Annotated in this window: 50 protein-coding genes and 1 rRNA gene (1 of these 51 running past the window's edge); 50 read left to right on the top strand and 1 reads right to left on the bottom strand. The window is 46.5% G+C overall.

Annotation, left to right across the window (positions count from 1 at the left end):
• The 8 genes from F5971_RS17460 to F5971_RS17425 all read left to right on the top strand — a co-directional run.
• On the top strand, positions 1–390 hold the 3' portion of the coding sequence (locus tag F5971_RS17460) for a flagellar protein FlaG (protein ID WP_193496360.1). 18 nt of this gene lie to the left of the window's left edge; 390 of the gene's 408 nt are visible here — the last part of the coding sequence; the start codon falls outside the window, past its left edge; it ends in the stop codon at positions 388–390.
• Positions 391–444: 54 nt separating this feature from the next.
• A complete protein-coding gene (gene fliD / locus F5971_RS17455) occupies positions 445–2,493 on the top strand; it encodes a flagellar filament capping protein FliD (protein ID WP_193496358.1) in 2,049 nt (682 codons plus the stop codon).
• Between the two features lie 22 nt (positions 2,494–2,515).
• Positions 2,516–2,911, top strand: coding sequence for a flagellar export chaperone FliS (gene fliS, locus F5971_RS17450; RefSeq protein WP_193496355.1), 396 nt, complete (start codon positions 2,516–2,518; stop codon positions 2,909–2,911).
• Between the two features lie 472 nt (positions 2,912–3,383).
• Entirely contained in the window at positions 3,384–4,844 is a 1,461-nt protein-coding gene (locus tag F5971_RS17445) for a sigma-54 dependent transcriptional regulator (RefSeq protein ID WP_193496353.1), read from the top strand.
• Positions 4,841–5,893: a sensor histidine kinase gene (locus tag F5971_RS17440; protein ID WP_193496350.1), complete on the top strand. Its 1,053-nt coding sequence runs from the start codon at positions 4,841–4,843 to the stop codon at positions 5,891–5,893. Before F5971_RS17445 ends, F5971_RS17440 begins: the two co-directional genes overlap by 4 nt.
• A gap of 54 nt (positions 5,894–5,947) precedes the next feature.
• A complete protein-coding gene (locus F5971_RS17435) occupies positions 5,948–7,348 on the top strand; it encodes a sigma-54-dependent transcriptional regulator (RefSeq protein ID WP_193496348.1) in 1,401 nt (466 codons plus the stop codon).
• Positions 7,349–7,657: 309 nt separating this feature from the next.
• Positions 7,658–9,613 carry an acetate--CoA ligase gene (gene acs, locus F5971_RS17430; RefSeq protein ID WP_193496345.1) on the top strand — a complete coding sequence of 652 codons (1,956 nt, stop codon included), beginning with the start codon at positions 7,658–7,660 and terminating at the stop codon, positions 9,611–9,613.
• A 112-nt stretch (positions 9,614–9,725) separates the two neighbouring features.
• Complete coding sequence (locus tag F5971_RS17425; RefSeq protein WP_036514187.1) at positions 9,726–10,388, top strand: response regulator transcription factor; 663 nt, start codon at positions 9,726–9,728, stop codon at positions 10,386–10,388.
• 74 nt (positions 10,389–10,462) lie between these two features.
• Here F5971_RS17425 and F5971_RS17420 read toward each other — a convergent pair whose 3' ends face one another.
• Positions 10,463–14,395 carry a hybrid sensor histidine kinase/response regulator gene (locus F5971_RS17420; RefSeq protein ID WP_193496343.1) on the bottom strand — a complete coding sequence of 1,311 codons (3,933 nt, stop codon included), beginning with the start codon at positions 14,393–14,395 and terminating at the stop codon, positions 10,463–10,465.
• 288 nt (positions 14,396–14,683) lie between these two features.
• On the opposite strand from F5971_RS17420, the gene F5971_RS17415 reads away from it, so the two are divergent.
• From F5971_RS17415 to F5971_RS17210, 42 genes are all read left to right on the top strand, one after another.
• Positions 14,684–14,944 (top strand): DUF4212 domain-containing protein, encoded by a 261-nt coding sequence (locus F5971_RS17415; RefSeq protein WP_036514185.1) that lies wholly within the window; start codon positions 14,684–14,686, stop codon positions 14,942–14,944.
• Between the two features lie 5 nt (positions 14,945–14,949).
• Positions 14,950–16,719 carry a sodium:solute symporter family protein gene (locus tag F5971_RS17410; RefSeq protein ID WP_036514183.1) on the top strand — a complete coding sequence of 590 codons (1,770 nt, stop codon included), beginning with the start codon at positions 14,950–14,952 and terminating at the stop codon, positions 16,717–16,719.
• Positions 16,720–16,813: 94 nt separating this feature from the next.
• A complete protein-coding gene (locus F5971_RS17405) occupies positions 16,814–17,323 on the top strand; it encodes a hypothetical protein (RefSeq protein WP_193496341.1) in 510 nt (169 codons plus the stop codon).
• Between the two features lie 168 nt (positions 17,324–17,491).
• Positions 17,492–19,180 carry a VC_2705 family sodium/solute symporter gene (locus F5971_RS17400; RefSeq protein ID WP_193496338.1) on the top strand — a complete coding sequence of 563 codons (1,689 nt, stop codon included), beginning with the start codon at positions 17,492–17,494 and terminating at the stop codon, positions 19,178–19,180.
• A 55-nt stretch (positions 19,181–19,235) separates the two neighbouring features.
• Positions 19,236–21,077 (top strand): DUF294 nucleotidyltransferase-like domain-containing protein, encoded by a 1,842-nt coding sequence (locus tag F5971_RS17395; RefSeq protein WP_036514177.1) that lies wholly within the window; start codon positions 19,236–19,238, stop codon positions 21,075–21,077.
• A 4-nt stretch (positions 21,078–21,081) separates the two neighbouring features.
• Positions 21,082–21,708, top strand: a complete 627-nt coding sequence (locus tag F5971_RS17390) for a 3'-5' exonuclease (RefSeq protein WP_036514175.1) — start codon at positions 21,082–21,084, stop codon at positions 21,706–21,708.
• A gap of 189 nt (positions 21,709–21,897) precedes the next feature.
• Entirely contained in the window at positions 21,898–22,257 is a 360-nt protein-coding gene (gene fliE / locus F5971_RS17385) for a flagellar hook-basal body complex protein FliE (RefSeq protein WP_036514172.1), read from the top strand.
• A 14-nt stretch (positions 22,258–22,271) separates the two neighbouring features.
• The gene (gene fliF / locus F5971_RS17380; RefSeq protein WP_193496336.1) at positions 22,272–23,945 is read left to right on the top strand and encodes a flagellar basal-body MS-ring/collar protein FliF; all 1,674 of its coding nucleotides are present in this window, start codon (positions 22,272–22,274) and stop codon (positions 23,943–23,945) included.
• Positions 23,938–24,933, top strand: a complete 996-nt coding sequence (gene fliG, locus F5971_RS17375; protein ID WP_420329359.1) for a flagellar motor switch protein FliG — start codon at positions 23,938–23,940, stop codon at positions 24,931–24,933. Before fliF ends, fliG begins: the two co-directional genes overlap by 8 nt.
• 3 nt (positions 24,934–24,936) lie before the next feature.
• Positions 24,937–25,683: a flagellar assembly protein FliH gene (locus F5971_RS17370; RefSeq protein WP_036514166.1), complete on the top strand. Its 747-nt coding sequence runs from the start codon at positions 24,937–24,939 to the stop codon at positions 25,681–25,683.
• Positions 25,684–25,707: 24 nt separating this feature from the next.
• Positions 25,708–27,087 (top strand): flagellar protein export ATPase FliI, encoded by a 1,380-nt coding sequence (gene fliI, locus F5971_RS17365; RefSeq protein WP_237748697.1) that lies wholly within the window; start codon positions 25,708–25,710, stop codon positions 27,085–27,087.
• Positions 27,084–27,542, top strand: coding sequence for a flagellar export protein FliJ (gene fliJ / locus F5971_RS17360; protein WP_036514164.1), 459 nt, complete (start codon positions 27,084–27,086; stop codon positions 27,540–27,542). Before fliI ends, fliJ begins: the two co-directional genes overlap by 4 nt.
• A gap of 116 nt (positions 27,543–27,658) precedes the next feature.
• Complete coding sequence (locus F5971_RS17355; protein WP_193496334.1) at positions 27,659–31,045, top strand: flagellar hook-length control protein FliK; 3,387 nt, start codon at positions 27,659–27,661, stop codon at positions 31,043–31,045.
• Between the two features lie 70 nt (positions 31,046–31,115).
• A complete protein-coding gene (locus F5971_RS17350; RefSeq protein ID WP_193496331.1) occupies positions 31,116–31,619 on the top strand; it encodes a flagellar basal body-associated FliL family protein in 504 nt (167 codons plus the stop codon).
• Positions 31,620–31,633: 14 nt separating this feature from the next.
• Complete coding sequence (gene fliM, locus F5971_RS17345; RefSeq protein ID WP_193496329.1) at positions 31,634–32,614, top strand: flagellar motor switch protein FliM; 981 nt, start codon at positions 31,634–31,636, stop codon at positions 32,612–32,614.
• Positions 32,615–32,639: 25 nt separating this feature from the next.
• The gene (fliN, locus tag F5971_RS17340; RefSeq protein ID WP_036514156.1) at positions 32,640–33,050 is read left to right on the top strand and encodes a flagellar motor switch protein FliN; all 411 of its coding nucleotides are present in this window, start codon (positions 32,640–32,642) and stop codon (positions 33,048–33,050) included.
• Positions 33,050–33,487: a flagellar biosynthetic protein FliO gene (gene fliO, locus F5971_RS17335; protein WP_193496326.1), complete on the top strand. Its 438-nt coding sequence runs from the start codon at positions 33,050–33,052 to the stop codon at positions 33,485–33,487. Before fliN ends, fliO begins: the two co-directional genes overlap by 1 nt.
• The gene (gene fliP, locus F5971_RS17330; protein WP_193496324.1) at positions 33,484–34,221 is read left to right on the top strand and encodes a flagellar type III secretion system pore protein FliP; all 738 of its coding nucleotides are present in this window, start codon (positions 33,484–33,486) and stop codon (positions 34,219–34,221) included. The genes fliO and fliP overlap by 4 nt, the downstream gene beginning before the upstream one ends.
• 16 nt (positions 34,222–34,237) lie before the next feature.
• Positions 34,238–34,507, top strand: coding sequence for a flagellar biosynthetic protein FliQ (locus tag F5971_RS17325; protein ID WP_193496322.1), 270 nt, complete (start codon positions 34,238–34,240; stop codon positions 34,505–34,507).
• A 4-nt stretch (positions 34,508–34,511) separates the two neighbouring features.
• A complete protein-coding gene (gene fliR, locus F5971_RS17320) occupies positions 34,512–35,282 on the top strand; it encodes a flagellar biosynthetic protein FliR (protein WP_237748695.1) in 771 nt (256 codons plus the stop codon).
• A gap of 12 nt (positions 35,283–35,294) precedes the next feature.
• Complete coding sequence (flhB, locus tag F5971_RS17315) at positions 35,295–36,437, top strand: flagellar biosynthesis protein FlhB (protein ID WP_193496319.1); 1,143 nt, start codon at positions 35,295–35,297, stop codon at positions 36,435–36,437.
• Between the two features lie 161 nt (positions 36,438–36,598).
• On the top strand, positions 36,599–38,689 hold the full coding sequence (gene flhA / locus F5971_RS17310) for a flagellar biosynthesis protein FlhA (RefSeq protein ID WP_036514146.1): 2,091 nt from the start codon (positions 36,599–36,601) through the stop codon (positions 38,687–38,689).
• 37 nt (positions 38,690–38,726) lie between these two features.
• Positions 38,727–40,163 (top strand): flagellar biosynthesis GTPase FlhF, encoded by a 1,437-nt coding sequence (flhF, locus tag F5971_RS17305; protein ID WP_193496317.1) that lies wholly within the window; start codon positions 38,727–38,729, stop codon positions 40,161–40,163.
• A gap of 12 nt (positions 40,164–40,175) precedes the next feature.
• A complete protein-coding gene (locus F5971_RS17300) occupies positions 40,176–40,991 on the top strand; it encodes a MinD/ParA family protein (protein ID WP_036514142.1) in 816 nt (271 codons plus the stop codon).
• Between the two features lie 25 nt (positions 40,992–41,016).
• Entirely contained in the window at positions 41,017–41,727 is a 711-nt protein-coding gene (locus tag F5971_RS17295) for an RNA polymerase sigma factor FliA (protein ID WP_036514140.1), read from the top strand.
• Between the two features lie 104 nt (positions 41,728–41,831).
• Complete coding sequence (locus F5971_RS17290; RefSeq protein ID WP_337588686.1) at positions 41,832–42,203, top strand: chemotaxis response regulator CheY; 372 nt, start codon at positions 41,832–41,834, stop codon at positions 42,201–42,203.
• Positions 42,204–42,317: 114 nt separating this feature from the next.
• Positions 42,318–43,049 carry a protein phosphatase CheZ gene (locus F5971_RS17285; protein ID WP_237748694.1) on the top strand — a complete coding sequence of 244 codons (732 nt, stop codon included), beginning with the start codon at positions 42,318–42,320 and terminating at the stop codon, positions 43,047–43,049.
• 13 nt (positions 43,050–43,062) lie between these two features.
• Positions 43,063–45,156 (top strand): chemotaxis protein CheA, encoded by a 2,094-nt coding sequence (locus F5971_RS17280; RefSeq protein WP_193496313.1) that lies wholly within the window; start codon positions 43,063–43,065, stop codon positions 45,154–45,156.
• Between the two features lie 33 nt (positions 45,157–45,189).
• Entirely contained in the window at positions 45,190–46,425 is a 1,236-nt protein-coding gene (locus F5971_RS17275) for a protein-glutamate methylesterase/protein-glutamine glutaminase (RefSeq protein ID WP_193496311.1), read from the top strand.
• Between the two features lie 20 nt (positions 46,426–46,445).
• On the top strand, positions 46,446–47,222 hold the full coding sequence (locus tag F5971_RS17270) for a ParA family protein (RefSeq protein WP_193496309.1): 777 nt from the start codon (positions 46,446–46,448) through the stop codon (positions 47,220–47,222).
• Entirely contained in the window at positions 47,222–48,013 is a 792-nt protein-coding gene (locus F5971_RS17265) for a procyclic acidic repetitive family protein (protein WP_193496307.1), read from the top strand. Before F5971_RS17270 ends, F5971_RS17265 begins: the two co-directional genes overlap by 1 nt.
• The gene (locus F5971_RS17260) at positions 48,013–48,438 is read left to right on the top strand and encodes a DUF2802 domain-containing protein (RefSeq protein ID WP_036514829.1); all 426 of its coding nucleotides are present in this window, start codon (positions 48,013–48,015) and stop codon (positions 48,436–48,438) included. The genes F5971_RS17265 and F5971_RS17260 overlap by 1 nt, the downstream gene beginning before the upstream one ends.
• Before the next feature lie 111 nt (positions 48,439–48,549).
• Positions 48,550–48,957, top strand: a complete 408-nt coding sequence (ndk, locus tag F5971_RS17255; protein WP_036514827.1) for a nucleoside-diphosphate kinase — start codon at positions 48,550–48,552, stop codon at positions 48,955–48,957.
• A 69-nt stretch (positions 48,958–49,026) separates the two neighbouring features.
• Positions 49,027–50,136, top strand: coding sequence for a dual-specificity RNA methyltransferase RlmN (rlmN, locus tag F5971_RS17250; protein WP_036514824.1), 1,110 nt, complete (start codon positions 49,027–49,029; stop codon positions 50,134–50,136).
• 28 nt (positions 50,137–50,164) lie between these two features.
• Positions 50,165–50,935, top strand: coding sequence for a type IV pilus biogenesis/stability protein PilW (gene pilW / locus F5971_RS17245; RefSeq protein ID WP_036514822.1), 771 nt, complete (start codon positions 50,165–50,167; stop codon positions 50,933–50,935).
• A 62-nt stretch (positions 50,936–50,997) separates the two neighbouring features.
• A complete protein-coding gene (locus tag F5971_RS17240; protein WP_193496305.1) occupies positions 50,998–51,822 on the top strand; it encodes a RodZ domain-containing protein in 825 nt (274 codons plus the stop codon).
• A gap of 54 nt (positions 51,823–51,876) precedes the next feature.
• A complete protein-coding gene (gene hisS, locus F5971_RS17235) occupies positions 51,877–53,127 on the top strand; it encodes a histidine--tRNA ligase (protein ID WP_036514813.1) in 1,251 nt (416 codons plus the stop codon).
• Between the two features lie 19 nt (positions 53,128–53,146).
• A complete protein-coding gene (locus F5971_RS17230; RefSeq protein ID WP_036514811.1) occupies positions 53,147–53,803 on the top strand; it encodes a YfgM family protein in 657 nt (218 codons plus the stop codon).
• A complete protein-coding gene (bamB, locus tag F5971_RS17225; RefSeq protein WP_036514809.1) occupies positions 53,800–54,948 on the top strand; it encodes an outer membrane protein assembly factor BamB in 1,149 nt (382 codons plus the stop codon). The genes F5971_RS17230 and bamB overlap by 4 nt, the downstream gene beginning before the upstream one ends.
• Before the next feature lie 67 nt (positions 54,949–55,015).
• Complete coding sequence (gene der, locus F5971_RS17220) at positions 55,016–56,455, top strand: ribosome biogenesis GTPase Der (protein ID WP_036514807.1); 1,440 nt, start codon at positions 55,016–55,018, stop codon at positions 56,453–56,455.
• Positions 56,445–57,302 carry a glutamate racemase gene (gene murI / locus F5971_RS17215; RefSeq protein ID WP_036514805.1) on the top strand — a complete coding sequence of 286 codons (858 nt, stop codon included), beginning with the start codon at positions 56,445–56,447 and terminating at the stop codon, positions 57,300–57,302. Before der ends, murI begins: the two co-directional genes overlap by 11 nt.
• Before the next feature lie 263 nt (positions 57,303–57,565).
• Positions 57,566–57,671: ribosomal RNA gene (locus F5971_RS17210) — 16S ribosomal RNA — on the top strand; the annotation flags it as partial.

Genomic DNA, 57,671 nt, shown 5'->3' with positions numbered 1-57,671 from the left:
AATGCCGCTGCAATCGCGCCCTCCGCGTCCCAGTCGCGACCGGATTCGGTGTCTTCGCGTGTAGAGACGAACGAGGTTTCGTCGGCTATGTCGACTAAGAACTCTTCCGAGTCATCTAACGTCTCTTCAGTAAATGCACCAACAACGGAAGAACACAAGGTCCTTTCGATTGAGAAACTTGAAGAAGCAATTGATAAGCTAAACGATATGATGCGAGACGGTCAGCGTTCGTTGAGTTTCTCGGTGGACGATAGCGCAGAAAAAGTCGTGGTACGCGTAGTGGATGTGCAAACCAGTGAGGTGATCCGTCAAATTCCGACGGAGGAAACTCTAAAGTTTGCGGAGTATTTAGAGGGAATGGTGGGTTTACTGTTTAACGATAAGGCCTAGTACAGCTTCAATGTAAGTGATCGTACATGAGTTAAGCAGGCATCGAGGTGGAGCATGAGTACAAATCTGGTCACAGCGTTAGGGGCAGGGTCTGGTATCGATACCAAAACACTGGTCAGTGATTTGGTTGCGATTGAGCGTCAGCCTGCGGAATCGCGCTTGGATAAAAAGCAAAGCAATCTTGAAGCGCAGATTTCAGGCTATGGGGTGTTTAAAAGTGGCTTATCTGAGTTTCAAAGCTTATTGCGTCCTTTAAGCGATCCGAATACCTTTAGTGCGCGCAGTGTATCTTTCACCGAAAGCAATACCGTCACGCCTACCAAATTAGATGCCGATGCCGTAACGGGCAATTATCAAGTCGAAGTGCTAGCCTTAGCGCGGTCACAGTCATTAGCCACTGGCATTGTCTCGGATCGACGGGCCGAAATCGGGACAGGTACCTTAGAAATTAATTTTGGCACTTGGAACACAGGGGAAACTGAGTTTACCCGCAATACGTCTAAAGAGACCTTACAGATTACCATCGATGCCACGAACAATAGTTTGGAAGGTGTGCGAGATGCCATCAACCGTGCTAACGCAGGTGTGCAAGCGTCTATTATCCAGGATGGTGGGCAGTTTCGTCTGATGATTTCCTCTCCGACGGGTGAGGCGAATGCGTTGTCCGTTACCGCGACCGATACGGGCGGCAGTGGGCCTGCCTTGTCTTCGATGTTTAATTTTAACGAAACCAGCAAAACGTTGACGCAAGGGCAGGCTGCAACGGATGCTAGTTTGAAAATCAACGGATTGGAAATTAAGCGTGATTCGAACGAAATCAAAAACGTCATAGCAGGGCTTGAGTTCACGATCAATAAGCAAAGCCCAGGTGAAATTATCAACTTTTCCATTACCGAAGACAAAGGCACGGGCGAACAGGCCATTCGTGATTTTGTTGAGGGCTTTAATACCTTTTACAAGTTAGCCACAGACTTGACTGGGTATAGTCGTAATGAGACTAACCAGTTAGTCAAGGGTGATTTGGCATCCGATGGTATTGCGAAAAGCATGGTTTCGCGTTTACGTGAAATGTTGGTGTCCTCAGTGCCGGGTGTTAATTCAGATTTCTCGTCTTTAGCAACCTTGGGAATCAAAACCGAATTGGATGGCACGCTGTCGATTAATGAAAAAGAGTTTAGCGCAGCCATTAATAACAACTTCGACAAGCTCGCTGCGATATTTTCACCGCAGATTAAGTCTAATTCATCATCTGTGACAGGAACCTTAGGCACCGCGGCAAGCAATGCTCAGGCGGGGCGGTATGAGATAGAAATAACCACTGCACCTGAAAAAGGCAAGTACACAGGCAATGAGTTGGACAGTGGTTTTCAAGCCTTTTCAACGGGTACGGATGATTTCAGCTTTCGCTTAAGGATTAACGGTATAGAGTCTGGGTTGATTCAGTTACCTCAGAACAAAACCTATAATACGGCAGAAGAACTCGCGGCTGATATGCAGTCACTGATAAACGCCGACTCTAAGTTCAGTGGCCCGACAGCGGGTATTGATGTTGCGTATGATACGGCAAGTTCATCGTTTACCTTTACCTCTCGCGAGTACGGCAAATCGTCAAACGTTGTCTTTACGAATGTGAGTGGCGAGGCGCAGGATAATATTGGTTTGGCCGTTAGAGCCGGACAAGCGGGTAAAGATGTAGTGGGTACCATTAATGGGGTGGCTGGCTTTGGTGCAGGAAACGTCTTGCTACCTGCATTGAACTCTCCGGCCTATGGTCTTAATTTTACAATATCCGAGTCGGCTTCGGGTGTCCCTTATTCTGCTACCATTGATTACTCGCAAGGGTTAAGTGGTGAATTGAATCGACTGGTTGCCAACTTTTTGGCGAAGGATGGGGCGATTGATAGCCGAGAGTCGAGCTTAAATCGTGACCTTACCTTGATCGGAGATGAGCGAGAAAAGTTAGATACACGCATGGATCGGCGATTTATTCAGCTACAAGCACAATTTCTTGCAATGGAGCGTATAATCTCCAATTTTCAGGCGACAGGCGATCAGTTAGATGGACTGCTTGATCGTTTACCTTTCACAGCTAAGCGACGTTAATAACAGATTTTGGTAACTAACTATGAACGCACCTAAAGCTTTACAGCAATATAAGCAAGTCGACATTCATTCAACGGTGCAGACCGCTTCTCCGCACAAACTTATTTCAATGTTATTGACTGGAGCGTTGGAAGCCTTTGCCAAAGCCAAGGGGGCGATAGAGCGCAATGAAATTGATGCGCGTGCCGCACATTTGAATAAGGGTAATGATATCTTGATTGCCCTGCGTGATAACCTAAACCTTGAAGAAGGTGGAGAGGTTGCTAGTAATCTCGATAAGCTTTATGTGTATATGTTGGAAACATCGCTACAAGCAAATCGCTTAAACGATGCTGAAAAAGCACAGGAAATCATGAATCTCCTTCTTGAAATCAAACAAGGCTGGGACGAAATGCCTATCGAATACCGTAACGGCTAGTCACGTACTCATCTCCTCCCTTGCCCCTAGTGTGACTCCGTTGCCTAGGGGCTTTTCTTTGAATCTCTGCGATCTGTTCACTTAAATTCTCTGCTAGCATATCTCTGTTCTCTATTAAGCTGTTTAGCTTGTCTGGGTTGATCTCTGCACCTAGGTACTTCAAGTGACGCTTGATCCAACGTCACATATCAGGATTATCGGAGAGAGAACACAGGCCCGACACTTCTCTCGGTTAGCACCCTTTTCTAGAGGGGTGGTGGTACCGCTGCCGAGGGACCATCTGCCGCCAGGACGGCGGCAGTTGAGCGGTCATGGATGACGCAAAGCGTGTCCCACGGAAGCGGTACCACCACCCCGGATTGGCACTGAATTTGATCAGTTAGTGCGATTGCCCGGGATTAAACCGTCAAACGATTGACAAAACTCAGATACACGTTACCCTAGTGCGATTCAATTTGCTGAACACTGGGCTATGACGACGTATAATTTTGACGTTTTACTTCTCGATGACGATCCAGAGCGGCGTTTAGCAGTGCAAACCTGCTTAGCCTTTCTGGATATTCACTGTCATAATTTTGACTTTGTCACGTGGTTGCAACAGGGTGATACCTTCAATCTATCCAATATTGGATTGGTGTTGATGGGGTACAGTCGTTTGCCCTTGTCGCCCGCTAAACTCATGGCTGCATTAACCGACAAGCAGCATTTAATTCCCAAACTCTTGTTGTGTGAATGGACAGAGTTAGAAACCGATACCGCACGGGATTTAGGTGTGCTGGGTTTGTGGTCGCCCCCTTTTCGTTATAAATCCTTAATGGACACCTTGCATCAAGCATCAGTTTGGCGCGAGCGCTCGGTTGCGCAGGAGTTGTGGGCAAAAGACCTAGCGGGGTTTGTTGGACAGAGCCCTAAAATTCGTGAGGTGCGAAGCCTTGTGCACCGGGTGGCGTGTAAAGATGCCAGTGTGATGATTTCAGGTGAGTCGGGTACGGGTAAAGAAGTGATTGCACGCGCCTTGCATGAACATTCGGATCGGAAGGGTCAGCCCTTTGTCCCTGTGAACTGTGGTGCTATCCCAGCGGAGTTGCTAGAAAGCGAGTTGTTTGGTCATGAACGTGGCGCATTTACCGGGGCGATTAGCAGCCGAGCGGGGCGTTTTGAAATGGCCAATGGCGGCACCTTATTTTTAGATGAAATTGGTGATATGCCCTTGCCGATGCAGGTCAAGTTGCTGCGGGTGCTGCAGGAGCGCCAGTTTGAGCGGGTCGGGGGCAGCAAGACGATTGAGGTGGATGTACGCATTATCACCGCCACACACAAGCATCTCGAAACCATGATTCACGAGGGCGAGTTCCGTGAGGATTTGTATTATCGTTTAAACGTCTTTCCTATCGAAGTGCCGCCGCTGCGTGAGCGCATTGAAGACCTGCCGTTGCTGATCAATGAACTGGTGCAACGTTTGGCGGCACAGGGCTTAGATCCGATACAGTTTCATCCGGCTGCTCTGGAGTCCCTGCGCTGCCATACCTGGCCAGGTAACGTGCGCGAATTGGCGAACCTGATTGAACGCCTGTCGATTCTGCACCCTAATCGCGTGATTGGTGTCTCGGAGTTACCGCCAAAATTCCGACACTGCCCTGAGCCCAATCCAAATCATTATCTGACACCTGTGAAGGATGAGTGTGTGATGCCATCACCAGCCTTGCAGGCAGCCAACACCGACTCAAAAGGGGGGGGATCCTTGGTGACTGCTTTGCAGTTGCCAGATGAGGGCATCGATCTAAAGTCCTTTTTGGAGCAGCAAGAGCGACAATTGATTGAGCAAGCATTGGACGGCGCAGGCCAAGTGGTCGCGCGTGCGGCGCAACAGTTGCAGATTCGACGTACCACTCTGGTAGAGAAAATGCGTAAGTATGGAATTTCACGAGCATGAGTGAGGCAGAGCACGCGTTGCAGGCACGGATAGTGGCCTTGGAGCATGAGGTTGCGGCACTGCAAGAGGAAAAAAAAGCCTTGGCACGCCTGCGTGAGTTGATTGATTTAATGCCCGGCGGGGTGTTGGTGATCGACAACCGTGGCCGTATTGCGGAGTGTAATCCCGCTGCGGAGCAGTTGCTTGGAACGCAGTTGCAGGATGAGGCTTGGTTGTCGATTATTCAAACCTGCTTTGCACCACGGCCCGATGATGGTCATGAAGTGTCGTTAAAAAACGGCAAGCGCGTGAGTTTGGCGACAGAGGCCTTACCGGATGAGCCGGGGCAGCTGGTGTTTATTACCGATCAGACTCAAACTCGGGATTTGCAAGCACGTTTACATCATTATCAACGTTTATCTGAAATGGGTCGAATGATGGCGTCCTTGGCACATCAAGTGAGGACACCCTTATCCACGGCCTTGATTTATGCATCCCATTTGATGTCACCGAGTTTACAAGACGAGCAGCGTATCAAGTTTGCGGGCAAGGTAAAAACGAATCTAACGCATCTTGAACAACAAGTACGCGACATGTTGATTTTTGCGCGTGGTGAAACACGCCTTGATAATCAAGTGACGGCAGAGGCTCTGTTGGTCGCCATTGAAGACTTGCTGGATCAGCCGTTGAGTCAGTACGATGCGGATTGTGAGTTCATCAATCTGGCGGGCGATGCCTCCATTCAATGCAATCTAGAGGCTTTGTTGGGTGCGGTATTGAACCTTGTGAACAATGCGCTGCAGGCAACGGGTCCGGGAGCCGAGCTGAGTATTCGCTTGGCGCAAGAGGAGGGGAGTCTTCATCTGTCGGTACAAGATCAGGGGCCTGGTATTGCGCCGGAGTTGCTTGAGCAGGTACAAACACCGTTTTTTACCACTAAAACGCATGGGACGGGCTTGGGATTGGCCATCGCACAGGTGATGGCGAGGGCGCACCATGGCCGTTTTGAGTTGCAATCCGTGCTGGGAGAGGGTACTTGTGCCACCTTTATTTTACCAATTAAAGCTTAGCGCTCAGCGTGAAAGGCAGAAAATGTCAGTGATTAAATTAAAATGGGGTTGCGTATGTCCTTGAAGGTGTTAATCGTCGAGGATGATTTGGGATTGCGTGAGGCCTTGTGCGACACCTTAAGCTTAGCCAAAATTGGCTTTGTCGAGGCTGGGTCAGCAGAAGACGCCCTAGTATGTTTAGAGCATACCCGTGTTGATATGGTCGTTACCGATGTCAATATGCCGGGGATGGACGGCCATCAGTTGTTGGCGCAGATTAAACAACGTTTTCCGTTGCTGCCTGTGGCGTTAATCACCGCCTATGGGCAGGTTGATCGTGCGGTGGATGCCATACGCTCAGGGGCCGTGGATTATTTGATGAAGCCCTTCGAGCCGCAGCAGCTAGTAGAGCTGGTACTGACGCACACAAAAGGCTGGGTGGCTGGTCAGGTGGATACGCCTGTTGCAGAGTCTCCCGCCAGTCAGCATTTGTTGCAGATCGCACAGCGTGTGGCGCAAACTGATTCAACGGTGATGATTACGGGTGAGTCTGGAACGGGTAAAGAGGTGTTGGCACGTTACATACACCAGCATTCTGCTCGTGCGCAGGCCCCCTTTGTGGCGATTAACTGTGCGGCAATTCCCGAAAACATGTTGGAAGCGACACTGTTTGGTCATGAGAAGGGCGCATTTACGGGTGCCTTGAGCAGTGTGCCGGGTAAGTTTGAACAGGCCAATGGTGGCACCTTGTTGCTGGATGAAATCAGTGAAATGGAATTAGGCTTGCAGGCTAAGCTGTTGCGAGTGTTACAGGAGCAAGAGGTAGAGCGAATTGGCAGTCGCAAGCTGATCAAGCTGGATGTACGTGTCCTGGCCACCAGTAATCGACAGTTAGAGCAGTATGTCGCAGAAGGTCGATTCCGCGAAGACCTCTATTACCGCTTAAATGTGTTTCCGTTGCAATGGCTGCCACTGCGTGAGCGTGTGGAGGATATTGTACCGCTGGCGAAGCGTTTGCTCGTTCAACATTGTAAAAAAATGAAGCGTTCATTGGCGAGTTTGAGTGAGGCGGCCTGTGAGCGCTTACAAACCTATGCTTGGCCTGGCAATGTTCGTGAATTGGACAACACGGTTCAGCGCGCGTTGATTTTGCAAATGGGGTCGGTTATTCAACCAGATGATTTGCATATGGGGGTGGCCAGCATTCCAATGCGACACCTTGGCTCAACATCAACACCGTCGCAGGACGTAAAACCCACCCTTGTGGAGCCTACAATCCTTGAGTCATCTACAGGGGGGGCGCTGGATCAGGATTTACGTCAGCATGAAAATCAAATTATTATTGATGCCTTGGTGAGCTTTAAAGGCAGTCGTAAGCTTGCCGCTGAGCATCTAGGCATCAGTCCTCGTACCTTGCGCTATAAATTAGCTAAAATGCGTGAGCAGGGCATCAATTTAGAGGATCTATTGTCTTGATGCGGCGCTGTTAGATCATCAGAGCGCGGTTGTTAGCGCTTGCACATTAGTCGAACGGAGGGGATTTATCGAAAAATACGACTTAAGAGAAATTCAATGTAGGTCATTACGTTAGCGCCGTTTTACGCGCATATTCGCGGTCTTAGTTCTATAGTTAAAGATTGGTGAGACCAATGTCTAATTAAGGCCGAGGGTAAGCTTCTGTATAAACGTATTAAAGCCATGCGAATTTTGCGTTAGTCGCAATAAAAACAAAAAAGACAGCGTATCGGGCGGTATAAAAACAAATCTCAAGCTAAGGGCATATACATGAGTGATCAGAACGTTTTTCCGGTAGATCCAGCGTTTGCAGCAAACGCACATATCGATAACGCTAAATACGAAGCAATGTACGAGCAGTCAATTAACGATCCCGAAGCTTTCTGGGGAGAGCAAGGCAAGCGTATTGACTGGATTAAGCCATACACGCGCGTTAAAAACACCTCCTTCGATCCACATAATGTGTCTATCAAGTGGTACGAAGACGGCACATTAAACGTGTCTGCTAACTGCCTAGATCGTCACCTTGCCACACGTGGTGATCAAGTGGCTATTATTTGGGAAGGCGACAATCCCGAAGAAGATGAAAAAATCACCTATCGTGACCTGCATGAGCGCGTTTGTCGCTTTGCCAATGCGCTAAAAGCGCAAGGCATCCAAAAAGGAGATGTGGTTACCCTGTATTTACCGATGATTCCAGAAGCGGCTGTGGCGATGTTGGCCTGTACGCGTATCGGTGCAATACACTCCATCGTGTTTGGTGGTTTCTCACCAGAGGCATTAGCGAGCCGTATTATCGGTGCGAAGTCTAAGTTGGTAGTGACCTCAAATTATTCACTGCGTGGTGGCAAACAAGTGCCATTAAAAGCCAACGTAGATGCTGCGATTGACGAGCACGGTGCCGCTTCTTGCATTGAAACTGTGATCGTGGTTCAGCGCACAACCAAAGACGTTGCTTGGCACGAAAACCGTGACGTATGGTGTCACGAAGTCTGTGCGGCCGCTTCTACTGATTGTCCTCCTGAAGAAATGAACGCTGAAGATCCCTTGTTCATTCTGTATACCTCCGGTTCAACAGGCCAACCTAAAGGCTTACAGCACACCACTGGCGGCTACTTGGTCTATGCGTCCATGACGCATGAGTACATCTTTGACTATCACGAAGGAGATGTTTATTGGTGTACGGCTGACGTGGGTTGGGTAACAGGCCATTCCTATATTGTGTACGGTCCTTTGGCCAACGGTGCGACCACGCTGATGTTTGAAGGTGTGCCAAGCTATCCTGACAACAGTCGTTTTGGTCGTGTAATCGAAAAACACAAAGTTAACCAGTTCTACACCGCTCCAACGGCGATTCGTGCGCTGATGCAACAGGGTGAGGATGTGTTGGGCGATTCAGATCTATCCAGCTTGAAGCTGTTGGGGTCGGTAGGTGAGCCAATTAACCCAGAAGCTTGGACCTGGTACCACCGTATTTTTGGTAAGGGCAAGTGTCCAATCGTGGATACATGGTGGCAGACAGAAACCGGTGGCATCATGATTGTGCCATTACCGGGTGCGACGCCGACGAAGCCAGGCTCAGCGACACGTCCATTCTTTGGTGTTCAACCAGCCCTTGTTGATAATGAAGGCAAAGAAGTTGTTGGAGCAGGTGAAGGCAATCTGGTCATTACAGACTCTTGGCCTGGTCAAAGCCGCAGTATTTTTGGCGATCACGAGCGTTTTGTGCAGACCTACTTCTCAACCTTTAAAGGTAGTTACACCACAGGTGACGGCGCACGTCGCGATGAGGACGGTTACTACTGGATCACAGGCCGCGTGGACGACGTAATCAATGTGTCCGGTCACCGTATGGGTACGGCTGAGGTTGAGTCGGCGTTGGTTGCACACCCAGCCGTAGCTGAGGCTGCCGTGGTGGGGTATCCGCACGAACTCAAAGGTCAAGGCATATACGTGTATGTGACCTTGAAAGCGGGCTATGAGCAGTCTGATGAGCTTATGAAAGAGCTGCGTAATTGGGTTCGCAGTGAGATCGGTCCAATTGCATCACCTGACTTAATTCAATTCTCCCCTGGCATGCCAAAAACACGCTCAGGCAAGATTATGCGTCGTATTTTGCGTAAAATTGCTGAAGATGATTTCAGTGCATTGGGGGATACCTCGACGCTGGCTGACCCATCGGTGGTTGATGATTTGATTGAACATCGTTTAAACCGTAAGAGCTAATTAAGCGTTTTGACCTAAATTAACTCCCTCCTGGCTTGGCTAGGGGGGAGTTTTGCGTTTAAAGTGATGCTATTATGCAATCATAAGAAAGCGGGTCTGAGAGAGGAATACCATGCAATTAGCACAAAAGGTTATCATTGCTGACGATCATCCACTGTTTCGCGCAGCTCTGAAACAAGCGGTTATGCAAGCAGTCCCTGGCGTTGAGATCGTGGAGGCTGACTCACTTTCGGCGGTTCAAGGCGCTGCTGAGCAGCATGTTGATGCAGATTTGATTCTATTGGATATCCATATGCCTGGCGCACATGGCTTTTCTGGATTGGTGTTTTTACGTGGACAGCATCCAGGTGTGCCTGTGATAGTGGTGTCGGGTAGTGAAGAACCCCATGTGATGAAACGTGCGATGGATTACGGTGCCTCTGGGTTTATTCCTAAGTCTTCTCCATTAGAGGTGATTTCGGAAGCGATTACACAGGTGTTGGAGGGTGAAGAGTGGTTGCCACAGGAAATCAGCAGTGTCGCGGATTTACCGGAAGAGGACTATAAGTTTGCGTCAGCCTTGGCATCCTTAACGCCACAGCAGTTTAGAGTGCTGACTATGTTGACCGAAGGTTTGCTGAATAAGCAGATTGCCTATGAGTTGAGTGTGTCAGAAGCAACGATCAAAGCACATGTGACAGCCATTCTTCGCAAGCTCGGTGTTCACAGCCGCACCCAAGCGGTGATTGCAGCGCAGCGTTTAGGGGTTGAGCCTGTCAAAACCGATGGGATGTAAAATCCATTGATCTTTGAATAGACCCCTAAGGGGGTCTTTTACGTTATGGCATCAGCCACTTAAGCCAAGGTTAGCTATTCCTCTCGATTTTGAGCAATTAATTTGTTGATCATCGCACGCAGTGCGGCTGGCTTAATGGGCTTGGTTAATAACTGTGCGCCTATCTGCTCAATTTCATCTTTGACGGCTTCGGTTCGATCTGCCGTAATCACAATCGATGGCACAGGTTGGCGCCAAAGTTCACTGAGTTGCTCAAGCGCCATCACGCCCGTATGAACATCGCTTAAATGATAATCGGCCAGAATAATATCCGGTGTAAAATTACGCTCACGAATCGCCTGTTCGGCTGAGTCTGCATTCAGCGCTGTTAAAACGTGGCATGACCAACCTTCGAGCAGGGCGTTCATGCCTTCAAGAATTTTGGGCTCATTGTCAATCACGAGGACATGTATGCCATTAAGTCCTTTACTGCGAATCCAGCCTCGTTTTTCAGGTTTACTTTTCACTTCAAGCGCCGGATCGCCTAAGGGGACGCGCACACTAAATACAGAGCCTTTTCCGGGCCATGAGCGGACGTTAATGTCATGACCCAGCATGCGTGCAATACGCTCCGTGATAGCCAAGCCGAGTCCCAGTCCTTTGACTTCGCTGTGACGAGGGTTGTCGATGCGCTTGAATTCCTCAAAGACCTCTTTGATCTTGTTTTCAGCAATCCCTACGCCTGTGTCCCATACCTCAAGTCGCAAATAGTGTCCCTCGCGTCTTGCTCCTAACAGTACCTTGCCCGTTTTCGTATAGCGCATGGCGTTGGATAAAAAGTTTTGTAAAACTCGACGCAAAAGTTTTGGATCGGAGTAAATCACTTGCTTTGAACAGACGTACCGATACTCAAGGTTACGTTCAGATGCCAGTGCTTTAAATTCGGTGCTTAGGTTATTGATCAAGTTGGACAAGGAAAAATGGCTGGGTGAAGGCTCTAACGCGCCTGCATCCAGTTTAGAGATGTCGAGAATAGTCGTGATTAGCTCTTCTGCCGCACGTAACGAGCCATCTAGATTTTCGACCAGTTGATTGACATCGGGCTCATAGGTTTTTTGTGCAAGCGCCGAGATAAATAAGCGAGCTGCATTTAAGGGTTGCAGTAAATCATGACTGGCTGCCGCTAAAAAGCGGGTTTTGCCTAAGTTGGCCGCTTCTGCGTCGGATTTGGCTTGACGAAGTTCGTCTTCTATCAGAGCACGTATGGTGTTTTCTTTACGTAACTCTTTGTTGACGACCGAGAGCGCTTGCGTCCGTTCGCGTACGCGTTGCTCTAGATTTTCATTGGTTTCCTGTAGGGCCAATTCCGCAATACGGCGCTCGGTAATATCTTGATAGAGGGTAAAATAGCCCAATAGATCGCCATGCTCCCCCATATGCGGAATGTACGTCACTTCGGCAAAACGATCACTGCCATCTTTTGTGGGTAACTTTGTTTCAAAGCGCTGTCGTTCACCCGAAAGGGCTTTATCGATATAGTAGCGGCGGTATTCATATTCTTCACGTGTGAGGACGCTGTAGCAAGGGATGCCTGCAACACGGTGACGATCTAAGCCAAAGACGTCGGCATAGGCTTTGTTAATAAATAAGTAACGCATTTGCGGATCTAAGTAGGCAATTAAAACTGGCACGTTGTCGGTGTAAATGCGGATATTTTGTTCGCTCTCACGCAAGGCCTCCTCAATCGCTTTGTGATCGGTAATGTCCATATAGGTGTTGACATAGCCGCCATTGGGCATAGGATTGCCACGAATTTGCAACACGCTACCATCAGGACGCATCCGTTCGTATGAGTGGGGATTGTTGTCGAGCAGCAAAGCGATTCGTGCTTTGATGTGTTCGTTAATGTCGCCGGGGCCGTATTCGCCTTGTTTGGCATTGTGGCGGAAGACATCTTCGATGGGACGACCAATGCAAATCAACCCATCTGGGTAGTTGAACATTTCAATGTATTTACGGTTCCAAGCGACTAAGCGCATTTGTTGGTCAACTACGCTAATGCCCAGTCCAATGTTTTCAATGGTCGATTGCAGCAAGGATCGATTAAAACGCAAGGCTTTTGAGGCTTCGTCTACGATGGTCACGACATCACCAATCATCATGGTTTTACCGCGTAGGGTAGAGTCCATGACAATGCGTGCTGACGAGGCACCGATGGCGCCAGCAAGCATGCGCTCCGTGTATTGAATGAGTTCCGGGCTGGCTTTGTCGCCCGGTAAAGGGTAGTGATCCCCTCGTTGTAGCGCAAACCCTGTAAAGGCATGGCGTGTACGGCTAGCCCCCAAGAAGCGCTCGCTCAGCATTTCTAAGTCTTCAACCGTGACATGCCCAAAGAGTCGAGATTGATCGCTGATGTCTTTATTGTGAACGTTAATAAAGGCGGTCGCTTGAATGCGATCAACCAAGCGGCTACGGGATATGCGCGAGATGAAGATAAAAAAGAACAGGTTGAAGAACAGGCTCCAGAAGACACCATGTGTGAGAGGGTCGAGACCAGTAATGCCAAAAAGTGCGGTGGGCTCTAACCATGAAGGCGTATCAGATGGAATGAGGTCGGTAAGTGCGTACGGGATGTCTAAGGCGGCACGAGTGGTCGGTAGAACCAGTGTGTAGGCCCATAGAATCATACCTGCGATCATGCCTGCCAGTACACCTTGTCGGGTGCCTTCTTTCCAATAAATACCGCCAATAATAGCGGGCAAAAATTGGATCGCGGCCACAAATGCCAATAAACCAAATGATGCGAGCGAGCCGTGATCGCCAAATATTCGGTAGTAAAAATAGGCAAGAATCATTAATCCCAATATCGTGATGCGACGCACACGAAGTAAGAGCGCACCCAGATCGCCCGATTTCGATAAACGTAACCAGCGAATACGTAGTAATAAAGGCATGACAATGTCGTTACAGACCATCGTCGAGAGCGTAATGCTGGCGACGATGACCATGCTGGTGGCCGCCGACAAACCGCCGATAAACGCGAAAACGGCAAGATGTTCCCATCCAGCAACGAGGGGGAGCATGAGTACGTAGGAGTCGGCATCAATTGTGCTGCCCGCAAAAATATCCATACCTGCAACGGCAATCGGTAAAACAAACAGCCCAAGTAAAATGAGGTATAACGGGAAAAGCCAGCGAGCCATTAATAAATGTTTAGGATGGGTGTTTTCAACGACTGTGACATGAAATTGGCGCGGTAAACAAATCACAGCGGCACAGGCAAGCACTGTTTCTGTCAAAAAACTGCCAGCAAAAGGGGATTGAAAGGTTGGGGTGTAACGAATTTGGTCAGAGATCAGGCTGAGCGTGTTCCCTAACCCATCATACAAATAAAAGGTGACAAAAAAACCGACAGATAAAAAAGCCGTTAGCTTGATAATGGATTCAAACGCAACCGCCAGCACCATACCGGGATGATGTTCAGTGGCATCGATATGACGTGTACCAAACAGCACGGCGAAAATCCCCATGAGTAACGCCACAAATAATGCGGTATCACTACCTTTGCTGAGCGCTTCTGTTGCCCCAGGTGCAATCGCGTTATAGCTAAGGGCAACCGCTTTAAGTTGCAGCGCGATGTAGGGCATGGTACCTAAGACAGCGATTAGTGTGACCAGAACAGCAAGGCTTTGGCTTTTTCCATAACGGGAGGAAATAAAGTCGGCGATGGTGGTAATGTTTTGTTGTTTGCTGACGAGAATGATCTTTTCGATCATGCGCCAGCCAAAAATAAACACAAGCACAGGTCCTAGATAGGTGGCTGCAAACTCCCAACCCGTGGTGGACGCTCGACCTACGGCACCATAAAAAGTCCACGATGAGCAATACACCGCTAGCGACAATGAGTAAATTAACGGATGGTTGGCCAGTCGCTGTCCGGTGGAGCTTTTATCACCGTAGTAGGCAATTGCAAACAGTAGAATTAAGTAGGCGACAGAGATAAGTATGATTAATCCGCCAGACAGCATCGCGATATCCTGATATCAAAGTAGAAGGCTAGTGTACCGATAATCCCATAGGATCACATCTAGTTGATTTCAACCTATTATACCATTGTCGTGTTTGACTAAAGGTTTGATCATCGACAATTCGGACGTGTCACGCTCTAGTGTCAGAAATCATTAGGTTTTTTCTGAAATCATCAATTAAATCATTGGTTTCTAGACTAAAGTCGGGGCTTTTCTTTTACGGGTGACCTTTGTTAGATTGAAACTGTATTTTTCTCAACTCCAATAACAAAAAAATGGAGAGTCACCATGGCAGATGATAAGCAAAATGCAGCTGCATACTGGCAGGCGAACGTTCGCCTTATCACCTGGAGTCTCGTTGTTTGGGCTCTAGTATCGTATGGCTTCGCCATACTCCTTCGTCCTATGTTAGCCGGTATTCCGGTTGGCGGAACTGATCTAGGATTCTGGTTTGCACAACAGGGTTCGATCCTCACCTTTATCGCGATCATTTTCCACTATGCGTGGCGATTGAACAAGCTCGATAAAGAATTTGGTGTCGAGGAGTAAACGGCATGAGTCAATTTGCAATCAATCTTATATTTGTGGGCGCCTCCTTCGCTCTTTATATAGGTATCGCGATCTGGGCACGTGCTGGGTCAACAAAGGAATTCTACGTTGCGGGTGGGGGTGTAAATCCCATCACTAACGGTATGGCGACGGCTGCGGACTGGATGTCAGCTGCATCTTTCATCTCAATGGCGGGTTTGATCGCAGCGGGCGGTTACGCTAACTCGACTTTCTTGATGGGATGGACAGGTGGTTACGTGTTATTGGCGATGCTGCTGGCACCTTACCTGCGTAAGTTCGGTAAGTTTACGGTGCCTGACTTCATTGGTGACCGTTTCTACAGCCGTGGTGCACGATTAACAGCGGTTATATGCTTAATCATCATGTCTGTGACCTACGTTATCGGGCAAATGACAGGCGCTGGTGTAGCTTTCTCTCGTTTCTTGGAAGTCAGCTCAGCGGCAGGTATTTGGATTGCAGCGGCAATCGTATTCCTTTATGCCGTATTTGGCGGTATGAAAGGGATTACCTACACTCAGGTGGCTCAGTACGTGGTGTTGATTGTTGCGTACACCATTCCAGCTGTGTTCATTTCTTTGCAAATCACAGGCAATCCAATTCCTCCGTTAGGTTTGTTTGGTACTCATGTTGAGTCTGGCATGCCTCTGTTGGAAAAACTCGATGAAGTGGTACGTGAATTGGGCTTCCGCGACTATACCGCTGACGTTGATAACAAACTGAACATGGTATTGTTCACTTTGTCTCTGATGATCGGTACAGCAGGTCTGCCACACGTTATTATTCGCTTCTTCACTGTACCAAAGGTTGCTGATGCGCGTTGGTCTGCAGGTTGGACTTTGATCTTCATCGCCTTGTTGTACCTGACGGCTCCAGCTGTTGCATCTATGGCTCGTTTGAACCTTGTTAACACTATCTACCCTGAAGGCCCAACGGCTGATGCATTGGCCTATGCGGATCGTCCAGAGTGGGTGAAAACGTGGGAACAAACAGGTCTGATTCGTTGGGAAGACAAGAACAACGATGGCCGTATCCAAATGTACAACGATGCCAATGCGGCGTTTGCTCCAACGGCACAAGCACGTGGTTGGAACGGCAATGAGTTAACGGTAAACAACGATATTCTAGTACTGGCGAACCCTGAAATTGCGAACTTACCACCTTGGGTAATCGGTTTGATTGCAGCGGGCGGTATTGCAGCAGCACTTTCAACGGCAGCAGGTTTGTTACTCGCGATTTCGTCAGCGATCAGTCATGACTTAATCAAGAATATCATTAACCCGAATATCAGTGAAAAGAATGAGATGATGGCGGCGCGTATCTCCATGGCGGGTGCGATCCTCTTAGCAACCTACCTTGGACTCAATCCACCCGGCTTCGCGGCACAGGTGGTGGCGTTGGCCTTCGGTATTGCGGCAGCTTCTTTGTTCCCTGCATTGATGATGGGTATCTTCTCTAAGCGTGTGAACGACAAGGGTGCTATCGCAGGTATGCTTGCTGGTTTGATCTCTACATTGGTTTACATCTTCACTTACTTGGGATGGTTCTTTATTCCAGGTACGAACATGTTGGCCAATACACCAGATAACTGGTTGTTCGGTGTATCACCTCTGTCCTTCGGTGCCATTGGTGCAATCATCAACTTCGCAGTCGCCTATGCAGTGTCTTTGGCAACTGAGGAGCCACCACAAGAAATTCAGGATCTGGTTGAAAGCGTTCGTACACCAAAAGGTGCTGGCGCTGCTCTTGATCACTGAGCATAATAGAACCTAGCACAGCGCAGGCTGTAAGTTAGGGTCTTCTAAGCGGGCCTCCAAACGGAGGCCCGACTTATTTCAGGAAAGGTTAAGCATGATTTGGACAATAATCGCGATTGTGTTTGCAGGATTAGGTGCGGCGGGGATCGCGTTAATTCTGCGTAAACTGACACGTAATAAAGTGCCAAAGTGGATTATTCCTGTGTTTGCAGGTATGGGGATGTTGGCTTATCAAATTTATTATGAGTACGACTGGTTCGATCATCAGCAACAGCGTCAACCTGAGGGGACAGTGGTTGTATCCACAGAAGAGGGGCAGGTGTTTTGGCGTCCTTGGACCTATTGGTTTCCTATGACGATTGCGTTTAGTGTATTGGATACGAATAACATCGCTAAGTCTGAACTGAATGGGATGGAGCTGGCAGAATTTATTCTGTACCGCTTTGAAAAACAACACATTGATCATGTCTCGGTAAAAGCGCACGTGCTGAATTGCGAGACAGCCGAGCTCTTGCCATTATCGTCAGAGCGCACCTTGCAGTTTGAGCGATTACGCATTTTAGCAAAAGACGATATTCTCTATAGAAGTGTCTGTCACGACTAAAAATTGAGACTAAAGTCAGGCTTTTCTCTTGCTTGTGTCCTTTGTTAGAGTCGAAGGACATTAACAAATGTGTTCTATAATAATTTTACGACTAAGTGCATAGTCCTCAAGCCTTATCCACTGTTGATAGGGTGTTGGTCATACTACAACCACAGAGAAAGCAGCCAAATGTTGCCTGAACATCTCTTATACGGTCTACTCGCCCTAATCAGTGTGTTTGTTATCTATGCTGTGTATAGCTTGAGTCAAGGCCATGCTTCCACGCAGTTTTATATGGCGGGAGGGCGTGTCTCACCCATGACAAATGGTGCCGCCATTGCGGCCGATTGGATTTCAGCTGTGACGTTTTTGTCTCTGATAGGTTGCCTTTTTGTGGCAGGTCAGGAGGCTTTTCTTTACATGCTAGGCTGGAGCATGGGCTTTATCCTATTGGTTGTATTGCTGATCCCTTACTTACGGCGTTTTGGTCAAGCCACTGTGCCGGGCTTTATGCTTAAGCGCTATCAATCTCGTTGGATTTGTGTGATGGCTGTTCTCACCAGTGTTTTGATTGCACTTTTCTACTTGGCGGCTCAATTGCGAGGAATGGGTATCGTGTTTTCACGCTTCCTGCAGGTGCCCATCACAACCGCTATTCTGTTTGCTGTCATATTATTGATTTTTTACGCCATTATGGGTGGAATCAAAGGTGTGACCTATACACAAGTCATTCAATTTTCTGTTTTGATTTTTACCTTTATGGTGCCGGCCTTTTTTCTTGGCTTTCAAGTGACTGGGCAGTTCTTTCCCCAGACGTTGCCGTTTGCTGAAGTCGGGGATCAGGGGCGAGTCTTCGATTGGTTTGAACGACTTAGAGTGGATGTGGGCTTGGATGCATTTGTATCAACGCATGTATTGTGGTTTGAAAAAGGCCTATTGGTGCTGCTACTGGCCTGTGGTACGGCTGCTTTGCCCCATTTGATTATGCGTTTTTTCTCGGTGGGAACACCACGGGAAGCCCAGTTGTCCGGAGGCTGGGCACTGTTGTTTATTGTCTTTTTTTATTCTGCTATTCCGGGTGTTGGGATGGTGGGAGGCGCACAGTTTTTACATACAGTGAAAGAGTATGATGGCGAAGGTTTGTATGCGACGGCAATGCCTGATTGGGTTGAAAAATGGCAGATGACGGGATTGCTGGAGTGGCAGGATGATAATGAAGATGGACGTGTGCGCTATGCGCAACCCGATGACACACTGGGTCAGCTGAGCAGTGAGTTGTCGTTGGATGCGGATGCAATGGCGCTTGTTTTCTTAGAGGTTGCCTCTCTCCCTTCTTGGGTGATTGCTTTGTTAGCATCAGGGGCTTTAGCGGCGGCATTAGCCTCCGCTGCGGGCGTTTTGATGGCTGTATCAATATCGGTGTCTCGTGACTTGATGAAAAAATGTTTCACGCCGCAGATGACGGATAGGCAGGCATTGCATCTAGTGCGTTGGGTGTCTGCAGGTTTGGTTGTCTTAGCGTCGGTCTTTGCCATCTTTCCGCTTGGGACCTTGATTGAGACCCTTGCTATTGGATTTATAGTTTCGGGTGCGGTGTTGTTCCCTGCGCTTGTGTGCGGTGTGTACAGTCAGCGAATACATGCAAAAGGTGTGTTCGCGGGTATGTTGTTCGCATTGTTGCTGATGTTGGGTTTTCTCATCGTCACACGTGTATCGCTTTCTATAGGTGCGTATTGGCCTTATTCATTCGCAACCTTTGGAGGAGTAGCCTTGTTATCGAATTTCTTGGTTAGTGGCGTTGTATCGTATTTAACACAGGCCCCAGATGATTTGGTAGAACAGAGGATGGCCAAAATGAGGGTGACCTCATCACCTTAGCGTTGCAGGGATTACAGTATTGAACCAACCCTTAACAATAACAACGGAGTAAACAATGCCTGACTCATTCAAAATGGATAATTTGCCGTTCAGCTTACTTGATGAGCGAGAACAGGCTTTGCTTCGCAGCCACTTAGATATTACCTATTTTCAGAAAGGTGAAACCATCATTGAGGCAGGAACAGCGCCAGAGGGGTTGTATGTCATCTTAAAAGGCAGAGTGGGTGAGAGTGATTTGGGCGAGACCTTGGCTACAGGAGAGGTTGTTAGCTCGAACGTCTTTGTTCACTATCAGGATGAAGATTATTTTGGTGGTTGGTCAGCGCTAAATGGCAAAGCGATTCATAATTTTATTGCCGTTGACGAAACTATTTGCCATTTATTGCCGACTAAAACGCTCTTAGAGCTCATATCCAGCAATCATTTATTTGCTGATTATTTCCAACAAAATCTGACGGCTAAGCGTGAAATTGTCGCTCAACATGGCCAGAGTCAAGACATGGCTGAGTTTATGTTGGCTCGCATTGATGATGGTACGATACGCGAACCGTTGATCGTATTGGAAGGAACCTCAATTTTTGAAGCGACGCGCTTGATGCGTGAAATGAAAGCCGATTGTGTGTTGGCTAAGAAGGGCAATCGATATGGGATGGTAACAGGAACGGATCTCTTGGATGCGGTGGTCATCAATCAGCTACCTCTTGATTCAGACGTTTCCGATATCGCGAGCTATCGCTTGATTACCATCGATCCCCAAGACTACTTGTTTAATGCGCTGATTATGATGACACAACAGCAAATAGAGCGTGTTGTGGTCATGAAAGATGCTCAGGTGTTAGTTGGAATTGTAGAGCTTACTGATGTTTTGAGTCATTTCTCAAGCCATTCTCACGTCATTGGATTGCGAGTTGAGCGTGCGCAAACCATTGCTGATTTACGAGATGCCTCCCGAGGGTTGACGGAGCTTATCAAGGCCTTGATTTCAACGGGCGTGAAAATACGGTTTACCATGGAATTGTTGGCAGCCATGAATGGACGTATTTTGTCAAAGCTGTTTGACTTAACCATTCCTCAGGATATGCGTCCCCATGTGTGTTTGATTGTGATGGGGTCTGAAGGACGTGGCGAGCAAATAATGAAAACGGATCAAGACAACGGTCTTATTTTCCGCGATGGGCTGGAGTGGCCTAAAATGCATGAGGTGATGAAGCAGTTTAGTGAAACATTAATGACATTTGGCTTCCCGCCTTGCCCAGGCAATATTATGGTATCAAACCCTGAATGGGTGAATTCAACGGAGGCTTGGGCGAATAAGTTGTCACGTTGGAGTCAAAAATTTGACGGTGAGTCGGTCATGAAGCTGGCGATTGCGGTTGATGGTAAGCCTGTTGCTGGAAACGTGGCATTATTTAAAGTCGCTCGTAATGCGTTCTTGCGCAGTATTCGCAATAACGAAATATTTTTCTCGCATTTTGCTAAAGCCTCATTGGATTTTAATACGCCTCTCACTTTTTTTGGCAAGTTAAAAGACAAGGGGAGTTTGGATATTAAAAAAGGAGGTGTTTTTCCAATTGTACACGGTATTCGTACCATGGCGCTTGAACATAAAATTCTTGAAACCAACACCTTTAAACGTATCGAGTTGTTGATAGAGAAAGGTGAGCTGCCTAAGGCGTTAGGTGCTAATTTGTCTGAGGCCTTGTCATTGTTTGTTCAGTTGCGCTTGAAGCAACAAATCGATAGGGTTGAAGCGAGTGAGTCGGGTGTGGATGATACCCCGAATGCTATCGACTTACAGAAACTAAATAAGCTAGAGCGTGAGCTGTTGCGAGACGCCTTGAGTATTGTTAAAGATTTTAAAAAGTTTCTTACCAATCGTTATCATATAGGGACTTAACCCAATGATCCTTCCACGTATGATTAGACGCCTAAAAGACCGACGTGATCACAAAGACAGTGAATATGCGCATTTGTTTGAGCCGTATAAGGGCGATGAAATTGTGTCCCTAGATTGCGAAACGACGAGTTTAGATGTCAAAAAAGCCGAAATACTATCCATTGGAGCGGTCAAAATTAAAGGACGTAAAGTTATTACGAGTGATCGATTGGATATTAAATTAAAGCCACCTGCGTCCTTGTCAAAAGACTCTATCTTGATACATAAAATCCGAGCCAGTGATTTGGTGGATGGTATTGAGATAGACGAAGCGCTAGAGCAAGTTTTACAGTTTGTGGGTAATCGTCCGATTTTGGGCTATTATGTCAATTATGACATACGTGTCTTGGATAAGTTTATCCGTCCTCAATATGGGTTTGGCTTGCCGAATAAGGCTATTGAATTATCCCATGTTTATCACGACATTATTAAGTGGAAGTCTGTGGGTGGGGAAATTGATCTGCGCTTTGATACCATCTCCAAAAAACTGGATATTCCGATTTTACAGCGACATACGGCGTTAGGTGACGCTATTACGGTGGCGTTGATGTATGTTCGCTTGAAGCACGGCTCCCCGCCTTCGGTCGCGTAGATAGCCTCTCGTTTTTTTGACACATTTCAAAACAGGTCAGTTGGCCTGTTTTTTGCATTCTAACCTGTGTTGCGCCACTCTTTGTGAGAAAGTGACAAAATACCGTCATTGGTAGGGTATATTTGTTTGTGTTGTGGCGTAAATTTTTTATAATGTCAAAAAAATGCCGTAAATGAGTGGGGTAATTGCATGATTGAGCGCACCGATATTACAAGTGTATTGTCACAGATGCGTTCTCTGCGTGCGGAAATGCAAGCAGGGGCGCAACAGGTTGCATTGCCATCGATAGGGCAGCTAAACACAGAGTCGGTTAAACCGACGGACCGTTCTGGTTTTGGTGCCTTACTCAAGTCGGCGGTTGATTCCGTTAACCAGCAGCAAAAAACCGCAAATGTGATGCGTGAGGCTTATGAGCGAGGGGATGCAGGTGTTGACCTGCCTCAGGTCATGATTCAAGCGCAAAAAGCATCGGTTTCCTTTGAAGCCATGACACAAGTTCGTAATCGTTTGGTGTCTGCCTACGAAGACATTTCCAAAATGCCGATTTAATAGAGCTTGACTAAATGGAAAATACAGCAGGATCACTGACGTCAAAAGGCGGACTGATGGCGGGCTTTAATAGTCTCGGCATTTTGCGTCAGTTGGGGTTGATGGTGGGTCTTGCAGCTAGCATTGCCATCGGCTTTTCAGTCGTACTCTGGTCCCAAAAGCCCGACTATCGAGTGCTTTATTCGAACCTTAGCTTTGCAGATGCCAATGAGGTCATCGAGCAGTTACGCATGAGCAATATTCCATATCGCTTTGATGCGGACGGTCGTGCGATTTTGGTGCCTGAATCCCATGTCCATAATGCCCGATTACGCTTAGCAGCGGATGGTTTTTCCGCAGACCGAACGGTGGGGTTTGAGCTTTTAGATGGTGATCAGGGGCTTGGCACCAGTCAATTCATGGAAACAGCGCGTTACCGTCGGGGTCTTGAGGGTGAGTTAGCAAGAACCATCTCCAATATGGTTGCCGTTAGAGCGGCTCGAGTGCATTTAGCCATTCCGAAAGACACCGTTTTTATTCGAGATCAACGTAAACCCCGAGCATCGGTATTCTTAGAGCTGACCTCAGGACGTCAACTGGAACGAGATCAAGTGGCGGCGATAGCTAACTTTGTCGCATCAAGTATTCCTGAGCTTGATGTAAAAGATGTCACCATTGTTGATCAGCGTGGGCGCTTGTTGAATATTCGCGATGCCGATACCGATGTTGTGTTGGCGGCGCGGCAATTGGAATACACGCGTCAGGTTGAGGATACGCTGGTTAATCGTGTGAACAGTATTTTGCAACCTGTAGTCGGTATGGGCAATTTTAGGGCCGAAGTGTCGGCTGATGTTGATTTTACCCAGGTTGAACAAGCCAGTGAAATGTATAACCCGGATTTACCCGCTTTACGAAGCGAACAGACGCTGGATGAGCGACGTGCTGCAGGCGAGCCAGCGGTCGGTGTTCCGGGAGCATTATCGAATCAACCACCAGGACCTGTTGCCGTTCCAGAGGTGGTTGGAGCTGATGGCCTTGGAGCGGGTGGTGCAGGATCCGGTACCAGTCGTAATCAGGCGACACGGAATTTTGAGTTAGATCGGAGCATCAGTTATACCCGTCATCAAATGGGGGGGATTAAACGCTTATCCGTTGCTGTGGTGGTCGATGATCTCGTCAGTATTAACCCTGAAACAGGTGAGACCGTTCGGACGCGTTGGAGTGAAGAGGATCTGCAGCGTCTTCGTCAGTTGGTGCAAAACTCAGTGGGCTTCTCGGCATTAAGAGGTGACAGTGTTGATGTCATCAACTCCTCTTTTGTCGCTCCTGATCTATTTGAAGTGGATGACGTGCCTTTCTGGAAAGAGGATTGGTTTTGGAGTTTGATTAAGCAAGCACTGGGAGCCGGATTTGTTCTTCTGCTGGTTTTTGGCATTTTGCGTCCAGTATTAAAGCATTTGACAGCGGTCGGTGAGGCGAAAAAAGACTTAGAATACGGCCCCGTAGGGGCTGTTTCCGCTGAGCTAGACGGCTTAGATGCATCGGGCATGGCTGAAGATCGTGTGACCTTTGGCGGAACAGAGCCAGGGGGGATTAATGGATCGAGTGAGAATTTTGAGTTTCAGTTAAATGAAATTCGCAGTATGGTGGCAGAAGATCCTGCGCGCGTGGCTCAGGCGATAAAACAGTGGGTGATTGAGCGTGAGTAACGACCTAACCGATATTGAAAAGGCAGCGATTTTGCTCATAAGTTTGGGCGAGAGCGATGCAGCTGAAATACTTAAGCATCTTGGTCCTAAAGAGGTTCAGCGTATTGGAGAGGCCATGTCGCGTCTGGACAATATCCCACAATCGAAAGTGGAAAGTGTCGTGAGTAACTTTCTTGAAGTGGTGAGTGATCAAACGGGAATCGGTATTAATAATGATCGGTATATCCGCGCGATGCTGAACCAAGCGTTAGGAGAGGATAAAGCCAAGACACTGATTGATCGAATTTTATTTACGACAAACACGTCGGGGTTGGATACTTTGCGTTGGATGGATCCACGCCAAGTCGCAGAGTTGATTCGTTTTGAGCATCCACAAATTCAGTCAGTTATTGTGTCCTATCTGGAGCCTGATCAAGCGGCGAGTGTATTAAGCTATTTTGATGAAAACGTGCGCTTAGACATTGTGATGCGTGTTGCGGCGATGGATCAAATACAGCCTCAAGCCTTACAAGAGTTGAATGATATGCTGGAAACGCAGTTCTCTGGTCCGCGCTCAACCCAGCTGGCGAAGTTGGGTGGTATTAAGTCAGCTGCCGAAATTATGAACTTCATCGATACGCAGATTGAGGTTGAACTGATGGAGTCTATGCGCAGTGTGGATGAAGTGCTGGCGGATCGTATTCAGGATTTAATGTTTGTGTTTGACAATTTGATTGACGTAGATGATCGTGGTATTCAGGTATTATTGCGAGAAGTGCAAACCGATATGCTGATCATTGCGCTTAAAGGTGCTGATTCCGGTTTGCAGGAAAAAATCTTTAAAAACATGTCGAAGCGTGCGGCTGAATTATTACGTGATGACCTAGAAGCAAAAGGCCCTGTTAGAATTTCGGAAGTAGAAGCCGCTCAAAAAGAAATTTTAACGATTGCAAGACGTTTGGCAGATGATGGCGAGATCAATTTAGGTAGTGGCGATGATATGGTGTAAGGGATGACAAAGTCGGATACTCCTATACCTGTTCGTATTCCAGCGGCAAAAGCGGGCAAATTGCAGACGTGGCAACTGCCTGATATAGAAGGGCCTTCTTCATTTGCTGCTTTACATGCGTTACGTGAGCAAGAGATTGTTACGGTCGTGGATGAAGAGGTGGCGGCCGAAAAGCTGACAGTAAAAGAGTTGGATGCCATTCGAGAGGAAGCCTATAAAGAAGGCTTTGCTGAGGGGCGTCAAGATGGCTTTGAGCAGGGCAAGCGAGAAGGGTACGAACAAGGCTTAGCCATGGGTTTAAATGAAGGCCAAGGGCAAATTGATATACAGTTGCAGGTGTTGCAATCGATACAGTCGCAGCTGTTTGATCCCTTGGCTTCAAAAGAAGAACAACTGGAGCTTCTTTTTTACCGTTTAGTGGTGAAGTTATCAGAAAGTATTGTGATGTCTGAGCTTTCAATTTCAGAGGATCGACTCAAACACACATTAAAGCAGGCATTGGCTGCTCTGCCCGCTCAACCCAAGCAATTAAAAATTGTTATGCATCCTGAGGATAGTCAGCTGCTTTCTGACTATGCTGAGCAGCATGGCTTAGCCTTTTTGGACGATGCGAGCATGACACGTGGTGGGTGCCGTTTAATTAGTGAGCACTCCGAAGTTGATTTTCAAGTTGAAACACGCATTAGCCAAGTTATCGATCAATTCAAAGCGTCACTGCGCATGCCTCTGGAGCCAAATCCTGCGGAATAAGTTAAGGTTTTTATCGTGAAATTTATTGAACGCTGGCAGCATGCATCCTCTCAGTCTTTATTCTCACCTCAACCAAAGATTTCAGGGCATATTACTCGCCTTATAGGTTTAACACTTGAGGCGGTGGGTATAAAAGTGGCCCTTGGGGATTGCTGTTATATCCAAGTGACCGCTGATCGCGCTTGCGAGGCTGAAGTGGTTGGCTTTGCAGGTGATAAAATCTATTTGATGCCATTGCAAAGTGTTGAAGGTCTCCAGCCTGGAGCCAAAGTGACCCCTGTTTCGGGCAAAGGTTTAGTGCCCGTTGGATTTGGTTTGCTGGGGCGTGTTCTGGATGGTACGGGTAAAGCGCTGGATGCTAAAGGTCCTTTGGATGTGGATGAGTGGGTTACCCTTGAGGGTGAAGTGATTAATCCCCTCCATCGTCAACCAATCAGTGCTCCTTTAGATGTTGGTATACGTGCCATTAATGGTCTGTTGACGGTCGGTTGTGGTCAGCGTTTGGGGTTATTCGCCGGAAGTGGAGTCGGTAAGTCTGTTCTGCTTGGAATGATGACACGCTTTACTGAAGCCGAAATTACGATCGTTGGTCTGATTGGCGAGCGTGGGCGTGAGGTGAAGGAGTTTATTGACCATAGCTTAGGAGAGGAGGGAATGGCGCGTTCTGTGGTCATCGCCTCACCTGCCGATGATTCGCCTTTGATGCGTCTTCGCGCTGCGCAGCTGACCACACGTATAGCCGAATACTTCCGCGCAAAAGGTAAACGCGTTTTACTCTTAATGGATTCTTTGACTCGTTACGCTCAGGCTCAGCGGGAAATTGCATTGGCGGTAGGTGAGCCACCTGCGACCAAAGGTTATCCACCTTCTGTTTTTGCTAAGTTGCCAAAACTGGTTGAGCGTGCAGGGAATGCTGAAAAAGGGGGTGGGTCCATAACGGCTTTTTATACCGTCTTAACCGAGGGGGATGACCAGCAAGATCCCATTGCAGATTCTGCACGCGCTATACTGGATGGGCATTTTGTTCTATCAAGAGCCTTGGCTGAGCAGGGGCATTATCCAGCGATTGATGTTGAGGCATCGGTCAGCCGAGTTATGCCAAGCGTCGTGACACCCGAGCAGTTAGCGATGGCCTTGGAATTTAAACGCATGTACTCCCGCTATCAGCAAAATGCTGATTTAATTAGTGTGGGAGCCTATGCTAGAGGCAGTGACCCGTTGACCGATAAGGCGATCGAAATGCAACCCGTTATCAAGTCGTATCTACAGCAGACAATGCAAGAGAGTTTACCCATGGCTCGGTCTGTTGAGGAGTTGAGTTTAGTGATCGCGGCATCGTCACAGGTTCAAACTGGACAGGTACCTAAAATGCCGATGGTGAATCCACGTATGGATAGACGATGACAAAGAAAAAATCTGACCGCTTGGCCTTGGTTCATGATTTGGCGGTTAAAAAACGTGAAAAGGCCGACCAGTATTTAGCTGAAAGTCGCCAACGAATGACGCAGGCCGAAACCCAGTTGCAACAGCTCGAAGGGTATTTGCGAGAGTATCAAGAGCAGTTTACTCAAAATGGCCAACAGGGCTTTTCTTCATCACAGATTGTTTCTCATCAAGCATTTATATCGCGCTTACAGCATGCAGTGAGGCAACAGTACCAAACGTTGTATTTAGCGCGAGATCAGTATGAGCAAGTGCTAAAGCATTGGCAGCACTCCTATGCCCAAGCGAAAGGGCTTGAAAAGTTGCATGATAAGGCATTGGATGCTGAGCAGGTTCAGAGAGATAAAAAAGAACAGCAACAAATTGATGAACGATCCCAGCTAACACAAAGATCCGGCGTTTTTTCATCGGATTAAGTGGGTATGTTGCTCGGTGCGGATGTTTGAGCAGTAATACCCTGTCACTCTCAAAGATTATGTTGGCTTGGATATTGCAATGAGGTAATAAAGTCCCCCTGCAGTTGGAGTTTGACATGTCTTTTTCCCTATTCTCAAATTTGTCATCATTAGGCCTGTCTGGTGCCCTTTCTACGCCAGTCTCGTCTGATGCACAGGGCACGCAAACTCCATCCGAGCGCACTTTTAATACGCCGAAAACGCATGCTTTTTCCGATTGGATTGAAAAAGCGTCCGGTCATCGAGACTCTCTTAACTCGCCGTCTACTGCGGCCGATGGATCCGTGTCTCAAGGCAAATCTTTGCCTATTGTCGGCAGAGAATTGCCGCGAAGCTTGGATCGTACGAGTGACAGTCTTCCCTCTTCAGCGAAGGATCGTCAATCACAAGCATTCGGTTCAGTCTCGGAGGGTGGGCAATCATTCAATGGGCGAAGTGCTGATGTAACAGGTGAGATCGAGAGTCAAGCACAACGTTTTGTAAGAAATCCGTCGCATCAGAGTGGGCAGTTGATAATGCCTGCACAAGATAAATCAATGCATGTAAAAGCGGCCGAGCCGAGTGTCTCTGATGTTGAGGTGTCAAATGATGCGAGTCGCGTTGTTGTATCAGATCTGACGAAAGCGATCCACAAGGCTATTCATCAGGCACAAGGCGATGCTCAGATGTACAAGGCGGACAGCGCACTGAGTCAAGCGATTCGAGACAATGAATGGACGTCTGATTTAACGAGGTCTCCTGTTGAAAACACAACATTACCGTCAGCCGATATTCGAGGCCCTCGTGAAGGCTTAACTTCAACGAATACGACACCCAATCAACTGATTTCTCAGAGTCGCGAGAACACATCCGATGTGTTAATAACAGAGCGCAGTGCTTCTTTTGATAGAGAAGCTCTACTGAATGTTCAAAATACGCCTGAGGAGGATACTCAAGTCGTATCAGGCGTGAGCTCTCAGGTCAGTGCTGATCGAGCGCAAGTGGAAGTAAGACCCCGTCAAGAAGCCGATCTCCCGGCGGACCAGGCAAGCATCAGGTTATCTGCACAGGCATTTTTGAATGATAAGGGAACGCATGATGGCTCAGTTGCAACTCCTGCTGAGCGATCGAATGTGTTTAAGGATATGAAGCCAGAGGTGACTTCTAGCCTAATTGCGGGACGCTGGATCGAGGAAGGTAACGCCATTATTCAAAATCAAGGTACGCCCCTGATACCTAAGACAAACGTGGAGTTGCCTATGTCTGATGAGGTAATAAAGGAAGCAAGCTTTGTTCATGTGCCTAATAGAGTGACGTCCGAGGGACACCTTGAGGCTGTTGAAGGCGAAAATGTGCGTTCAGTGGGCACTGCTGAGTTAGCGTCAGCTGTATCCATAGAGTCAAGTGAGGCGTCTCCAAATCCAAGATTGGAGCTATCAATACCGCCTCAGCCTCATGCTCCCTCAGTTTCTCCTGAGGTAAAATCCAATGATGAAGCATTTATCCAAGTCTCAGACAATGTCTCTAAACCTGTCGACAATAGCGTAGGTGAGGTTAAGTCTCTAGATATTAGAGGTCAGGTTGTTTCTCCGGAGAAAAATATTGAGTCCGACCTGAGTCTTTTGGGGCAGGCTGTGTTCGCCGATGCGTCGGAACTTAAGCCTATGCCTACGCCTAATTCTCAGAGTCTAGACTTCACTGAAAGTGCTCATTTATCTCAAGTTGGTTCGAAGAGAGGTTTAGGGCAGTGGGATGGCGAATCTCAGCCTCAAGGAGAGGGGCGGGGATTGGTTGCCGAGTATGCAAATAGCAATAACTCGGATACGGTTAGATCGATTGGCATGAGTGAATCCGTTATGACGCGTGTTGACTCTCAACCGATAGTGGCAGATTTGATCGGCGTGGGTACGCCGGATGAGGGGGGCGTTCGCTCTGAAACAGTGAATTTGGCAACGGCAGTTTCAAAAGCCACCCCTTCAACTGGATCATTGATGCCTCCAGTACCGTCTACAGAACCCCCTCTTCCTTCGAACTCACAAAATTCACCTGTTGAGGCTCCAGTTAGAGCTGAGTTACAGATGGGGGTGCCGGGGCAGGTGACCATGCCCACCTACTTGCAAAGTTCGAGCGATGCTATCTCAATTAGGGCTGAGCCTTTTGTAGAGTTATCCAATCAAAGAGAATCCCGGGTAAATTTGCTCAACGTACCTGCTGAAGCCCCCCCTCAACTTGAGGCTAGGGATTTACCCAATAATAATCGCTATACAATGGGACAAGAGGAGCAGGTTCAATTAAATAGAGAGCGTGAAGTTATTCAGTCGTTGATGTCGCCCAAAGTGGATGCGCAGCTGTCGAAGGTTGTCAGTCCCTTTCCAGGTGATGTGAAGATTCGACAAGACGGTGAGCTAACCCCTTTATCTGAGAGTCCTGAACAGACGGGTTTTCGTGATCCTTCAACGAATTTAGAGCTCAGCGCGCGTTCAGCAAGCAATCAAGGTCTGCCTGACCAGCCGGTGTTGATGAGTAAGGAAGAGTTCGGAGTTGGTCCTCTTGGCCAGACTGAGGGGCGAATGGATCAGGCTGTGAGCGCCGTTTCAGTTAAAGCGACAGATGAGTCGGTGTCCTATTTGACCTCTGCTCAAAATGATATGGCGATGCCTTATGACACGGACCTGTCAAAGCTTGATTCTACGGGGCTTGTTGCAGATGTTCCCGAGGCTTCTGCAGCGCCAATGGTGTTTAAAGATAAAGAGCCTATGCAAAAAGCAGGGACACAGTTAGATAAGGGGGTTAGGAAAGACGATACGGTTGTACTGCGTGAAGCACAAAGGCCTGTAGGTGCGGCGTTGGAGGCTGAGCGAATGATTGATTCGATGCGTTTACGAACAGATGCATCGGATCGTCGAGTTGAAATGGAGCTGAGAGAGTCAATGTTAGCCAATGCTTCATCAACATCCATATCGGCGACGAAGTCAGATGGGGCGAGTGCATTTAGTTCAGCTCTAAATGGTGCACAGACAGCAGTGACGTCGAACCCTCTTGCACCGTCGGCTATGTCGGAGTCCTTACGTCCGGCTGAGCGTTTAATGAATCCTGCATGGGCTAAAGGGATGGGTGAAAGGGCCATTATGATGGTTCAGCAGGGACCTAAGGTTGCCGATATACGTTTAGATCCGCCTGAGTTGGGCTCTCTAAGAATTCGAATTCATGTGCATGCGGGTGATCAGGTTAATGTCAGTTTTAGTGCTCCGAATGCCGCTGTTAGAGAAGTACTTGAACAACACATGCCCAGATTAAGAGAAATGTTTGCAGAGCAAGGGCTTAATCTTGCTGACTCGTCTGTATCGGATCAGTCTTCCCAGCAACAAAAAGACAAGGAGGGAGGTGGTCTTGCAAGAGGGGGGAAGAGTATCGAGCAGTTAAACGAAAATAATACGGTGCTTGCAAAGCCAATAAAAATTGGATTAGTCGATTATTATGCATGAAGCAAGTCCACTGTTTTACAGCGGTTGTGGTATATTGCTCACTCTAGAGAGTTGAAGACTGGAGTGATCAATGGCTGAAGATAGCAATGAAAACAAGGGTAAAGGTTCCAAGAAGAAACTCATCATTATCTTGGCGGCTGTCGTTTTATTGTTAGGAATTGGAGCAGGTGCCTTTTTATTCTTAATGGGTGATGATGGGTCATCCGAAGCATCGGCTAAGCCGGCAAGGCCAACGGAAGCTATCTACGTCAAGATCAGAACGCTTGAAGGCCGCCCTATGTTCGTCGCGGGCTTGCAAAATGCGACGGGTACACAGCACTTTATTCAGGTGTATGCCGAGGCGAAAACACGTAATCCGGCAGTTGAGTCGGTCTTAAATACTCATATGCCGTTGTTTGTTGCACGTTTAAATACCTTATTCACAACAACGAACCCTGACTCTTTACGAACAGTCGAAGGGGTGCGTGCGTTGCAACAGGAGGCGACCGAGTTGGTTAGACGTTTAGTCAATGAACGAGGTGGTCCGGGTGATGCCGTTGAGATTGTTTTATTTACCGACTTTGTGATGCAGTAATGGAGCAGCGTTAAATGTCCGTTAAGGATCTGCTATCGCAAGATGAAATTGATGCCCTGTTGCATGGTGTTGATGATGGTGATGTCGAAACGGCCGATGACAGCCCTGTCGATGAGTCAGGTGTTCGTGTTTATGATCTAACCAGTCAAGAGCGCATCGTGCGTGGGCGAATGCCGACGCTCGAGATGGTCAATGAGCGCTTTGCACGCTTGGCTCGGGTGACACTGTTTAATCTATTAAGAAAGCCTGCAGATGTGACGGTCGGTGGTGTTCAGGTGATGAAGTATGGCGATTACATTCATACACTTTACGTGCCGACCAGTATGACTCTAATGAAAGTCATGCCATGGCGGGGGACTGGTCTTTTGATCATGGATGCAAAGTTGGTGTTTAAACTGGTTGATCAGTTTTTTGGTGGCGATGGACGCCACGCTAAGATAGAAGGTCGAGACTTTACGCCAACTGAAAACCGATTGGTGTATAAAACAGTCAACCAGTTGTTTGAAGATTTAAGACATGCCTGGTTACCCATACACACCCTCAAGTTTGAACAGATAGGCCATGAGTTGAACCCTGCTATGGCCAATGTTGTTGGGCCGAACGAGGTGGTGATTGTGAGCTCGTTTCAGGTGGATCTTGAAGGGGGGAATGGTGATTTTCATGTCACCATTCCTTACTCAATGATTGAGCCTATTCGTGATCAGTTAATGTCCGTGTATCACAGTGCGGAATCAGAACGTGATGACCGTTGGATGGCGTCTCTACGCAGAGATATCTTACATGCAAGTTTGCCCGTCGATTTAATTGTGACCGAACGCGATATGACGTTGCGTGATGTGATGGAGTTCGAGGTTGGGGATGTGATTCCAGTGGATATACCCGATCAACTGACACTTAAAGCGAATGGAGTTCCCTTGTATACCTGCCAACTAGGAACATCTCGTGGTAACCTTGCAGCAAAAATACATCGAGTCCTTAAGCAGGATTCTGAATGATTATGTGTAGTGCGGAGATTCGAGTGTGAGTGACGAAAACGCAAGTGTAGATCAACAAGCTTTGGCTGATGAGTGGGCCGCTGCGATGGAAGAGCAGGTAGGATCGCCCGAATCGGAGCCCGATTTCATGAAGGTTCAGCTCAGTGAGTTGAAAGATGAATCTGTTTCCGGGGGAGACCCAAGGCTTGAGGTTATTCTGGACATTCCCGTTAAAATGACGGTAGAAGTGGGGGGGACGGAAATCGCAATCCGAAACTTACTTCAACTCAGTCAAGGTTCTGTTTTAGAGCTTGATCGAGTGGCAGGCGAGCCGCTTGATGTGAAGGTGAATGGTACATTAATTGCGCACGGCGAAGTTGTGGTTGTGAATGATCGCTATGGTATACGTTTGACGGATGTCATTAGTCCTCAAGAGCGGATTAGGCGATTAAAATAGTGAAAGGATTGCTCGCGTTTACGGCCTGTTTTTTTCTTTTTGTTTCTTATGCATTCGCGACGGAAGCTCCTTTAGTCTCTCAAAATAGCTTTCTGTCCTCAGAGCCACTCACATTTTCAGCCATTGTTCAAATGCTGCTGGGATTATTATTGGTTATTGCCGTTATTTTTATTCTTGCAGCTATTATGCGACGTGTCGCACTCATACCTGGACAGCATAAAAAACTAAGAGTGGTGGCCGCTTTATCCTTGGGACAAAAAGAGCGCGTTGTTCTGGTACAGGTGGGTGAAGAGCAGCTGCTTTTGGGGGTTTCACAAGGTCAAGTGACCTTGCTTAAGTCGTTTGATGAGCCTGTTATTGAGCTGTCTGTGCCATCTGATGAGTTTGGATCACGACTGAAGTCAATTATAGATGCACAAAGAGGGCGCTCAAAATGAGAGGGTGGTTGTTTCTCTTTTTGGTGTTCATGCCTTTGATGGCGCAGGGGCAGGATTTTGGAATTCCAGCCGTATCTCTGCGAGTCGACGAGGATGGCTCGGCCGAGTACAGTGTTACGATACAGATCTTAGCGCTCATGACGATGCTGACATTCTTGCCAGCAATGCTCATGATGATGACTTCATTTACACGAATTATTATTGTTTTTTCTATTTTGCGACAAGCACTGGGGTTGCAGCAAACGCCCTCAAATCAGGTGTTGGTGGGTTTGGCACTTTTTTTAACGTTTTTTATCATGACACCTGTGTTTGAGCGCGTCAATGTTGAGGCTGTGCAGCCTTATATTGCTGAGGAGTTAGGTGCGTTAGAAGCGTTGGAGGCGGCTGGGAAGCCTTTTCATCAGTTTATGATTCGCAATACGCGCGAAAGTGATCTTGATTTATTTATGCGTATCTCAGATACCCCTCGAGTTGCCTCTCAGGAAGATGTCCCGTTTCGGATTTTGATCCCAGCCTTTGTGGTGAGTGAGCTGAAAACGGCATTTCAGATTGGGTTTATGTTGTTTATACCTTTTTTGGTTATAGATCTGGTTGTCGCAAGTGTGTTGATGGCCATGGGTATGATGATGTTGTCTCCAGTGATTGTTTCACTACCCTTCAAAATCATGCTATTTGTATTGGTGGATGGCTGGGCGATGGTTGTCGGCACGCTAGCGGCCAGTTTTGGAATCTAGCGATGAGGGCTGAAACGTGCTGATTGGAAATACGCTGGACCTATATGGCGGTGCATTTTGGTTGATTATCAAAATCGTTGTGGTGATTGTAGGCCCGGCTCTGCTTGTGGGCTTAACAATCTCAGTCTTTCAAGCAGCGACTCAAATTAACGAACAAACACTGAGCTTTTTGCCACGTCTCATCGTTAGTTTATTGGCTGTAATGTATGCAGGGCCGTGGATAGTGACTCAAATCATGGATTTGTTTGAGTTTTTGTTTTTGAATATTCCTCATATGATCGGATAGAGCCGTGTTCGTTTCACTCGCCGAGTTGGAACAGATGGTCTCTACTTTTTTGTGGCCTTTGTTTCGTGTTTCCTCTTTTTTTATGGCTATTCCAATAGTCGGTACACAAATGGTCCCTGTGCGAGTTCGCTTGGGTCTAGCATTGGTTGTTACCCTTTTAATCGTGCCTGTGCTGCCCGAAATGCCCATTTTCGATGGTCTTTCTTTGTATAATTGGCTTGTGATCGCAAATCAGATTTTAATCGGTGTTGTGCTGGGCTTTACCTTGCAATTGTTGTTTCAGAGCTTTCTTGCGGGTGCGCAAATTATCGCTATGCAGTCGGGCTTGGGTTTTGCGTCGATGACGGATCCAAGTAATGGTGTTAGCGTTGTTGTGGTTGCTCAGTTTTACTCAATGATGGCGACGTTATTATTTTTGGCAATGAATGGGCACTTGGTGATGATTGAAATCTTAGCCCAGAGCTTTTTTTACTTACCCGTCGGACTTACTGGGGTGGATGGTGAAGTGTTTATGCGCATCGTTCTGATGCTGAGTTGGCTTTTTATGGCGGCACTATTGATGGCGATGCCTGCAATCCTTGCATTATTAATTATTAACCTTGCCTTCGGTATCATGACAAAAGCAGCACCCCAGTTAAATATTTTTGCGATAGGCTTTCCATTTATTATGCTGGTGGGATTGTTTATGCACTGGGTAAATGTCCCGATTTTCTATGATCACTACGTGCGTATGACTGACTTTATGCTAAGTTTTATTCATTCATTGTTGCTTTAATGGGAAAAGTCAGTGGCTGAAGAAACAGGTCAGGAAAAAACACAAGAACCCACGGCGAAGCGCATACAAGATGCGCGAAAGAAAGGGGATATCGCGCGCTCGAAAGAGTTGACAACTCTAGCCTTGCTAATGGCTTCAGCTGCTGCAGCTTTGATGTTTGGTAGTCATGTTGGGCACACCATGATGCGAATGTTTAGCCATAACTTCAGTATTCGAGGAGACGCGGTATCGGATCCAGCATTTATGTTTCTTCACTTGTACGAAGCCCTGTGGGAGAGTTTTTTCAGCCTGTGGGGCTTTTTTCTGATGGTCTTCTTAGCCAGTTTTTTCTCATCAATCGCACTGGGTGGCTGGAATTTTAGTGGTGAGTCATTGCAGCCCAAAGGCAGTCGTTTGAATCCATTAGCCGGGATTAAACGAATGTTTTCGATGAAGTCGCTGGTAGAGCTTTTTAAGGCGATAGCGAAGGTATTGGTGGTTGGGTCAGTATCTGTTTTAGTGGTCATGGTGATGAGGCCTGAGTTAATGGCCTTGACAGCTGAAAACATTGAAACATCTATTGAGCATGCGTTAGAGGTGTTGGCTTGGTCTTTTTTGCTGATCAGTGCAACCATGATTTTGGTTGTATTGGTAGATGTGCCCTATCAGTTGTATGACTACAACAAAAAACTGAAAATGACGATGCAGGAAGTGAAAGATGAAATGAAAAATACCGAGGGTAAGCCCGAGGTGAAGGGGCGTATTCGTCAGCTGCAATATGAAATGTCGCAGAGAACAATGATGAAAGATGTACCCAATGCAGATGTCGTGATTACCAACCCGACACATTACGCTGTCGCCATTAAGTACGATCAAAGCCAAGGCGATGCTCCCGTTATTATTGCGCGCGGTGCAGATTTTGTCGCCCTAAAAATTCGTGAGATAGCGCAAGAGAATGATGTCCAGATCCTATCATCACCGGCCTTGGCGCGTGCACTGTTTTATGCAACGGAGGTTGGAGATGAAGTTCCAACAGGTTTGTATACAGCCGTTGCTCAAGTGTTAGCTTATGTCTACCAATTAAAAAACACACCTTCCTATAATCAGTCTTCAATTCCACCGCCAAGAGAGCAAGATCTTGAAATTCCAGAGACTTTTCGAGTTGATCCTGATTAATTTGGCTTGAAAATTGCATAGATCCATCAATGGGCGTTGTTTGGCTTTTTTGTCAAAAAAATGGCGTTTTATGGATCGCTCTAAATAGCCAATAGGTTTCTATATCGAATATTTTATCTTTTTAGTCATTATGTTGACGGTTGGGTGTTGTGGATAGAGGTGTGTTTGTACAGAGTGCGAAACGAATAGGGCAGGGGAATATAGGTATTCCTTTGTTGCTGTTGGTGATATTGGCCATGGTGACCTTGCCTATTCCGCCTTTTTTGTTGGATGTTTTTTTTACATTCAACATCGCTTTATCGATTGTTGTGTTGTTGGTGTGTATTTATGCATTGCGCCCTCTGGATTTTGCGGTATTTCCAACCATTTTGTTAGCGGCGACGCTTATGCGTTTGGCGCTTAATGTGGCCTCTACACGCGTGGTGCTTTTGAATGGTCATGAAGGTGGTGCTGCTGCGGGTCAAGTTATTTTAGCCTTTGGTGAAGTGGTTGTTGGCGGTAATTATGTTGTGGGTATCGCTGTTTTCATGATTTTGGTTATTATTAACTTTGTAGTGGTAACGAAGGGGGCTGGCCGTATTTCGGAAGTGAGTGCTCGATTTACCTTGGATGCGATGCCGGGTAAACAAATGGCGATAGATGCGGACGTGAACGCAGGGTTGATTTCACAGGATGAGGCGCGTGAGCGTCGACAAGAGGTGACGCGAGAAGCCGATTTTTATGGGTCTATGGATGGTGCATCAAAATTTGTTCGAGGGGATGCAGTTGCGGGTATTTTGATCCTAGTGATTAACCTGCTGGGTGGCTTGGGAATCGGTATGCTTCAGCATGGTTTGGATTTTGATACAGCAATGAAAAACTACTCTTTATTGACGATTGGTGATGGGCTTGTCGCGCAATTGCCCTCATTGCTTTTGTCAACAGCGGCCGCGGTCATGGTGACACGTGCAAACTCATCTGAAGCCATGGGGAGTCAGGTATTTACGCAAATGTTTTCATCGCCTAGGGCGTTGTTTGTTGCGTCCGGTGTGATATTTGTGATGGGTATTGTACCTGGTATGCCTCATTTTGCGTTTATTTCCCTAGCGGCTGTGGCAGCGGGAATTGCCTATATGATTCACAGTCGACAGGTGAAACAAAAAGAATTTCAGCAGTCGGAAACCGATTTGCCCGATGCAGTCGTTGCCGAAGAAGAACAGCGTGACTTGAATTGGGATGATGTAATGCCTGTAGATATGGTGGGTCTGGAGGTTGGTTACCGCTTGATTCCCATGGTGGATAAGATGCAGGGCGGGCAATTACTGGGTCGGATTAAAGGTGTTAGGAAGAAGTTGTCTCAAGATTTAGGGTTTTTAGTACCGTCTGTTCATATACGAGACAATCTTGATTTAATGCCAGGTGCTTATCGAATTACGCTGATGGGTGTTATCTCAGGTGAAGGGGAGGTGTATCCAGACCGAGAATTGGCAATTAACCCGGGGCAGGTCTTTGGTAGTTTGAAGGGGGTGGCGGTTAAGGATCCTGCGTTTGGTTTAGATGCTGTATGGATTGAGAAGGGACATAAGGAGCATGCGCAAACATTAGGTTATACTGTTGTTGATGCGAGTACGGTTGTTGCAACCCATTTAAATCAGATTTTGCAAAATAATGCCCATAATTTGATGGGGCATGAGGAAGTGCAGCAGCTTTTGGATATGTTGACTAAAACATGCCCTAAATTGGTTGAAGAATTAGTACCCAAAAAGCTTTCGGTCAGTGTATTGTTGAAAGTATTACAGAATCTATTAATGGAGCAGGTATCACTTAAGGATTTTCGGTCTGTCGCTGAAGCCTTGGCTGAAGCTGTTGATCGAACGCAAGATCCCTTGGCGTTAACGGCGGCAGTACGGGTAGCGTTGTCACGTTTGATTGTTCAAGGAATTAATGGTTCAGATCAAGAATTACCAGTGATTACCTTAGAACCTAGCTTAGAGCAAATGTTATTGGGTTCTATGCAGCAGGGTCAGCCGTCCGATGAAACCTTAGTGTTGGAGCCTGGGATGGCAGAGCGTTTGCAAACCTCATTGGGGCGTGCAGCTCAGCAGCAGGAGATGATGGGAAAGCCGTCGGTATTATTGGTTGCCGCACCTGTAAGACCCTTGATGGCAAGATTTGTTCGATATGGTGAGCATCAAATACATGTGCTTTCCTATCAAGAAATACCTGAAAGTAAACGGGTGACCATTGTTGCAACGGTGGGTGGTAATTCGTAATGTGGATGAATGAGCGCAGTTTCGGTAAGGATCAATTATGAAAGTGAAACGTATTTTTGCTCCTGATATGCGACAAGCAATGAGGCGTGTCAGGGAGGAGATTGGAGCGGATGCGGTCATTATATCGAATCATCGAGTCGCCGGTGGTGTTGAAGTGGTTGCGGCTCGAGAGGAAGATTATGAGCAAGCTCAGGCCGAAATGCTGCGTTCAAAATCTAGAGCGGTGCGGGAAGAGAAGGCCGCTGTGCCGCGCGCTCAATCACGTCGTTCTGATCCTGATTTGGCTGAAGAGTTAAAGCGTGTTGAACGAAAAATATCCGAGGCGCGTCGTGCAGTAGAGCAACCTATCCCAGTGTTGGATCATACGCAAAACAAGCAGATTGATGATGAAGACGATGAGGAGTTAAGGTTTATTTTGAGTTCTCTTAAAACTCAAGATGATGCACGATCACGAGTCGTGTCTAAGGACTCCTTTGCATCGGACGATTGGTCGGATGCACCACCGCCTGCTGCAAGAAATGTACGCCAGTCGCCACCAGAGGATGACTTGATTCGCGTTATGCAGCAGGAAATACATCAGCTTCGCTCCATGATGCAGGAGCAGATTGTGCGTGTGCAGGAGCCACCCGTTCGTCCTAAGCCTGCGCAATATCAGCCACCCACCATGGTTATTCGAGAGACGGAAGCTCGTTTACAGCAAATGGGCTTAAGTGCTCGACTGGTTCAGCAATTGGTGTCCTCAATCGAATCAGACTTGTCTGAGGAGGATGCGTGGCGAAACGCATTGGGCCGTTTTGCAGATGCTATACCTGTCGTTGGCGAAGAGTTTATAGAGCGGGGTGGTATGGTTGCCTTTGTCGGGGCAACAGGAGTTGGAAAAACAACAACGATTGGCAAGTTGGCTGCTCGTTATGTTTTGCAGCACGGCAGCTCTAGTTTAGCGTTAGTCACAACTGACTGTTTTAGGATTGCTGCACATGAACAATTAAAAACCTTTGGGCGCATTTTAGACGTGCCTGTTCGGGTTGTGGATGAAAATCACAGTTTAGAAGAAGTGCTGTTATCCTTGAGAGGAAAGCGATTGGTTCTGATCGATACAGCGGGGATGAATACACGTGATTTAATGGGTAAAACTCAGATGGAAATGTTCTCATCTGTGTCAATGAGAATAAAGAAATTGTTGGTGTTTTCCTGCTCAAGTCAGAGACAGTTGTTGCGCAGTACCTATGAAATCTATAAAGAACTGAATCTCAACGCCTGTGTATTGACGAAAATGGATGAGTCAGGCAGTGTGGGTGAGGCCTTGAGTCTCGTGGTGGAAAAACAGTTGCCAATAGCCTATGTCACAGATGGTCAAAAAATTCCAGATGATTTGATTGTTGCGCAAAGGAGAGATCTCGTAAGCAGAGCGGTGGTTGTTTCACAGCGGCAGTCATCGGATGATGAGTCTGATCCTGTCTTTCGAGCAGGCTAGTAAGGGCATCATATGAAACAAGCTCATCCAGTAAAAGTCATTGCGGTTACAGGTGGAAAAGGAGGGGTTGGGAAGACCAATGTCTCTGTGAATCTATCCACAGCCCTAAGTGACATGGGGCGACGCGTTGTATTGATGGATGCTGACTTGGGGCTTGCGAATGTAGATGTTTTATTGGGTTTACGACCAAAAAGAACAATTGCAGATGTGTTAGATGGTCACACGACATTGGCAGATGTATTGGTGCGTGTTGACGACAACATGTGGATTGTTCCTGCATCTTCCGGTACTCAAGAAATGACGACTTTGTCAGAACATCAGCATGCAGAATTAATTTATGCGTTTAATGATATTGCTGACTCGATGGATGTATTGATCATTGACACCGCTGCAGGTATTTCTGAGTCAGTGGTGAGTTTTGTCAGAGCCTCTCAGGAAGTGTTGGTGGTGGTGTGTGATGAGCCGACTTCAATTACGGATGCCTATGCGTTGATCAAAATGTTGAATCGAGATCATGGGATGACGCGCTTCAGGATTCTCGCTAATATGGTTCATTCAGATACAGAGGGGCGGCATATGTTTAATAAAATTCTGACTGTAACGGATCGCTTTCTGGATGTAACCCTTCAATATGTCGGGTCAATACCTTATGATGAGTCAGTTCGAAAAGCAGTTCAAAAACAAACGCCTGTTGTTAAAGCTTTTCCGAACAGTAAATCATCGCTTGCTTTTCGACAGCTAGCCATCAAAGTAGACAGTTGGCCTGTTTTAAAAAGCCCAAGGGGACATCTTGAGTTTTTTGTCGAACGATTGGTTCAGCGAATTTAAATACAACATCAGACGAAGAAGCTGCATGTATAATCAGCTCCAATTTACGCCCAGCCACGAATTGGTTGAACAGTATGCACCACTTGTGAAGCGAATTGCTCAGCATTTGATGGCGCGCTTGCCTGCGAGTGTGCAGCTGGATGATCTTATACAATCAGGAATGATTGGTTTACTTGAGGCCGCGTCAAAATATGACATGAGTAAAGGAGCCAGTTTTGAGACCTATGCGGGTATCCGTATTCGTGGAGCGATAATTGATGAGGTTAGACGTGGTGACTGGACGCCTAGATCGGTTCATCGAAATGGTCGTCGTGTCGCAGAGGCTATGCGTCAGATAGAAAGTCGTGAAGGGCGGGATGCTTCTGATCGAGAAGTAGCCGATGAGCTCGGTATCTCATTATCCGAGTACCATGCTTTGTTGCAAGACTCTATGGAAGCGCGTTTATTCAGTGTGGATGAGCTAACAGAGGAGTCTGATGAAGGATCAGCTTTGCAGTTTGAAGGGGATAATCTAAGCCCATCTGATGAAGTGAGTCAGGATGCCTTTCGTAGTGCTTTGGTTGCAGCGATAGGTGATTTACCTGAAAAAGAGCGGTTAGTTTTGGCTTTATATTACGATGAAGAGCTAAATTTAAAAGAAATAGGTAGTATTCTTGGGGTGAGTGAGTCTAGAGTAAGTCAAATACACTCTCAAGCCGCCCTGAGGCTTAGAAGTCGTTTAAAAGGTTGGAATTAAGTAGTCGCTTTTGTTTGAGATATCGACAAACCGTGATTACTATAGATGATAGTGAATTATGTTTTTAGTGATCATAGCTGGGGGATAGTGTCTTGAAAAAAGACATCAGAATTCTTGTTGTAGATGATTTTTCTACCATGAGACGAATTATTAAAAATCTGTTGCGTGATCTCGGTTTTACCAATGTCGATGAGGCTGATGATGGTAGAACGGCATTGCCTATACTAAAACAAGGTCGAATTGAATTCTTGATCACAGACTGGAATATGCCCGGTATGACAGGAATAGACCTCCTTAAAGAGGTTAGGTCCGATCCTGAGTTGGCGCATATACCTGTTTTAATGGTGACGGCTGAAGCCAAGCGTGAACAGATCATCGCTGCGGCGCAGGCTGGTGTGAATGGCTACGTCATTAAGCCTTTTACGGCTGTGGTGTTGAAAGAGAAAATTGAGAAGATTTTCGAACGCATTACCTAATCGATGTTTTCGTGTGCTCATTACAACAAGAGTTAAACAATGAATAGTCAAATTGCCAATTTAGAATACGAAGGACTCGAAGAGCTACTAGGCCAAAAGGCCAGAGAGTTGGTTTTGGCAATTGATCAGGGTCAGTTGCACACAGCTATTGATTTGATTAACCAGCTCCAGCAAGCGAGACACCAAGTTTTTTACAATGAAGTAGGGCATCTAACCCGCGGTTTGCATGAGGCAATTAAGTCATTCTCAAGTGATATTGGTGAAAAAATTGGCAGTGGAGCTGTTACATCATCAGGGATGCCATCGATGTCGGATGCTTCTGATCGTCTTGCTTATGTGATCGAACTAACCGATAAGAACTCGCATGAGACAATGGATCGTGTTGATAAATCCTTAACACTAGTTGACCGTTTAGATCATCAATCTGAGCGATTTAGAGACTTGTTGTTATTAGTCGGGCAGCTCGAGGGTGATTTTAAAGCTTTGGACGGTGTCTATGACCGAACTTGTATGGTCAAAAATGAATCAGAAAAAACAGTGGCTGAGTTAAAATCAGTCTTAACTGAAATTTTAGTGTCACAAAGTGTCCAAGATATTACAGGTCAGCTTATTCGGCGTGTTATTACCTTAATGACCCAAGTTGAAGCCCAGCTCGTTAAATTAATGGAGATGGCGTCAAAGGTTGAGCGGTTGAGCGGCATGGATGTGTCTAAAAAAGTAACGAATCCAAGTAAACAAGCTGAGGACCAGATTAAAGCACAAGGTCCTCAATTAAAAAATAAAGAAGCTAACGCAGTGTCTAATCAGGATGATGTTGACGATCTGTTGTCAAGCCTAGGCTTTTGAATAGGGGATGTCTATGAGTTTGGATGTCGATCAGGAAATACTAGAAGATTTCCTCGTTGAAGCAGGTGAGATTCTAGAACAGTTGTCTGAACAGCTCGTCGATCTTGAGCAAAGGCCAGATGATCGTGATTTGCTTAATGCTATATTCAGAGGTTTTCATACCGTAAAAGGCGGTGCCGGCTTCCTTCAGCTTGATCCAATGGTTGACTGCTGCCATCAAGCAGAGAATTTATTCGATTTGCTCCGAAACGGTGAAATTAAACTCACAGCCGCACTTATGGATGTGGTTTTACAATCTTTAGATGCTGTCAACGTCATGTTTGACAATGTTCGCAATGGAGAAGCACCTCAGCCCGCATCAAATGCACTCCTTGCGCGTTTGAAGGCTTTTGTTTCCGGCGAGGTGGAGGACTCTCCCGAGCCAGTTACGGCTAAGCCAGCTGCACCTGCACAACCAGCTCCCTCTGCTGTAAAAGCGGAAGTCTCACCATCGCCTTCGTTGAATCCGAACACTCCAAATGACGAATTTGATTTGTTGCTAGGAGAAGTCGCTGGAGCATCTAAACCTGCCTCTAAAGCAAACACATATGATACCGACGATGATTTGATTACTGAAAGTGAATTCGAAGCACTGCTTGATGAATTGCACGGATCTGGAGGAGCGCCTGGTAAATTGCCCGATTCAGCCGCTTCGATGAGTTCCGATGAAGAGATAACGGAAGACGAGTTTGAAGCGCTACTGAATGACTTGCAGGCCAAGGGGGAAGGTGCATTTGCATATGTGTCCCCGACTCCATCATCGCCTCCGACAAAATCTTCATCCGAGTTCGATAGGTTTATCAAAGATGATTACTCGTCTATGTCGTCGAGTGGGGCTGAAGATAACGGAGCAACGAGAGCCGCGATCTCTGCTCCTTCACCTGTTGCTCAAGCCAAAGTTGTTCAAGAGAGTAACGTCCGCGTTGATACCGCGTTGCTGGATAAAATCATGAACATGGTGGGGGAGTTGGTTCTGGTTAGAAATCGCTTGGTGCGGTTGGGCGGTGCGGGTGATGATGAGGAAATGTCTAAAGCCTTGGGTACATTGGACATGGTCACGGCAGATTTACAGACATCCGTAATGAAAACACGGATGCAGCCGGTTAAAAAAGTGTTTGGACGCTTTCCTCGTCTAATTCGAGATTTATCAAGAAGTTTGAAAAAAGAAATTCGTCTCGAGTTACGTGGTGAAGAGACGGACTTGGATAAAAACTTGGTTGAAGCTTTAGCTGACCCTCTAATCCACTTGGTTCGAAATGCTGTTGATCATGGCATTGAGTCGCCTGAAGATCGTGAGATGATGGGCAAGCCAAGAGAGGGGCATGTTTTGCTCTCGGCGGAACAGGAAGGCGATCATATTCTATTAATCATTCGTGATGATGGCGCTGGTATGGATGCGGAGAAATTGCGTCGTTTGGCCGTCTCTAGAGGTATGCTTGACCCAGAAGCTGCTGCTCGTTTAACTGATCATGAATGCTTTAATTTGATTTTCCAAGCGGGTTTCTCGACAAAATCTGAAATTTCAGATATTTCAGGTCGTGGCGTTGGTATGGATGTCGTCAAAACCAAAATTACCCAGCTAAATGGAACCTTGGCAATTGATTCTGTTCTTGGACAAGGTACTCAGATAGCGATCCAGGTTCCACTAACGCTTGCCATTATGCCGACCCTAATGGTGACTTTAGAGGAGCAGGCATTTGCGTTGCCTTTGGTGAATGTTAACGAAATCTATAATTTGGATTTAACCAAAACAAATATTGTGGATGGGCAACAGGTGATCATTGTTCGTGATCGAGCATTGCCATTATTTCACTTGAAGCGTTGGTTGGTAAAAGGACGTGAAGTAGCCGATCTGCCAGAACAGGGGCATGTTGTTATTGTTTCGGTTGGTACTACCCGAGTCGGCTTTGTTGTTGATCAATTGGTAGGACAGGAGGAAGTGGTCATAAAACCATTGGGGTCTATTCTACATGGAACGCAAGGCTTATCTGGGGCAACAATTACGGGTGACGGGCGGATAGCACTCATTATCGATATTCCAAACCTTTTGAAACGCTATGCAGAATAGTCGGTTTAGCTCGATTGAGTGGGTGATTTCTGTATGGCGGTAAAAGTATTGATCGTTGATGATTCGAGTTTTTTTCGCAACAGGATAGAAGAAACGTTAGGAAGTGATCCGCGAATTAAAATTGTTGGGACTGCCGTAAATGGTACTGAGGCTGTAGAAAAGGCAACGCGTCTACGGCCGGATCTTATAACCATGGACGTTGAAATGCCAAAAATGAATGGTATTGAGGCGGTAAGGCAAATTATGCAAGTTGCGCCAACAAATGTGTTGATGCTGTCATCCTTGACTCATGAAGGAGCAAGGGTGACGTTACGTGCATTAGAGGCTGGGGCCGTTGATTATTTGCCTAAAGATATACGGGCTTGGATGGATCGGTCGAGTGATTTGCGTAAGGAATTGATTGATCGAGTTGTTGCATTAGGAACCTCTCGTAACTTTAATACCAATGCCGCGTTTGGTCGGAGCCCTTCGGCGAGCGGGTCCTCGACGACAATGGTATTCCGGCCGGAGCCTTCTGTTCCATCTGTCGGCTCTACACGAGATGTGGAAGTAAAAAGTGCTCTAGAGGCGAGGCGTCAGCACGTGTCTAGAGTGCACTCAGGTCAAGATCAGACAGTCAGTGGATTATCGGCTCGGCAACAAGATTCTCTTTCAAAAGTGTCTACCTCTAGCCTTACTAAACCGACTAAACTTCCAGACTGTCGATTGGTTGTAATTGGGGCGTCTACAGGGGGCCCGGCTGCGTTGCAGGCAATTTTGACGCGTATCCCGTCGAATTTTCCGCATCCAATTTTGCTTATTCAGCATATGCCTTCTACGTTTACCAAGGTGTTTGCAGAGAGGTTAAATCAGCAGTGTGCTATTGAGGTACGAGAGGCGGTCGACGGTGACCGTATGAGGCCGGGTCTTGCGTTACTTTGTCCTGGCGGTATGCAGTTGATGATTGATCCGCGCCAGACGGATAAGTTGAAAATTATCCCAGGTGATGAGCGTTTAACGTACAAGCCAAGTGTTGATTTTACATATGCATCCGCCGCACGGCTTTATCAAAGTAAAGTGTTAGGTATTATTTTGACAGGAATGGGAGCGGACGGTTGTGAGGGTGCACGTCGGCTTAAAGAGGCAGGCTCTGTAATGTGGGCTCAAAGTAAAGAGACATGTACCATTTACGGTATGCCGCAGGCCGTTGTGAATGCGGGTTTAGCCGATGCCGTTTTGGATTTAAATGATATTGGTGATCTCCTGTCTGCTCCGAATGGCAAAAAGTAGACCGTTAACAGGAAAGAAATATGCAGGTTTGGGCGGTTGCGAATCAAAAAGGCGGTGTTGGTAAAACAACAACAGTTGTTTCTATTGCGGGTCTCTTGTCGGAGGTGGGTTATAGAGTTTTGATGGTGGATCTTGATCCTCACGGTTCACTGACTAGCTATTTTAGATTTGATCCTGATGAGATAGAGTTGAGCGCTTATGACTTGTTTGAACGGCCAGATTTAAGCTCTTCTCAAGTTAACTCATTGATTGTTAAAACGGATAGTGAAAATATTGACTTGTTGCCAGCCTCGACTGCCTTAGCAACGCTAGAGCGTAAAGCGGTTGGTAAGGAAGGGTTGGGTTTACAGGTTGCGAAAGCGTTGCGATTCTTAAAAGATCGATATGATTATGTCATTATTGATAGTCCGCCTGTATTAGGAGTTTTAATGGTCAATGCGCTTGCCGCTTGTAACCACCTTATCATTCCTGTCCAGACTGAGTTTCTCGCGTTAAAAGGTCTTGAACGTATGATTAGAACGATTGATATGATCAATCGAGCTAGGAAAGCAAAGTTGAATTACACAATTTTGCCCACTTTTTACGATAGACGAACACAGGCATCCGTTAGCAGTCTCCGAGAGTTGCACAATGTCTATGGCGACAAGGTGTCTGGCGCTGTAGTCCCTGTTGATACTAAATTCAGAAATGCGAGTATCAAGGGGGTTGTACCCTCAACATTGGATTCTGGAAGTCGTGGTGTTCATGCATATGCTCGGTTACTACGAAACCTATTAGAGCATCGTAAGGGGGCGTAATGGCGGATCAGAAGCAAGTTGTATATGAGTACTTAGAGGCTCTTTTACTTGATGTCGACGAGTTCGATATTGATGAAAGTCTGGCAGGGCTTGATCAAGTAGATGATTTAAAAAAAATGGATGAAGGCTTGCCTACGCTTGAGCAAGCGGATTATGCTTCTGTTGTAGAGCCAGAGCCAGAGCCAGAGCCAGAGCCAGAGCCAGAGCCAGAGCCAGAGCCAGAGCCAGAGCCAGAGCCAGAGCCAGAGCCAGAGCCAGAGCCAGAGCCAGAGCCAGAGCCAGAGCCAGAAATTAAAAAGTCTATCGAGGCCAGTTCTATGGCGGATATTGAACGTGTAGTTTCGTCACAAAAACCAGCCGCCCATGATGACCTGCATTGTCTTTTAATAGACGTACATGGTTTAAAATTAGCTGTCCCGTTTGATTATGTCGAGGGGGCATCTGAAATTCGGGATCTGACGTTAAGCATTGATTCAAGGCAAGATTGGATTTTAGGTCGATATGGCGATGCTTATCAGCAAACGGTTGTGGTTGACACGGGTGTATGGGTGATTCCGAGTACCTATAATGTAGATGATGCGGCTTATACAGATATTGTTGTTTTAAAGGGAAGGTCTTGGGCGTTGGCCTGTAACTCAATCATTGAATCTATTTACATACCTTTGAGTAGTCTAAATATCAATAAGGATAAGACGCATAGAGCTTGGCTTTATGCTACGTGCTTAGAAAAGCGCTGCGCTATTTTAGATATACAACAACTGTTGGATGAGTTTGGGGTGATGATTGTCTGATGTCGCAGTTCGCGGGAGGTGCGTATGGTTGGGTTATATTGGCGAGTTTAGCGTTTTTAGCTATAGTCGCTGTTGGCCTGTCTATCATGGCACTGATTCGTGTTAAACGGCAAGAACAGAGACATCAGGTTTTATTGAAAGTGTTACGCAATGAAATTCAAGGCGCAACAGGCAGCTCCATTGGTTTAGGTAAACGCTTGGTTGCTGTTGAGCGTAAATTGAATATTACAGCCGAAAAGCAAATTGAGTTAGAAAATAGAGATCCAGGGGTGCTTGCGTATAACCAAGCAGCTAGACTCATGGAGATGGGTGCTGGTGTCGAAGACTTGGTGCGATCATGTGGTATAGGCCGTCCTGAAGCTGAGCTTATGGCGTTGTTGCATCGAGAATTGCAAGATGACAAGTCAATTTCACATAAGCACTAACCTCATCATCTTGAACAGTGATGTTAATCGCTGTTCAGTCTCAGTTTCATCACGTATAATTGCCAACCTTTTATCCTTTATCGACCTTAGTTTTAAGCGAGGAAATAGACCATGGCTTTACAACGTACTCTGTCAATCATTAAACCTGATGCTGTTGCAAAAAATGTGATCGGCGAAATTGAAACTCGTTTCGAAAAAGCAGGTCTAAAGATTGTTGCAATGCAAATGAAAACACTTTCCAAAGAAGAAGCAGAAGGTTTTTATGCAGAGCATAAAGAGCGTCCATTCTTTGCTGATCTCGTGGCGTTTATGACCTCTGGTCCTGTTGTTGTTCAGGTTTTGGAAGGTGAAAATGCTGTTCTTCTTAACCGTGATTTGATGGGTGCAACAAACCCTAAAGAAGCAGCAGAGGGCACTATTCGTCGTGACTTTGCTTCTTCAATTGATGCGAATGCGGTTCATGGTTCAGACTCAGAAGCTTCAGCTGCGCGCGAAATTGCTTACTTCTTTGGTGGGTAAATAACCATCGATTTCATGGGTCGGCAAGAGATGTCGACCCATATTATATTGAACAATCAGGTACGCTGTATGCAAACTCCAACTAAAGTCAACTTACTTGGCTTATCCCCATCAAAACTAGAAGCTTTTTTCGACGAGTTAGGTGAAAAGCGTTTTCGAGCAACTCAAGTTCTGAAATGGCTTCATCAGAGGGGTGCGAGTAGCTTTGATGAAATGACCAATCTTAGTAAAAGCCTAAGAGAAAAATTGGAGAGCGTTGCTGATATTCGCGAACCTGAAGTGGTTGTTGAAAAGTTTTCAGCGGATGGGACGCGTAAGTGGGTTATTCGCATGGATGGCGGTTCAAGTATTGAAATGGTTCTGATACCTGAAGGCGCAAGAAAAACACTTTGTGTTTCCTCTCAAGTTGGATGTGCCTTAGATTGTAGTTTTTGTTCTACGGGAAAGCAGGGGTTTAACCGTAACCTGTCAACTGCTGAAATTATAGCTCAGTTGCGTGTTGCGATTCGCTCTTTTGGGCCTTTCGATCCTTCTGATGAACGCCGTGTTACAAACGTTGTTTTCATGGGGATGGGCGAGCCTCTTCTGAACTTTGATAATGTACTTGATGCAACACAGTTGATGATGGATGATAATGCGTATGGCTTATCTAAAAGACGGGTTACACTAAGTACAGCAGGTGTTGTTCCGGCTATGCATAGGCTTGCAGGTGTTAGCGATGTTTCGCTTGCCGTTTCGCTACATGCTCCGAATGATGAATTGCGAAGTCAGCTTGTGCCCGTGAATAGCCGTTATCCGATTCGCGAATTAGTTGATGCCTGCAATAATTATTTAAAGCATTTGAATGATAAGCGTGTTATTACAGTAGAATATACCCTGTTAAAGGGTGTTAATGATCAGATAGAGCATGCTCAGCAACTGATAAAAGTGTTGCGTAAATTTCCTTGTAAGCTGAACTTAATTCCGTTTAACCCATTTCCAGGTTCAGGATACGAAAAGCCAAACGAGGAAGCAATTTTGCGGTTTAAGCAGATAATTGTTAATGCGGGTATCATCACAACGGTTCGAAAAACACGCGGAGATGATGTGGATGCTGCGTGTGGACAGTTAGTCGGACAGGTGGATGATCGTACCCGACGTAGCCAAAAGTACATCAGCATGGTACAACAGCCATCATGATAAATGGATAGTTTATAAGGAGTAAAGGGTGAAGGTTAGGCTCGCGTTAGTCATACTGATTTTTTTTAGTTTTGCTGGATGTGTATCACAAACAGTAAGGCAAGATGCAACCTCTTCACCGGATGCTGCTTTACAAGCCTATACGCAGTTGGGGTTACAATATTTGCAAGCGGGTGATACCAATAATGCGAAGCAGTCGTTGCAAAGAGCTCTTGCCATTAATGAGCGCTATGCTCCAGCCCATAATGCAATGGGGTTAGTGTTTCAATATGAGCGTGAAAATGCGTTAGCTGAAGAATATTTCAAACGCTCCACGCAGCTGGACCCTAATAATTCAATGCACCGAAACAACTACGGTGCTTTTTTATTTGCACAGCAGCGTTATCCAGAGGCATGTGTTGAGTTGCAAAAAGCGGCTGATGATCCCTTTTATTCTGCTCGGGCTCAAGCATTTGAAAACGTAGGTCGCTGTTATCGTATGACAGGGCGTCTAGGTCAGGCAGAAGACGCTTTTAAGCGAGCGCTTGAGCTGAATCGTTCAAGACCCTTTGCACAAGTGGAGTTGGCAGATTTGTTGTTAGACAATGGCAATCTACCAGAAGCGATGCAATGGTTTGACCGTTTTAGACAAATGGTCGACAATCGAAACGCACAGCATTCTGCGCGCAGTTTATGGGTTGGCGTAAGAATAGCACGCGCGGAGCGTAACCCTAGCCAAGCTGCAACCTATGGTTTGCTATTAAGAAATTTATACCCTGATTCTGAGGAATATAGGCTATTTAGGGAGTCGGTGAATTGAGTACAGGCGACCATAATCAAGATTATCGGTCGGAAAATGGATTTCCCGGGCATGAACTAAGAATGGAACGCGAGTCAAAACACTTGACATTGAGTCAGGTGGCGACTGATTTGCACTTAATGCCAAAAGTCATTGCCGCTATTGAGTCATCGAAGCCGCAAACCTTTCATAATCCAGTGTTTATGAGAGGCTATATCCGTAATTATGCTAATTACTTAGGGTTAGATGCAAAAAAATATACGGTTGCGTTTGAACGGCTTGGAACTGTTAACTTAGCGCCTCCGGTGATCAAATCGACCAATAGTGTGAAGCAACGAGATCCGTTCAAGGTGCCGTTTGCCAGGGGGGTCTCTTGGCTGTTTGTGCTTACGATGTTAGGTGTCATCTTTTGGTGGTCGCAAGAGCAATATCGAGTTGTTCCATCTGATGCATCTAGCCTAACGGCGACTATGACTGACATAGCAAGTGAAAGCGAGCGTCTTATTGATGAGGGCTTCTTGGCGCCTGATGCCTTGATTTCAGACGGAAATCCTATAGAAGACTCCGTTGGTGAGTCTGAGTCTCCTAGTGTGGCTGAGGTTGTAGAAGAGACTGTTGAGGAAGTTGTTGAAGAAATTGTCGAAATATTACCGGTTATATTTGATGGATTAGACATGAGCTTCACAAATGAATGCTGGGTTCAGGTTCGAGACTCCAGTGGAAAAACCATTTACTCAGCGGTTGCTAATAGGGGTGATCAGGTACAAATTGCCGGATCTGAGCCTTTATCTGTGATTGTTGGGCGTGTTGATGCGGTTGCAAGTGCTTTGTATAAAGGCACTATAATTGATGTTTCGTCACTTACAAACACAAATGTCGCGCGTTTTACATTGCCTTTAAACCCTTAAAAGAAAAAGTAATGGCAGGATTATAGTTTGTCAAAGATTAAAGCAATTCGGGGAATGAATGATATTCTTCCTGAAAAGACTCCTGTATGGCAGTTTTTAGAAAAAACAGTTCGTGATGTTTTAGCTGGTTATGGATACCGAGAGATTAGAACACCAATAGTTGAGCAAACCGATCTTTTTAAACGGTCGATTGGTGAAGTCACTGATATCGTTGAAAAAGAAATGTATACCTTTGCGGATAGAAATGATGAAAGCCTAACGCTTCGTCCTGAAGGGACCGCGAGTTGTGTAAGAGCCTGTGAAGAGCATGGTTTGCTTTACAACCAGGTTCAGAGATTGTGGTATGCAGGGCCTATGTTCCGCTATGAGAGACCACAAAAAGGGCGCTATAGGCAGTTCCATCAAATAGGTGTTGAAACCTTTGGGATGTCGGGTCCAGATATAGATGCTGAATTAATTCTTCTAAGTGCACGTCTTTGGAAACAGCTCGGAATTGAAGATGTTGTGACACTGGAAATTAATACATTAGGGAGTGCAGAGTCTCGGCAGGCGTTTAAAAATGACCTTGTAGCCTATCTTACCACTCGTAAAGATGATTTAGATCCTGACAGTCAGCGTCGCCTAACAAGCAACCCTCTAAGAATTTTAGACAGTAAATCAGCACAAACTCAACTGATCTTAAATGAAGCCCCAAATTTTCATGATTATCTTGATGCTGAATCTACCTCACACTTTGAATGTTTGAAAGCTTTGCTTAACAGTGTAGGTGTTAACTTTCGAGTGAATCCGCGACTGGTTAGAGGGCTCGATTACTATAGCAAAACTGTGTTCGAGTGGGTTACGGAAGCGTTAGGTGCTCAGGGGACTGTTTGTGCAGGTGGTCGTTACGATGGTTTAGTTCAACAGCTAGGTGGTAAGTCGACGCCTGCTGTTGGTTTCGCCATGGGTGTTGAACGGTTAATTTTGTTAATAGAGTCTATCTCTAAATTACCAGCGTCACTTTATCAGCAGGCAGATGTGTACATTCTCCCGCTTACGACCACGTTGGAAGTGAAACAAAAAATACTTTGTGTAGCTGAAACCTTAAGGGATGAGACAGAGCTTAAGGTTGTGCTCGGTTGTGGGGATGGCAGTTTAAAGAGTCATCTTAAAAAAGCAGATGCCAGTGGTGCTCGTGTCGCATTATTGATTGGGCAGAAAGAACTGGAACATGATACGGTTCAGGTAAAGTTCTTGCGTGAAACCATTGATCAGCAAGAAATCAGTGTGAAGGATCTGACGGATTCTTTTCTAACAAAATTTTGAGGTTGTAGGAGTTAATCAGGTGGCTGAACTGCGAACTGAAGAAGAGCAACTGGATGCACTAAAGAATTGGTGGAAAGAAAACGGTAAAGCGCTGGTGCTAGGTGTTGGTGCTGCGGTTGCTATCGTTGTGGGCTGGCAGGGTTGGCAGTCACGTCAAGCAACGAATGCAGCGCAGGCTTCTATGCTCTATCAAAGCCTGATTGAGTCTGTCGTTGTTGATTTAGATGAAGGAAGGGCGCAAACAAGTGAAACCCTCCAACATTTAGGTGAGCGCTTAAAAGCCGAGCACGCTAAGTCAACGTATGCACAATATGCTGCATTAATTTTGGCAAGGGCGGCTGTGCAGTCGAATAACAATGAGGTTGCGATAGCTGAGCTCGACTGGGTGGTGGCAAACACTAAAGAAGAGGATATTAAGCGGATAGCCACCCTGCGTAAGGCAAAAATTTTGCTGGGCGAACAAAAAGCGGGTGAAGCTTTGTTATTGATGGACTCAATAGACCCTGCTAGCTTTGCAGTTATCTATCATGAGTTGCGCGGAGATGCATACTTTTTGCAAGAGGATATTGAGTCTGCACGTCGTGAGTATGATCGTGCGCTTGCGGCTAATACGGGTGAAGCGAGGCCAATTTTGCAAATGAAGCGTGATGATTTGGGTTCAGGGAGTGGCTCATGAAAAACCTCTTCAGATTTTCGGTCTTGCTGGTTCTCTTTGTCTTGCTTGGAGGCTGTGGTTTTTGGAGTAAAAGTGATGAGGTGAAACCATCACCACTCCCTGATATTGTATCTGAGAATAGAGTGAATGTGCTGTGGACGGCAAATGTAGGGGATGGTCCAGGTAGACGCTTTCATGAAATGACTGTTTCGATTGATGGCGACAGAATTTTTGCAGCTGATCATAAAGGTTTGGTTGCTTCTTTTGATCGTAGGACTGGCCAAAGGATTTGGTCAGTTAACTTGAAAGATCCCATTGTTGGTGGCGTGGGCGCTGGGCATGGTCATGTGATCGTGAATTTGCGTTCAGGTGAGATTGTTTCCTTAAGTGCTGAAAATGGTACCGAGTTATGGCGTTATCAGTTAACGTCCGAAGCAACGGCACAGGTACAAATAAACCCATCCATTGTTGTTGTTCAGACCGTGAATGGTCGTATAACGGCATTAGATAGAGTTTCAGGCACGCATCGTTGGACGTATGATGCGCAAGTTCCATCCTTATCACTGAGAGGTACGGGGGCTCCACTGCTCACATCAGATGTAACAATTGCCGGTTTTTCAAACGGAAAATTGGTTGCACTGAATAATGAAAGTGGTTTGTTCTTTTGGGAAACTCGAATTGCGGATGGTAGTGGTCGTTCTGAATTGGAGCGAATGGCAGATATTAAAGGAAGGCCGCTTATTTTAAACAATACATTATATGTTGCGGCGTACCAGGGACAGATCAGATCGATCAACCCGTTTAACCTCCAGACATTTTGGGGGCATGATGTTTCAACCTACCGAAGCTTAGCAACAGGGTTTGGAAATATCTATTTAGTAAATGACAGAGATGCTGTTCTGGCCATGGATGCTGCAAGTGGAGCTAGTGTCTGGACGCAAAGAGATTTATCATTAAGGCGCTTGTCAGCACCAGCGGTGATAGGAAATGCAGTCGTTGTCGGTGATGCTGAGGGGTATTTACATTTTATGTCACAGGTCGACGGGCGTTTTGTAGCGCGTCACAGGTTGGATTCATCAGGTGTGACGGGCGACATGTTAGTGCGTGACAATGTTCTCTATGTATTAACAAATGCTGGACGGTTAGCGGCTATTCAGCTGAATTAATGAATTTAATATCCAAAAACGGCTGTCTGTTTTTTACAGTCGGCCGTTTTTGGTTTTGGGAAAAACTATGCTTCCGGTAATTGCGCTTGTTGGGCGTCCTAATGTTGGTAAATCAACACTGTTTAATCGATTGACGCGCTCGAGAGATGCGCTCGTAGCTGATCTTCCAGGATTGACACGTGATCGCAAGTATGGCCAAGGGCAGCTTGATGAGTGCAGCTACATTGTGATTGATACGGGTGGTATCACAGGTGATGAAGCCGGTATTGACAAAGCGATGGCTCAGCAATCCCTATACGCAATAGAGGAAGCTGATGTTGTGCTCTTTATTGTTGATGGTAGATCAGGCTTGAATCAAGCAGATGAAATGATAGCTGATCATTTGCGTCGAAGTAATAAACCTTTTAGGTTGGTTGTGAATAAGACCGATGGTATAGATGAAAATGTGGCAATGGCTGATTTTTATGGCCTAGGTGTAGGGCAGCCAATACCGATAGCCGCCTCACATGGTCGTGGTGTTTCACAATTGATGGAGTTGGTGCTTGAGCCCTATCTCTTACTGAGCATCAAGGATGAGGCTGAAAAAGACGATTACAAAGATACGATACGCATTGCAATCATAGGTCGTCCGAATGTCGGAAAATCGACACTTGTTAATCGAATGCTCGGTGAGGAGCGTGTAGTTGTTTTTGACCAAGCAGGCACTACGCGTGACAGTATTTATATCCCGTATGAGCGCGAAGATAAAAAATATACACTGATCGATACTGCAGGCGTGCGGCGCCGTAAACATATCACTGAAGCAGTGGAAAAGTTCTCAATTGTTAAAACCCTTCAAGCGATACGTGATTCTAATGTAGTCGTAATGGTCGTTGATGCAAGAGAAGGGGTTACGGAGCAAGACTTGCACATGCTTGGGTTCATCATAGACTCTGGACGTGCATTGGTTATTGCTTTGAATAAATGGGATGGAATGACCTCTGAACATAAAGAAAAGGTGCGAGAACAAATAAGGCGGCGACTTGAATTTGTTGCATTTGCGCGAATGCATTTTATTTCAGCTAAGCATGGAACAGGTGTTGGTGATCTCTATGGTTCAATCCATGAGGCCTTTGATTCTGCGATGGCGAAATGGTCGACAAATAAACTGACACGTTTGCTTGAGGATATTGTTGCTGATCATCAACCTCCCTCCGTTCATACGCATCGCATCAAGTTGCGTTATGCGCATCAAGGGGGCTCAAATCCTCCTATTATTGTTGTGCATGGTAATCAAACAGATTCTCTGCCGATATCCTATAAGCGTTACCTGGAAAATCGATTTGTTAAATTGCTTAAAATTCGTGGGACACCTATACGGTTCGAATTTAAAACGGGCGATAACCCCTTTGCAGGTAAGCGAAATCTCTTAACAGCTCGGCAAAAAGCTAAAAAAGAGCGTAATAAAGAGCATATTAAAGCACTTAAAAAACAAGCTAAGAAGCGGTCGGATAAACGTGGAAAATAGTAGTGTCGGTGTGAGCAAGTCGATAGGTTTATTTGATTCTGGTGTTGGGGGCTTAACGGTTCTTAATGAGGTTAGGAAGTGCTTGCCGAATGAAAACTTAGTTTATCTAGGCGATACGGCTCGTGTTCCCTACGGAACCAAAAGTGTTGCATCGATTTCGAAGTATGCAGAGCAAGCAGTAAGGGCGCTGGAGTCTTATGATATAAAGGCGCTCGTTGTTGCGTGTAATACAGCTTCAGCTGCCGCTCTAGATGTTTTGAGAAACTCCCGTCCGGATCTGCCGATTATTGGTGTGATTGATCCAGGTGCGCAAGCGGCCGTTAGCGTGAGTCAAAAATGCCATATTGGTGTTATTGCTACTGAAAGCACCATTAGTAATCAGGCCTATCAAAAAGCGATTCTCTCAATTCGGCCTGATGCATCAATCAAAGCAGCGGCCTGCTCGTTGTTTGTGGCGCTTGCTGAGGAAGGGTGGCATGAAGGTGAGCTGGTTGAAGGAATCGTTAAAAAGTCATTAGAAAGTTTGTTTGTGCATGACCCTGAGCAAGAAGGTATTGATACACTGGTTCTGGGTTGTACACATTTCCCTTCATTAAGGGGGGCTATTCAAAATGTAGTCGGGCCGAAAGTTAGGTTGGTCGATTCTGCAACTACAGCAGCTGAAGCATTATGCAATGCACTGGATGGTCTGGGGCTACTAAATCCAACATCGAGGAATGGAAAGGTGATCTTCTTAGTAACGGACGGGCCTGAACGCTTTGCGCGTGTTGCTAAGAATTTTTATTCAGAATTGATTATGCCAGAAGATGTTACACTGATAGATATCCAGCATTTCGGTTTTAATTAAAAAAACTAAAAAAAAAGAAATTAAGTGTTGACGTGAGTGTGAAGTCTAATTAATATACGCACCTCGCTTGAGACGACTCAAAACACCGAGTTGACCAAGACGCTCTTTAAAAAATTAATCAGGTAATGCGTGTGGGTGCTTGTTCAGGTTAGGCATTAAAGCTTAATCAAAAACAAGCAACCTATATGTGAATTCATTTAGATGTACGTTTTTGAGCATGAATTAGATGATTGGTTGCTTAGGTGATTGATTGTCGAAAATTTAAACTGAAGAGTTTGATCATGGCTCAGATTGAACGCTGGCGGCAGGCCTAACACATGCAAGTCGAGCGGTAGAAAGTAGCTTGCTACTTTTGAGAGCGGCGGACGG

The organism is Nitrincola alkalisediminis (genome assembly GCF_009821115.1).
Classification (GTDB): Bacteria; Pseudomonadota; Gammaproteobacteria; order Pseudomonadales; family Balneatricaceae; genus Nitrincola; species Nitrincola alkalisediminis.
This window is presented reverse-complemented; position numbering and strand designations above follow the sequence as displayed.

What these genes read in the sequence shown, in the direction of transcription:
- F5971_RS17295 (WP_036514140.1), top strand. Translation starts at nt 41,017, where the DNA reads ATGTATAATCAGCTCCAATTTACGCCCAGCCACGAATTGGTTGAACAG.
- F5971_RS17415 (WP_036514185.1), top strand. Translation starts at nt 14,684, where the DNA reads ATGGCAGATGATAAGCAAAATGCAGCTGCATACTGGCAGGCGAACGTT.
- acs (WP_193496345.1), top strand. Translation starts at nt 7,658, where the DNA reads ATGAGTGATCAGAACGTTTTTCCGGTAGATCCAGCGTTTGCAGCAAAC.
- F5971_RS17425 (WP_036514187.1), top strand. Translation starts at nt 9,726, where the DNA reads ATGCAATTAGCACAAAAGGTTATCATTGCTGACGATCATCCACTGTTT.
- F5971_RS17355 (WP_193496334.1), top strand. Translation starts at nt 27,659, where the DNA reads ATGTCTTTTTCCCTATTCTCAAATTTGTCATCATTAGGCCTGTCTGGT.
- F5971_RS17400 (WP_193496338.1), top strand. Translation starts at nt 17,492, where the DNA reads ATGTTGCCTGAACATCTCTTATACGGTCTACTCGCCCTAATCAGTGTG.
- F5971_RS17280 (WP_193496313.1), top strand. Translation starts at nt 43,063, where the DNA reads ATGAGTTTGGATGTCGATCAGGAAATACTAGAAGATTTCCTCGTTGAA.
- F5971_RS17435 (WP_193496348.1), top strand. Translation starts at nt 5,948, where the DNA reads ATGTCCTTGAAGGTGTTAATCGTCGAGGATGATTTGGGATTGCGTGAG.
- bamB (WP_036514809.1), top strand. Translation starts at nt 53,800, where the DNA reads ATGAAAAACCTCTTCAGATTTTCGGTCTTGCTGGTTCTCTTTGTCTTG.
- fliP (WP_193496324.1), top strand. Translation starts at nt 33,484, where the DNA reads ATGAGAGGGTGGTTGTTTCTCTTTTTGGTGTTCATGCCTTTGATGGCG.
- F5971_RS17370 (WP_036514166.1), top strand. Translation starts at nt 24,937, where the DNA reads ATGACAAAGTCGGATACTCCTATACCTGTTCGTATTCCAGCGGCAAAA.
- fliM (WP_193496329.1), top strand. Translation starts at nt 31,634, where the DNA reads ATGTCCGTTAAGGATCTGCTATCGCAAGATGAAATTGATGCCCTGTTG.
- fliS (WP_193496355.1), top strand. Translation starts at nt 2,516, where the DNA reads ATGAACGCACCTAAAGCTTTACAGCAATATAAGCAAGTCGACATTCAT.
- fliF (WP_193496336.1), top strand. Translation starts at nt 22,272, where the DNA reads ATGGAAAATACAGCAGGATCACTGACGTCAAAAGGCGGACTGATGGCG.
- rlmN (WP_036514824.1), top strand. Translation starts at nt 49,027, where the DNA reads ATGCAAACTCCAACTAAAGTCAACTTACTTGGCTTATCCCCATCAAAA.
- F5971_RS17440 (WP_193496350.1), top strand. Translation starts at nt 4,841, where the DNA reads ATGAGTGAGGCAGAGCACGCGTTGCAGGCACGGATAGTGGCCTTGGAG.
- F5971_RS17270 (WP_193496309.1), top strand. Translation starts at nt 46,446, where the DNA reads ATGCAGGTTTGGGCGGTTGCGAATCAAAAAGGCGGTGTTGGTAAAACA.
- fliE (WP_036514172.1), top strand. Translation starts at nt 21,898, where the DNA reads ATGATTGAGCGCACCGATATTACAAGTGTATTGTCACAGATGCGTTCT.
- ndk (WP_036514827.1), top strand. Translation starts at nt 48,550, where the DNA reads ATGGCTTTACAACGTACTCTGTCAATCATTAAACCTGATGCTGTTGCA.
- F5971_RS17420 (WP_193496343.1), bottom strand. Translation starts at nt 14,395, where the DNA reads ATGCTGTCTGGCGGATTAATCATACTTATCTCTGTCGCCTACTTAATT.
- fliD (WP_193496358.1), top strand. Translation starts at nt 445, where the DNA reads ATGAGTACAAATCTGGTCACAGCGTTAGGGGCAGGGTCTGGTATCGAT.
- F5971_RS17410 (WP_036514183.1), top strand. Translation starts at nt 14,950, where the DNA reads ATGAGTCAATTTGCAATCAATCTTATATTTGTGGGCGCCTCCTTCGCT.
- flhF (WP_193496317.1), top strand. Translation starts at nt 38,727, where the DNA reads ATGAAAGTGAAACGTATTTTTGCTCCTGATATGCGACAAGCAATGAGG.
- F5971_RS17405 (WP_193496341.1), top strand. Translation starts at nt 16,814, where the DNA reads ATGATTTGGACAATAATCGCGATTGTGTTTGCAGGATTAGGTGCGGCG.
- F5971_RS17275 (WP_193496311.1), top strand. Translation starts at nt 45,190, where the DNA reads ATGGCGGTAAAAGTATTGATCGTTGATGATTCGAGTTTTTTTCGCAAC.
- F5971_RS17350 (WP_193496331.1), top strand. Translation starts at nt 31,116, where the DNA reads ATGGCTGAAGATAGCAATGAAAACAAGGGTAAAGGTTCCAAGAAGAAA.
- F5971_RS17240 (WP_193496305.1), top strand. Translation starts at nt 50,998, where the DNA reads ATGGAACGCGAGTCAAAACACTTGACATTGAGTCAGGTGGCGACTGAT.
- hisS (WP_036514813.1), top strand. Translation starts at nt 51,877, where the DNA reads ATGAATGATATTCTTCCTGAAAAGACTCCTGTATGGCAGTTTTTAGAA.
- der (WP_036514807.1), top strand. Translation starts at nt 55,016, where the DNA reads ATGCTTCCGGTAATTGCGCTTGTTGGGCGTCCTAATGTTGGTAAATCA.
- fliJ (WP_036514164.1), top strand. Translation starts at nt 27,084, where the DNA reads ATGACAAAGAAAAAATCTGACCGCTTGGCCTTGGTTCATGATTTGGCG.
- F5971_RS17395 (WP_036514177.1), top strand. Translation starts at nt 19,236, where the DNA reads ATGCCTGACTCATTCAAAATGGATAATTTGCCGTTCAGCTTACTTGAT.
- F5971_RS17260 (WP_036514829.1), top strand. Translation starts at nt 48,013, where the DNA reads ATGTCGCAGTTCGCGGGAGGTGCGTATGGTTGGGTTATATTGGCGAGT.
- F5971_RS17300 (WP_036514142.1), top strand. Translation starts at nt 40,176, where the DNA reads ATGAAACAAGCTCATCCAGTAAAAGTCATTGCGGTTACAGGTGGAAAA.
- F5971_RS17265 (WP_193496307.1), top strand. Translation starts at nt 47,222, where the DNA reads ATGGCGGATCAGAAGCAAGTTGTATATGAGTACTTAGAGGCTCTTTTA.
- F5971_RS17390 (WP_036514175.1), top strand. Translation starts at nt 21,082, where the DNA reads ATGATCCTTCCACGTATGATTAGACGCCTAAAAGACCGACGTGATCAC.
- F5971_RS17445 (WP_193496353.1), top strand. Translation starts at nt 3,384, where the DNA reads ATGACGACGTATAATTTTGACGTTTTACTTCTCGATGACGATCCAGAG.